Annotated in this window: 56 protein-coding genes, 2 tRNA genes and 2 pseudogenes (2 of these 60 cut by a window edge); 29 read left to right on the forward strand and 31 right to left on the reverse strand. The window is 64.2% G+C overall.

Going from position 1 to position 55,010, the window contains the following annotated elements; genetic code table 11:
- On the reverse strand, positions 1-792 hold the 5' portion of the coding sequence (gene uvrB, locus HW932_RS03570; protein WP_176975117.1) for an excinuclease ABC subunit UvrB. Its footprint begins 1,227 nt before the window's first position; the window shows 792 of its 2,019 coding nt (coding positions 1-792); its start codon is at positions 790-792; the stop codon falls past the left edge of the window.
- 143 nt (positions 793-935) lie between these two features.
- Between uvrB and HW932_RS03575 the strand changes: the two genes are divergently transcribed.
- Both HW932_RS03575 and HW932_RS03580 read left to right on the forward strand, forming a co-directional pair.
- The gene (locus tag HW932_RS03575; protein ID WP_176975118.1) at positions 936-2,126 is read left to right on the forward strand and encodes a pyridoxal phosphate-dependent aminotransferase; all 1,191 of its coding nucleotides are present in this window, start codon (positions 936-938) and stop codon (positions 2,124-2,126) included.
- 41 nt (positions 2,127-2,167) lie between these two features.
- Positions 2,168-2,243 (forward strand) — tRNA-Asn (locus tag HW932_RS03580).
- Between the two features lie 76 nt (positions 2,244-2,319).
- Here the strand turns inward: HW932_RS03580 and HW932_RS22160 are convergent.
- From HW932_RS22160 to HW932_RS21755, 5 genes and pseudogenes are all read right to left on the reverse strand, one after another.
- Positions 2,320-2,400: pseudogene (locus HW932_RS22160) on the reverse strand (PD-(D/E)XK nuclease family transposase); the annotation flags it as partial.
- A 9-nt stretch (positions 2,401-2,409) separates the two neighbouring features.
- Positions 2,410-2,916, reverse strand: a complete 507-nt coding sequence (locus HW932_RS03590; RefSeq protein WP_176975120.1) for a GNAT family N-acetyltransferase — start codon at positions 2,914-2,916, stop codon at positions 2,410-2,412.
- The gene (locus HW932_RS03595) at positions 2,913-3,191 is read right to left on the reverse strand and encodes a type II toxin-antitoxin system TacA family antitoxin (RefSeq protein ID WP_176975121.1); all 279 of its coding nucleotides are present in this window, start codon (positions 3,189-3,191) and stop codon (positions 2,913-2,915) included. Before HW932_RS03595 ends, HW932_RS03590 begins: the two co-directional genes overlap by 4 nt.
- Positions 3,192-3,440: 249 nt before the next feature.
- Positions 3,441-4,379 (reverse strand): Rpn family recombination-promoting nuclease/putative transposase, encoded by a 939-nt coding sequence (locus HW932_RS03600; RefSeq protein WP_176975122.1) that lies wholly within the window; start codon positions 4,377-4,379, stop codon positions 3,441-3,443.
- A 61-nt stretch (positions 4,380-4,440) separates the two neighbouring features.
- Positions 4,441-4,993, reverse strand: a pseudogene (locus HW932_RS21755) (PD-(D/E)XK nuclease family transposase); the annotation flags it as partial.
- Positions 4,994-5,056: 63 nt separating this feature from the next.
- Between HW932_RS21755 and HW932_RS03610 the strand changes: the two are divergent.
- Together HW932_RS03610 and HW932_RS03615 are read left to right on the forward strand one after the other, a co-directional pair.
- A protein-coding gene (locus HW932_RS03610; protein ID WP_425485087.1) for an IS3 family transposase occupies positions 5,057-6,225 on the forward strand; the annotation gives its coding sequence in 2 pieces (ribosomal slippage) (positions 5,057-5,327 and positions 5,327-6,225; 1,170 coding nt in all).
- Between the two features lie 21 nt (positions 6,226-6,246).
- Positions 6,247-6,687 carry a hypothetical protein gene (locus tag HW932_RS03615; protein ID WP_176975124.1) on the forward strand — a complete coding sequence of 147 codons (441 nt, stop codon included), beginning with the start codon at positions 6,247-6,249 and terminating at the stop codon, positions 6,685-6,687.
- Between the two features lie 9 nt (positions 6,688-6,696).
- On the opposite strand, the gene HW932_RS03620 is transcribed toward HW932_RS03615, so the two are convergent.
- Positions 6,697-7,866 (reverse strand): glycosyltransferase 87 family protein, encoded by a 1,170-nt coding sequence (locus tag HW932_RS03620; RefSeq protein ID WP_176975125.1) that lies wholly within the window; start codon positions 7,864-7,866, stop codon positions 6,697-6,699.
- Positions 7,867-8,166: 300 nt separating this feature from the next.
- On the opposite strand from HW932_RS03620, the gene HW932_RS03625 reads away from it, so the two are divergent.
- From HW932_RS03625 to HW932_RS22090, 5 genes are all read left to right on the forward strand, one after another.
- The gene (locus HW932_RS03625) at positions 8,167-9,114 is read left to right on the forward strand and encodes a lytic transglycosylase domain-containing protein (protein WP_425485089.1); all 948 of its coding nucleotides are present in this window, start codon (positions 8,167-8,169) and stop codon (positions 9,112-9,114) included.
- A gap of 143 nt (positions 9,115-9,257) precedes the next feature.
- Positions 9,258-9,581 (forward strand): nucleotidyltransferase domain-containing protein, encoded by a 324-nt coding sequence (locus HW932_RS03630; RefSeq protein WP_176975127.1) that lies wholly within the window; start codon positions 9,258-9,260, stop codon positions 9,579-9,581.
- Positions 9,565-9,786, forward strand: a complete 222-nt coding sequence (locus tag HW932_RS03635; protein ID WP_176975128.1) for a hypothetical protein — start codon at positions 9,565-9,567, stop codon at positions 9,784-9,786. The genes HW932_RS03630 and HW932_RS03635 overlap by 17 nt, the downstream gene beginning before the upstream one ends.
- 367 nt (positions 9,787-10,153) lie before the next feature.
- Positions 10,154-10,360: a hypothetical protein gene (locus HW932_RS03640; RefSeq protein WP_176975129.1), complete on the forward strand. Its 207-nt coding sequence runs from the start codon at positions 10,154-10,156 to the stop codon at positions 10,358-10,360.
- Between the two features lie 108 nt (positions 10,361-10,468).
- Entirely contained in the window at positions 10,469-10,558 is a 90-nt protein-coding gene (locus HW932_RS22090; protein WP_343046953.1) for an FAD-dependent monooxygenase, read from the forward strand.
- Between the two features lie 182 nt (positions 10,559-10,740).
- On the opposite strand, the gene HW932_RS03645 is transcribed toward HW932_RS22090, so the two are convergent.
- The 5 genes from HW932_RS03645 to rpsU all read right to left on the reverse strand — a co-directional run bounded on the left by HW932_RS03645 (position 10,741) and on the right by rpsU (position 15,579).
- A tRNA-Ile gene (locus tag HW932_RS03645) sits at positions 10,741-10,816 on the reverse strand.
- Positions 10,817-10,862: 46 nt separating this feature from the next.
- Positions 10,863-12,731, reverse strand: coding sequence for an RNA polymerase sigma factor RpoD (gene rpoD, locus HW932_RS03650; protein WP_176975130.1), 1,869 nt, complete (start codon positions 12,729-12,731; stop codon positions 10,863-10,865).
- Positions 12,732-13,046: 315 nt separating this feature from the next.
- Complete coding sequence (gene dnaG, locus HW932_RS03655; protein ID WP_176975131.1) at positions 13,047-14,795, reverse strand: DNA primase; 1,749 nt, start codon at positions 14,793-14,795, stop codon at positions 13,047-13,049.
- 20 nt (positions 14,796-14,815) lie between these two features.
- Positions 14,816-15,259, reverse strand: a complete 444-nt coding sequence (locus tag HW932_RS03660) for a GatB/YqeY domain-containing protein (RefSeq protein ID WP_176975132.1) — start codon at positions 15,257-15,259, stop codon at positions 14,816-14,818.
- A gap of 104 nt (positions 15,260-15,363) precedes the next feature.
- Positions 15,364-15,579 (reverse strand): 30S ribosomal protein S21, encoded by a 216-nt coding sequence (gene rpsU / locus HW932_RS03665; RefSeq protein ID WP_005220880.1) that lies wholly within the window; start codon positions 15,577-15,579, stop codon positions 15,364-15,366.
- Between the two features lie 153 nt (positions 15,580-15,732).
- Between rpsU and tsaD the strand changes: the two genes are divergently transcribed.
- Complete coding sequence (gene tsaD, locus HW932_RS03670) at positions 15,733-16,767, forward strand: tRNA (adenosine(37)-N6)-threonylcarbamoyltransferase complex transferase subunit TsaD (protein WP_176975133.1); 1,035 nt, start codon at positions 15,733-15,735, stop codon at positions 16,765-16,767.
- Positions 16,768-16,790: 23 nt separating this feature from the next.
- Here the strand turns inward: tsaD and HW932_RS03675 are convergent, their stop codons facing one another.
- The 3 genes from HW932_RS03675 to plsY form a co-directional block, all read right to left on the reverse strand.
- Positions 16,791-18,005, reverse strand: coding sequence for a sensor histidine kinase (locus tag HW932_RS03675; protein ID WP_176975134.1), 1,215 nt, complete (start codon positions 18,003-18,005; stop codon positions 16,791-16,793).
- Positions 18,002-18,940 (reverse strand): alpha/beta fold hydrolase, encoded by a 939-nt coding sequence (locus HW932_RS03680; protein WP_176975135.1) that lies wholly within the window; start codon positions 18,938-18,940, stop codon positions 18,002-18,004. The genes HW932_RS03675 and HW932_RS03680 overlap by 4 nt, the downstream gene beginning before the upstream one ends.
- Before the next feature lie 116 nt (positions 18,941-19,056).
- The gene (gene plsY / locus HW932_RS03685; RefSeq protein ID WP_176975136.1) at positions 19,057-19,659 is read right to left on the reverse strand and encodes a glycerol-3-phosphate 1-O-acyltransferase PlsY; all 603 of its coding nucleotides are present in this window, start codon (positions 19,657-19,659) and stop codon (positions 19,057-19,059) included.
- 47 nt (positions 19,660-19,706) lie between these two features.
- Here plsY and folB point away from each other — a divergent pair, with 47 nt between their 5' ends.
- The 5 genes from folB to HW932_RS03710 all read left to right on the forward strand — a co-directional run bounded on the left by folB (position 19,707) and on the right by HW932_RS03710 (position 22,339).
- Positions 19,707-20,066, forward strand: a complete 360-nt coding sequence (gene folB, locus HW932_RS03690; RefSeq protein WP_176975137.1) for a dihydroneopterin aldolase — start codon at positions 19,707-19,709, stop codon at positions 20,064-20,066.
- Positions 20,067-20,136: 70 nt separating this feature from the next.
- Positions 20,137-20,421: a toxin-antitoxin system TumE family protein gene (locus tag HW932_RS03695; RefSeq protein WP_176975138.1), complete on the forward strand. Its 285-nt coding sequence runs from the start codon at positions 20,137-20,139 to the stop codon at positions 20,419-20,421.
- Positions 20,402-20,779 (forward strand): HVO_A0114 family putative DNA-binding protein, encoded by a 378-nt coding sequence (locus tag HW932_RS03700; RefSeq protein WP_246296641.1) that lies wholly within the window; start codon positions 20,402-20,404, stop codon positions 20,777-20,779. Before HW932_RS03695 ends, HW932_RS03700 begins: the two co-directional genes overlap by 20 nt.
- A gap of 18 nt (positions 20,780-20,797) precedes the next feature.
- Positions 20,798-21,943, forward strand: a complete 1,146-nt coding sequence (locus HW932_RS03705; RefSeq protein WP_176975139.1) for a class I SAM-dependent methyltransferase — start codon at positions 20,798-20,800, stop codon at positions 21,941-21,943.
- Between the two features lie 246 nt (positions 21,944-22,189).
- Positions 22,190-22,339, forward strand: a complete 150-nt coding sequence (locus HW932_RS03710) for a hypothetical protein (protein WP_343046954.1) — start codon at positions 22,190-22,192, stop codon at positions 22,337-22,339.
- Positions 22,340-22,358: 19 nt separating this feature from the next.
- Here HW932_RS03710 and HW932_RS03715 read toward each other — a convergent pair whose 3' ends face one another.
- The 6 genes from HW932_RS03715 to HW932_RS03740 form a co-directional block, all read right to left on the reverse strand.
- Positions 22,359-23,834, reverse strand: coding sequence for a 2Fe-2S iron-sulfur cluster-binding protein (locus HW932_RS03715; protein ID WP_176975141.1), 1,476 nt, complete (start codon positions 23,832-23,834; stop codon positions 22,359-22,361).
- Positions 23,835-23,918: 84 nt separating this feature from the next.
- A complete protein-coding gene (locus HW932_RS03720) occupies positions 23,919-24,326 on the reverse strand; it encodes a type IV pilus modification PilV family protein (protein ID WP_176975142.1) in 408 nt (135 codons plus the stop codon).
- Positions 24,327-24,362: 36 nt separating this feature from the next.
- The gene (locus HW932_RS03725; protein ID WP_246296642.1) at positions 24,363-25,496 is read right to left on the reverse strand and encodes a pilus assembly PilX family protein; all 1,134 of its coding nucleotides are present in this window, start codon (positions 25,494-25,496) and stop codon (positions 24,363-24,365) included.
- Positions 25,497-25,563: 67 nt separating this feature from the next.
- On the reverse strand, positions 25,564-26,502 hold the full coding sequence (locus HW932_RS03730; protein WP_176975144.1) for a PilW family protein: 939 nt from the start codon (positions 26,500-26,502) through the stop codon (positions 25,564-25,566).
- Positions 26,486-27,019, reverse strand: a complete 534-nt coding sequence (locus HW932_RS03735) for a GspH/FimT family pseudopilin (protein ID WP_176975145.1) — start codon at positions 27,017-27,019, stop codon at positions 26,486-26,488. The genes HW932_RS03730 and HW932_RS03735 overlap by 17 nt, the downstream gene beginning before the upstream one ends.
- Positions 27,010-27,474, reverse strand: coding sequence for a type IV pilin protein (locus HW932_RS03740; RefSeq protein WP_176975146.1), 465 nt, complete (start codon positions 27,472-27,474; stop codon positions 27,010-27,012). Before HW932_RS03740 ends, HW932_RS03735 begins: the two co-directional genes overlap by 10 nt.
- 294 nt (positions 27,475-27,768) lie before the next feature.
- On the opposite strand from HW932_RS03740, the gene HW932_RS03745 reads away from it, so the two are divergent.
- The 4 genes from HW932_RS03745 (at position 27,769) to mgtE (ending at position 32,234) form a co-directional block, all read left to right on the forward strand.
- On the forward strand, positions 27,769-28,398 hold the full coding sequence (locus tag HW932_RS03745) for a MotA/TolQ/ExbB proton channel family protein (protein ID WP_176975147.1): 630 nt from the start codon (positions 27,769-27,771) through the stop codon (positions 28,396-28,398).
- A complete protein-coding gene (locus HW932_RS03750; protein WP_176975148.1) occupies positions 28,395-28,823 on the forward strand; it encodes an ExbD/TolR family protein in 429 nt (142 codons plus the stop codon). The genes HW932_RS03745 and HW932_RS03750 overlap by 4 nt, the downstream gene beginning before the upstream one ends.
- Positions 28,820-30,595, forward strand: a complete 1,776-nt coding sequence (msbA, locus tag HW932_RS03755; RefSeq protein ID WP_176975149.1) for a lipid A export permease/ATP-binding protein MsbA — start codon at positions 28,820-28,822, stop codon at positions 30,593-30,595. Before HW932_RS03750 ends, msbA begins: the two co-directional genes overlap by 4 nt.
- 196 nt (positions 30,596-30,791) lie before the next feature.
- Entirely contained in the window at positions 30,792-32,234 is a 1,443-nt protein-coding gene (gene mgtE, locus HW932_RS03760; protein ID WP_176975150.1) for a magnesium transporter, read from the forward strand.
- A gap of 206 nt (positions 32,235-32,440) precedes the next feature.
- Here the strand turns inward: mgtE and HW932_RS03765 are convergent, their stop codons facing one another.
- Positions 32,441-32,926 carry a peptidylprolyl isomerase gene (locus tag HW932_RS03765; RefSeq protein ID WP_176975151.1) on the reverse strand — a complete coding sequence of 162 codons (486 nt, stop codon included), beginning with the start codon at positions 32,924-32,926 and terminating at the stop codon, positions 32,441-32,443.
- Between the two features lie 111 nt (positions 32,927-33,037).
- Positions 33,038-33,961 carry a LysR family transcriptional regulator gene (locus tag HW932_RS03770; protein WP_176975152.1) on the reverse strand — a complete coding sequence of 308 codons (924 nt, stop codon included), beginning with the start codon at positions 33,959-33,961 and terminating at the stop codon, positions 33,038-33,040.
- 227 nt (positions 33,962-34,188) lie between these two features.
- Between HW932_RS03770 and HW932_RS03775 the strand changes: the two genes are divergently transcribed.
- From HW932_RS03775 to HW932_RS03785, 3 genes are all read left to right on the forward strand, one after another.
- Positions 34,189-35,607: a form I ribulose bisphosphate carboxylase large subunit gene (locus HW932_RS03775; protein WP_176975153.1), complete on the forward strand. Its 1,419-nt coding sequence runs from the start codon at positions 34,189-34,191 to the stop codon at positions 35,605-35,607.
- A gap of 181 nt (positions 35,608-35,788) precedes the next feature.
- The gene (locus tag HW932_RS03780; RefSeq protein WP_012970575.1) at positions 35,789-36,145 is read left to right on the forward strand and encodes a ribulose bisphosphate carboxylase small subunit; all 357 of its coding nucleotides are present in this window, start codon (positions 35,789-35,791) and stop codon (positions 36,143-36,145) included.
- A 139-nt stretch (positions 36,146-36,284) separates the two neighbouring features.
- The gene (locus HW932_RS03785; protein WP_176975154.1) at positions 36,285-37,091 is read left to right on the forward strand and encodes a CbbQ/NirQ/NorQ/GpvN family protein; all 807 of its coding nucleotides are present in this window, start codon (positions 36,285-36,287) and stop codon (positions 37,089-37,091) included.
- Between the two features lie 35 nt (positions 37,092-37,126).
- On the opposite strand, the gene HW932_RS03790 is transcribed toward HW932_RS03785, so the two are convergent.
- Positions 37,127-38,521 (reverse strand): Fic family protein, encoded by a 1,395-nt coding sequence (locus HW932_RS03790; RefSeq protein WP_176975155.1) that lies wholly within the window; start codon positions 38,519-38,521, stop codon positions 37,127-37,129.
- A gap of 130 nt (positions 38,522-38,651) precedes the next feature.
- Between HW932_RS03790 and HW932_RS03795 the strand changes: the two genes are divergently transcribed.
- The gene (locus HW932_RS03795) at positions 38,652-41,027 is read left to right on the forward strand and encodes a nitric oxide reductase activation protein NorD (RefSeq protein WP_176975156.1); all 2,376 of its coding nucleotides are present in this window, start codon (positions 38,652-38,654) and stop codon (positions 41,025-41,027) included.
- Positions 41,028-41,136: 109 nt separating this feature from the next.
- A complete protein-coding gene (locus HW932_RS03800) occupies positions 41,137-42,798 on the forward strand; it encodes a methyl-accepting chemotaxis protein (RefSeq protein ID WP_176975157.1) in 1,662 nt (553 codons plus the stop codon).
- Between the two features lie 424 nt (positions 42,799-43,222).
- Here HW932_RS03800 and HW932_RS03805 read toward each other — a convergent pair whose 3' ends face one another.
- The 4 genes from HW932_RS03805 to HW932_RS03820 form a co-directional block, all read right to left on the reverse strand.
- On the reverse strand, positions 43,223-45,241 hold the full coding sequence (locus tag HW932_RS03805) for a sensor histidine kinase (protein ID WP_176975158.1): 2,019 nt from the start codon (positions 45,239-45,241) through the stop codon (positions 43,223-43,225).
- Position 45,242: 1 nt separating this feature from the next.
- Positions 45,243-45,947, reverse strand: a complete 705-nt coding sequence (locus HW932_RS03810; RefSeq protein WP_176975159.1) for a response regulator transcription factor — start codon at positions 45,945-45,947, stop codon at positions 45,243-45,245.
- A gap of 21 nt (positions 45,948-45,968) precedes the next feature.
- Entirely contained in the window at positions 45,969-47,177 is a 1,209-nt protein-coding gene (locus HW932_RS03815; RefSeq protein ID WP_176975160.1) for a response regulator, read from the reverse strand.
- 193 nt (positions 47,178-47,370) lie between these two features.
- On the reverse strand, positions 47,371-48,582 hold the full coding sequence (locus HW932_RS03820) for an RNA-guided endonuclease InsQ/TnpB family protein (RefSeq protein ID WP_176975161.1): 1,212 nt from the start codon (positions 48,580-48,582) through the stop codon (positions 47,371-47,373).
- 21 nt (positions 48,583-48,603) lie between these two features.
- Here HW932_RS03820 and tnpA point away from each other — a divergent pair, with 21 nt between their 5' ends.
- The 4 genes from tnpA to HW932_RS03840 all read left to right on the forward strand — a co-directional run bounded on the left by tnpA (position 48,604) and on the right by HW932_RS03840 (position 51,579).
- Positions 48,604-49,017 (forward strand): IS200/IS605 family transposase, encoded by a 414-nt coding sequence (gene tnpA / locus HW932_RS03825; RefSeq protein ID WP_176975162.1) that lies wholly within the window; start codon positions 48,604-48,606, stop codon positions 49,015-49,017.
- Positions 49,018-49,202: 185 nt separating this feature from the next.
- Complete coding sequence (locus tag HW932_RS03830) at positions 49,203-49,748, forward strand: PspA/IM30 family protein (RefSeq protein WP_176975163.1); 546 nt, start codon at positions 49,203-49,205, stop codon at positions 49,746-49,748.
- A complete protein-coding gene (locus HW932_RS03835) occupies positions 49,745-50,296 on the forward strand; it encodes a hypothetical protein (protein ID WP_176975164.1) in 552 nt (183 codons plus the stop codon). Before HW932_RS03830 ends, HW932_RS03835 begins: the two co-directional genes overlap by 4 nt.
- Positions 50,297-50,343: 47 nt before the next feature.
- Positions 50,344-51,579 carry a vWA domain-containing protein gene (locus HW932_RS03840; RefSeq protein WP_176975165.1) on the forward strand — a complete coding sequence of 412 codons (1,236 nt, stop codon included), beginning with the start codon at positions 50,344-50,346 and terminating at the stop codon, positions 51,577-51,579.
- Positions 51,580-51,617: 38 nt separating this feature from the next.
- Here HW932_RS03840 and HW932_RS03845 read toward each other — a convergent pair whose 3' ends face one another.
- From HW932_RS03845 to HW932_RS03855, 3 genes are all read right to left on the reverse strand, one after another.
- Positions 51,618-53,192: an AAA family ATPase gene (locus HW932_RS03845; RefSeq protein WP_176975166.1), complete on the reverse strand. Its 1,575-nt coding sequence runs from the start codon at positions 53,190-53,192 to the stop codon at positions 51,618-51,620.
- A gap of 145 nt (positions 53,193-53,337) precedes the next feature.
- Positions 53,338-53,727, reverse strand: coding sequence for a hypothetical protein (locus HW932_RS03850; protein WP_176975167.1), 390 nt, complete (start codon positions 53,725-53,727; stop codon positions 53,338-53,340).
- Between the two features lie 133 nt (positions 53,728-53,860).
- Positions 53,861-54,325, reverse strand: a complete 465-nt coding sequence (locus HW932_RS03855; RefSeq protein WP_176975168.1) for an Lrp/AsnC family transcriptional regulator — start codon at positions 54,323-54,325, stop codon at positions 53,861-53,863.
- Positions 54,326-54,637: 312 nt separating this feature from the next.
- On the opposite strand from HW932_RS03855, the gene leuA reads away from it, so the two are divergent.
- Positions 54,638-55,010 carry the start of a 2-isopropylmalate synthase gene (gene leuA / locus HW932_RS03860; RefSeq protein WP_176975169.1) on the forward strand. Its footprint extends 1,271 nt past the window's final position, so the window shows 373 of its 1,644 coding nt (coding positions 1-373); its start codon is at positions 54,638-54,640; the stop codon falls past the right edge of the window.

Below are 55,010 nucleotides of genomic sequence, written 5' to 3' on the forward strand. Positions count from 1 at the left end.
GATGGCCTGGAGGATGGTCTCACGCGGGGTGGCATAGTGGGTCTTGGGGAACACCGTGTAGCGCGAGACCTGCCGCCGCACCTCCCCGGTGAGCGGATCGAACAGCGACAGCGTCTCGATCTCGTCGTCGAACAGGGCGATGCGCAGCGCCTCGTCGTCGGACTCGGCCGGGTGGATGTCGATCACGTCGCCGCGCACGCGATAGGTGCCGCGTGACAGCTCGATCTCGTTGCGGGTGTATTGCAGCTCGGCGAGCCGGCGCAGGATGGCGCGCTGGTCGATGCGCTCGCCGCGCTTGAGGATCAGCACCATCTTCAGATAGGCCTCGGGATCGCCCAGACCATAGATGGAGGAGACGGTGGCGACGATGATGACGTCGCGCCGCTCCAGCAGTGCCTTGGTCGCCGACAGACGCATCTGCTCGATGTGCTCGTTGATCGCGGCGTCCTTCTCGATATAGGTGTCGGTCGCCGGGACATAGGCTTCGGGCTGGTAGTAGTCGTAATAGGAGACGAAATACTCCACAGCGTTGCGCGGGAAGAACTCGCGCATCTCGCCATAGAGCTGGGCGGCGAGCGTCTTGTTGGGCGCGAGGATGAGCGCCGGACGCTGCACCTGGGCGATGACGTTGGCTATTGAAAATGTCTTGCCTGATCCCGTGACACCGAGCAGGGTCAGACCGGCCTCGCCGTCGTTCAGGCCCGCGACCAGACGGCGGATGGCTTCGGGCTGGTCGCCGGCCGGGGCGAAGGGACTGACGAGTTCGAAGGCGGGACTGGAGGGGTTGGACATGCCGGGAAACCTCGGGGACGCGCACGACGGACGCGGGTAGGGGAGAGACGTTCGATTCGAGTGTCGGACAGCGGACGATTCGCTATTATTGTGGGCCTCCAACCACGAATCCAGCCATCAGGGCCATCCAGGTACTTTCGTCCATGACCACCAAGCTCGCTGCCCGCGTCCAGGCCGTCAAGCCGTCCGCGACCCTTGCCATCACCGCCCGCGCCGCCGCGCTCCGTGCCGAGGGCCGGGATGTGATCGGTCTCGGCGTCGGGGAGCCGGACTTCGATACCCCCGAGCACATCAAGGCCGCTGCCGTCCGCGCCATCGAGTCCGGCTTCACCAAGTACACCGCCGTCGACGGCACGCCGGATCTCAAGCGCGCCATCATCGCCAAGTTCCAGCGCGAGAACGGGCTGGACTATGCGCCGAATCAGATCCTGGTCTCGTGCGGCGGCAAGCAGAGTTTCTTCAATCTGGCGCAGGCGCTGCTCGATCCGGGTGACGAGGTGGTGATTCCGGCGCCCTATTGGGTGTCCTATCCGGACATGGTGCTGTTGGCCGGCGGCGCGCCTGTGTTCGTGCAGGCAGGGGCGGCGCAGTCGTTCAAGATCACCCCGGCCCAGCTCAAGGGGGCGATGAACGAGAAGACGCGGCTGGTGGTCATCAATAGTCCGTCCAATCCGACCGGGATGGCGTACAGCCGTGAGGAGCTGGAGGCGCTCGGCGAGGTGTTGCGCGATTTCCCGAAGGTGATCATCGCGACCGACGATATGTATGAGCATATCCGTTGGAGTTCGGCGCCCTTTGTGAACATTCTGAATGCCTGTCCGGATCTGGCGCCGCGCACGCTGGTGCTGAACGGGGTGTCGAAGGCGTATTCGATGACGGGCTGGCGGATCGGCTATGCGGCTGGACCGGCGCACATCATCAAGGCGATGAATACGATCCAGTCGCAGAGTACGTCCAATCCGACGTCGATCTCGCAGGTGGCGGCGCAGGCGGCGCTGGACGGGCCGCAGGAGTGCATCGGGGTGATGCTCAAGGCGTTCATGGAGCGGCACGATTTCGTGGTCGAGCGGCTCAACCAGATTCCGGGCATCGAGTGTCTGCCGACCGATGGGACGTTCTATGTGTTTCCGAAGGTGCAGAAGCTGATCGAGGGTCTGGATGGGGTGAACAACGATCTGGAGCTGGGCGAGTATCTGATCGAGAAGGCGGGCGTGGCAGTGGTGCCGGGGTCGGCGTTCGGGTTGGGCGGCTATCTGCGGCTGTCGATCGCGACCAGTCGCGAGACGCTGGAGCGGGCGCTGGATCGGATCGAGCAGGCGGTAAAAAACGCTTGACGCAGGTCGGGTAGGGCCGTATCATGCGCGGCTCATGACATTCCCTGGTAGCTCAGTCGGTAGAGCGGGTGACTGTTAATCACTAGGTCGGCGGTTCGAGCCCGTCCCAGGGAGCCAATAAAAGAAAGGGGTTACCAATATCACTTGGTAGCCCCTTTTTCTTTTCCGGCGTTTCGTCGCCGTCTGGTTGCCGTTCGCCTTCGGTGAAGAATTTCAGCCAGCGATCCTGCTCGGTTTGGACGGCGTCGGCGTGGAATTTGTTCAACTCCAGCAGCCCCCAACTTCACCCCTCCAGTAACGCCTTGAGATCCTTGAGCATCAAGAACAGGTGGTAGGGATCGGTCGGGCTAGGCTCGAATTCCCAAGACTCGTACCACTGCCGCGCTGCCTCATCCTTGGCATGAACCAGCAGGCAACGAATGCCCGCAATGTCAGCAGCCTGTGCGGTGCGCAGCAGCGCGTCCTTGAGCAGCGCCTTGCCCAGGCCTTGTCCCTGGTGATCACGATCCACAGCCAGCCGTGCCAGAATCATGACCGGCGCCGGATGCCGGGCCAAGCCCTTCATGACGCGTACTGGAGCGTCCTCCGGATCAACACTTCCGACCGCCAGACTGTAGAAGCCCACGACCTCGCCGCTCAGGCAGCACACGTATGTCTGGGCGCTATTGGCCTTCTGGTTGACGAGCGCGTAGCGTTGCAGGAACTGGTTAAGCGGCGGTTGCCCGCAGTCGAAGCCTTCCGTCGAATCCGCAGGCGCGAGCTTGCGGACCAGTTCATACGCTGCACTCAACCCAGAACTCCGGGTTCACTGAGCAGTTTCTTCAGGCGCGGCTTGGCTTGCACGGGGCGATCCAGTGCTTGCTGAAAGGCCTGCCACTGGTCATCGCTCAGCTCAAAGCGACGACGATCTGACAGTGCCTGGTTGGCGGCGATCACCCCAGCATCCAGCAGGAATTCGCTGACGTTTTTGTGGCAAGAGCGCGCGGCTTCCTGCAGCAGCTGCTTGACAGCGCTGCTGGCGCGGACATCGATCCGTTCGGATTTGGAGAGGTTCAAGGTGCCCATGGAAACTCCTATGTTCTGAAATGACTCCCATCATAGGCGTCCGGATGATGTCCGGACAAGTCAAATTTGTCCCGCGACACGCAACAGTTACTGCATTCGTAATCAAGAATGGAAGACCAGGCAAGGCGATATTTGCCATCGTTCCTGTGGCTTGCGGATCAGGGCATGATTTTTTCAACCGCAGGTGTGCTGGCCTATGGCCAAGCATAGGCGAGTGTCGTTACAAAGGCGACTGAAGCAGCACAGCGATCAGTGGGTGCGGGTCTGGTCTTGCAGTTGTGCTTTGAGGCGCGCGATTTCGGCCAGAGCCGCTTCTTTCTCGGCCCGTTCCTGTTCCTTCGCGGCTCGTTCCTGTTCCGCCCGAGTCTGCGCCTGTTCCTTCGCGGCCCGTTCCTGTTCCTTCTCGGCCTGCACCTGTTCCTTTTCGGCCCGTGCCTGTTCCAAGGCGGCCCGTTGCTGTTCGGTTTCGGTCTTCAGCTCATCCAGGTGGCGCTGGATGCCGCGTTGCTCGCGCAGGTAGTTCTGACGGGCTTGGTAGGCGTGATAAGCGCGGTCTTTGTCGGAGAAGGCTTTCAGGGTGCTCATGGCTTGCCTCATCTCGTCGGTGTGCATCCAGGTCGGCAGGGCGCCGGGGTCGAGTCGTTCGCCTTCGGTGAAGAATTTCAGCCAGCGATCCTGCTCGGTTTGGACGGCGTCGGCGTGGAATTTGTTCAGCTCCAGCAGCCAGATGCCGCCGTGGTCGAGCAGCAGGCGTCCGGCGCCGTCGCGCAGGCGGAAGTCGTGGACGAACTCGGGGCGCTCCTTGGGCAGCAGGTCTTCGCCCAGCAGCCAGATGGCGTAGGTGGGTTTGAGGGTGCTGTAGTCTTCGCCGCTGTGGAGTTGGCTGCTGTAGAGGTCGGCCCAGGTGTAGAGGATGCGCGCGAGCAGGTCGCGGTTGGCGAGCAGTTGGATTTCGATCTGGTGCAGGCTTCCGCGCTGGTCGCGCGCCTTGACGTCGACGATGCTGAGTTTGTCGTCGAGGAATTCTTTGTCGTTGTAGGGGTTGAGGATCTCAACCTCGGTGATGGGGGCGGGGAGGGCCGGGCCGAGGATGGCGTTGAGGAAGTGGATCAGCAGGGCGCGGTTGGACTCCGAGCCGAGCAAGGCCTTGAAGACGCAGTCGATCTTGGGGTCGATGGGATGGCTCATGGTGGGAGTCTAGTCAGGATCAGGGCGGCCTGACAATCCGTTATATGGTCCGTCCCTGTTTTCACGGCGCATTCTGCCGGGCGTTAACCGTTGGGCGATCAGTGGGTGCGGGTCTGATCTTGCAGTTGTGCTTTGAGGCGTGCGATTTCGGCCAAGGCCGCTTCTTTTGCAGCCCGTTCCTGTTCCGCCCGAGTCTGCGCCTGCTCCTTCGCGGCCCGTTCCTGTTCCTTCGCGGCCCGTTCCTGTTCCTTCGCGGCCCGTTCCTGTTCCTTCTCGGCCTGCGCCTGTTCCTTTTCGGCCCGCGCCTGTTCCAGGGCGGCCCGTTGCTGTTCGGTTTCGGTCTTCAGCTCATCCAGATGGCGCTGGATGCCGCGTTGCTCGCGCAGGTAGTTCTGGCGAGCCTGGTAGGCGTGATAGGCGCGGTCTTTGTCGGAGAAGGCTTTCAGGGTGCTCATGGCTTGCTTCATCTCGTCGGTGTGCATCCAGGTCGGCAGGGCGCCGGGGTCGAGTCGTTCGCCTTCGGTGAAGAATTTCAGCCAGCGATCCTGCTCGGTTTGGACGGCGTCGGCGTGGAATTTGTTCAGCTCCAGCAACCAGATGCCGCCGTGGTCGAGCTGAGGTAGCCTGGAAACAACGGACACTTCCACTTGGGATAGAGTACCGAGCGGAGGTACCGAATGAGCAAGAATCAGAGCTACTCGGCGGAATTTCGGGCCGAGGCCGTGAAATTGGTGTTGGAACAAGGGCTGTCCCAGCCAGCGGCGGCCAGGCGGCTATCGATCCCGAAAGGCACTTTGGGAAACTGGATAGCGGCGGCCAAGACAGCTCCAGCGGGAGCCGGGGGCGCTGCCCCAGGGAGTCGGTCAGTTGGGGAATTGGAACATGAAATCGCTCGTCTACGCCGAGAGTTGGCCGAGGCCCGGATGGAACGCGACGTGTTAAAAAAAGCGACGGCGTACTTTGCCAAGGAGTCGCTGCAAAGTACGCGTTCATGAAGGCTTGGCGAGGCCTGTATCCCATGCCCCTGATGTGTCGGCTGTTGGAGGTGTCACGGAGCGGGTTTTATGCGTGGCTCAGGCGAGGACCATCGCGGCGTCAACGCGAGGATGAGCGCCTGAGGGTGGCCGTGCGAGCCGCCCATCAACGCACCCGTGAGACCTACGGGGCGCGGCGGTTGCAGCCTGAACTGGCCGCAGAGGGGGTTGTCGCCGGGCGCGATCGTATTGCCCGACTGCGTCGCGAGATGGGGCTGAAGTGTAAGCAGGCACGCCGTTTCAAGGCGACCACGAACTCCAATCATACGTTGCCAGTCGCCGAGAATCGACTCGACCAGGAGTTCAGGCCGGACGCGCCCAATCAGGTGTGGGTCACGGATATCACCTACATCCCGACCGGCGAAGGATGGCTGTATCTGGCGGGCGTGAAGGATGTGTATACCTGCGAAATCGTCGGCTATGCCATGGGCCCGCGCATGACCCAGGATCTCACCGCCACAGCGCTACGCCGAGCGATACAGCGCAAACGACCGTCACCCGGGCTGATTCATCACTCCGATCGTGGCAGCCAGTACTGCGCCCACGACTACCGGAGCCTGGTCGCACAGTTCGGATTGCGGGCATCCATGTCGCGGCGCGGTAACTGCTACGACAATGCGCCGATGGAAAGCTTCTGGGGCAGCCTGAAAAATGAGTTGGTTCACCACCACCGCTTTGCCACACGCCGCGAAGCCCAGGGCGTGGTTCAGGAGTACATCGAGATCTTCTATAACCGCCAACGGCGCCACTCGCGCCTTGGCTATTTGGCTCCGGCCGTGTTCGAGCAGCGTTATTACGAACAGGTCGGATAACTGGAGTGGACGTGTCCGTTATTGACAGTACACCTCACTTTTGGCGATATCAATTTTGAAATCAACGGCTTCAATATGATCTCGTTAGCCGGTTTGAGTCGCTGGATTTCAAACCATGTGTTGGGAGACGGAACGGTTGGAGTCGTTTGGGGCTACTGGCTGTCTGCGATAGGCTTGCTTCTGACTTCTTTTTATCTGAAAAAAGATGATCGGCGATTTTTTCTGACCCCTTACTTTATACTTCTTTTTTCTCCGCAGACACTATTTTATGACTTCGGATTGGCTGTGTTTTTTTTCATGGCGAAACTGAAGCCGAGTTGTGGGAAAGACTTTCTGATCCTCGCCGCTCTTTGGATTGGTTGCAGCCTGGCTATTTCCTGGAGGAGCGAACTTGATTTTCCGATTTTTATACTCCCATTTTTGGCGCTTGTCTGGATGACGCTTCACAGTAAAACAATTTGAAAGAAACCATTAGCCTGTACTTCGACGCATCCCTGTCCATACCAGCAGCAGGACAGTCATCCATCCGAACGGGATATCTGTCATCTCCGTCAATGGGCGCCAAGCAAATGGTGTCAGCCAAGCAAACGCCAAAATACTGATTTCCCAGCTCAGGAAGCCGCGCTGCAATCCATCGGCGACGAGCGCCGCCAAGGCAAGCCCAAGCACGGTTGCATCATAATCGAGCGCCAGGGGAGCGACCAACAGGGTGCCCGTCGCCAAAACCGCTATCTTCACCAAATACGGAGCACCGCCACGCCAGATCCACCAGACCGCCAAAGCGACAATCGAACCAACCGCGATCTGAAACATCCAGGCGGTATAAACGGATGCCCCCAACAGGCGTGCCGCTGCAAAGGTACTGATCATCTTATGCCAGGGGACGAGTCCCTCCTGGAGCATTTGCAGCGAATAGCCGGATTTAGCCAAAAACGCTGACCAAACCTCGGTCCCCCAAAGCATCCAAGTCAGCATGGCTGATGTCATTACAGTCAAAGTGGCGCTGAGGATCGCTCGCCAGTAGCCGGCGGCGGCCAAGGCGAGCGGCAAGAGCAGCCCAAGCTGCGGTTTATAGACCAAAAGCCCCAGAAGCACCCCGCCCAGCCAAGGGCGTTTGGGTACCAGCATGAGTCCCCAGCCCAGCAACGCAGCGGATAAAAACCCATTTTGGCCATGTCCTAAGTTGATGAACGCCGCCGGGAAAGCCAGCATCGCCAGGAGTGCCCGCCGGTCCGGCAAGAGACGCCACAGGGCAGTCAGATAACCAAGCCAGGTCAGGGTCGACCAAGCGAGTAACGACGGCAGATAGGACAGCATCGCAAGCGGTGCGACGACCAGGAAAGCCATCGGGGGATAGAGCCAGGTGTAAAGAGGAGCATCCGGACCCGCAACGGATTGTTCGATGGCCATCAGGGCGCTGTGGTCGTAAGCGGCTTCGGGCCGACCCTGCCAGAGTAGATTGGACGCGGACCAGAAGCTCAGAAAATCCGTCCCCAAGGGTTTCCTTGCCGCGTCCAGCGTGCCAGTGCGAAAAACGACGACTATTAGCGCGATCGCCACGAATACGGCTAGAAATAGCCTTGGATAGACCCGAAGGCGACTGGTTGTGACCCATTCGCCTGTTTTCAAACCCTTGATCACGACTTCAGCTCCAGATAGATTCGGCTTCGAAGGCTAGGGATGCAACGGTGCCGTAAGGGTGCTGCCGGCTCGATATGGCAGAGTCGGGCCAGATCGGAAGCCATACGCTCTGGCTGTTGGGTTACTGGAAAGCGTGTATCATACCCCCACAAGATATCCGATGGAGCTGGAGGACAGCTTGTGGCAATTTTCCCTCCCACACGAACGTTCCGGCGATGCCACCAAAATAAGACGCGAGTGTTCGAGCGGGCTATAAGCTTGATTTGCATTGGGATCGCCCTATTCGGCTTGCCTATGGCCGTGCTCGCCACATCCTCAAGTGCAAGCACTTCAGACGATCCTCTGAACTCCAACAACCCCGCCGTCCTGCTCGACTGGGGTCAGCGCCACTTCCACGGCGTGCGCGCCACCCAGAACATCGACCGTGCCGTCCAGTTCTATTGCGCCGCCGCCCGACTCGGCAACGCCGAGGCACAGTATCGTTTGGGTGACATCTATGCACGCACCCTGCTCGGAAAACGTGACGAAGTCCTGGCCGCCGCCTGGCTGCTGAAAGCCGCCGCCGGCCAATACAGCGCCGCCAAGACCCGGCTCAAGGACTGGGATCTCAGCACGACCAGCTTCCCCGCCGACCCCGACTGCGTCACCCGCGAACACATGGTCGCCCGCACCCTGCCATCCGCCCGCCCGACCAAGCCCGCCAAAGCGCCCAAACCCAAACCAACCGCCGCCCCCATCCCCAGACTCGCACTCGACACCCCCGACCGCCGCGAGATCGAACGCCTGGTCCGAACCCTCGCCCCACGCCATCGACTCAACCCCGACGTCGTCCTCGCCGTCATCCAGGTCGAATCCAACTTCAACCCCAAGGCCCAATCCCACAAACAGGCCCAGGGCCTGATGCAACTCATCCCCGACACCGCACGCCGCTTCGGCGTCGCCGACCCCTGGGACGCACGTCAGAACATCGACGGCGGCATGGCCTATCTGCGCTGGCTGCTCGACCACTTCAACGGCGACCTGCGTCTGGCCCTGGCCGGCTACAACGCCGGCGAACAGGCCGTGCGCCGGCATGGCGGCGTGCCGCCCTACAAAGAGACCCAAGGCTATGTGCGCAAGATCGCGCGCGTGCTCGGCGTCAGCGAAGAGGGCCTGGCCGCTGTCCAGACCACCCACGCCCCCATCGACGCCGCCAGCGCCAGCCAGAGCGAGACCGATTGGGCACGGCGGTTCTTCACGCCGGGCTGATTCACTCCCGAGGTAGCCATTCATCATGCAAGCGATCGAATTTGAAGCCATCGCACAGCAGCACATTATGCAAATTCCGGATCAAGTACCGGATGGGGTTCGGCTGCGAGTCTTGATACTCCTGGAATGTCTGGAGCAGAGCCATGGTTAGTCAGCAAACCATCGAATCAGCGGTGCACAGACTTGTGCAAGCCGCACATTCACCGCTCAAAGTCATTTTGTTCGGCTCCTATGCCAGGGGTAATCCAAGAGACGATTCAGATCTCGATGTCTTGCTCATCGAGACAGAGATCCCATCACCGGCCGAAGAATATAGTCGCTTGCGTGGCGCTATCGGCCAGATCGGTATCGGCGTCGATTTGTTGTTATATGATCAGCAGGAATTCGAGCGCCGCCGCGACTGGCAGACATCCCCCGCTTACGATGCCGCACGCATGGGAAAGGTGATGTATGAGCGCGTTGCTTGAAGAGGCTAAACAGTTGATCACGGCCGGCGAGCGCGATCGGATCTCTTTTCAATTATTGCAGCAAACAGGCCAGGCTCCGCACGAAACCCTGGGTTTTCTCGCTCAACAAGCCTGTGATAAATTCATCAAAGCCATGATGGTGCTCAGTTCGATCACCGTTGTCCGAACGCGTCAACTACCCCGCCCTGAAGGGCGGAGCTTGTGAGAGCAAGCTGGGTTGACCAGCCTCAGCCCGCCTGACCAGGAGGGTCGAAAGGGGCTACGTGTGCCACAGGTCGCCAAGACTCACCGGCGGATGCTTCCTCAGTCCGCCGCTCTGAAAGGTCAGGATCATGCAGGCGAAAGGTAAAGCGTCGAAGGTCTTGATCGCCGCGCAAGCGGGAGCCGGTGGCACACATTGGCGAGGGGAGCGTGTGGCGTCGTGAGACGCTGCACCGTCACCAGGCCCTTACGGGCAGAGCCTCACGGCCCGGCAGGTGGAAAGCCTGCACCTGTTTCCGGCGGCTGCACGGTCGTAGCCGCTATCCCTCCCCGCCCTGAAGGACGGGGTTTCTCGCGGAGGAACTGATGACTTGGAATATCTCGTGGAATTGGCCGAGGCCGGAGGTCTGAGCGTTCCGGTTCCGACACCTCGTCTCAGACAGCTCAATCCCTACGCGGTCGTCTTCCGTTATGAAAGCTCACAACGAGAATGGGTGAACGAGACGGAAGCCGCCAATATGGTCGAGGTTTTGTATCGCTGGGCACAAGAGACGATATCCGCACATGACGCCATCTGAGCAAAATCAACCCGTTTGCCCTTTCTCGCATCAATCGAAAACACAGGCAGTTGCAGGCGCTGTCATACAGCCTTTTGCTACCGGGATACGGCATCGGGCGGGCCTGGAGTGAAACAGACGAAGACCTCGGCCATCATCATCGGCGGCGGTCCCGCCGGTCTGACCGCCGCCGATGAACTGGCGCGAGAAACGCCCTGAACTCTTCAAAAAGCGCGTCTACAATCTCCGGGGACTTGACAGTAGTGCTGTTGGCGCTCGTCGATGGCGCGCAGATCGAGGATCAGGTGTTTGCCGCTGAGACGCTCGGGGGTCATCAAGCACGGGTTGAGCAGATTGAATGCTAGACGAAGCCCATAATCGCTTCGCTTTCAAGAGCTGAGTGGTGGGCCGTGTAGGATTCGAACCTACGACCAAGGGATTATGAGTCCCCTGCACTAACCGCTGTGCTAACGGCCCGAAGAGCAGTGATGGACTGTTGCGCCCTCCCTGGCGCCAAGTCCGATCATTCGTTGTCGAGGAAGCTGCGTAGTTTATCCGATCGCGTCGGGTGACGCAGCTTGCGCAGCGCCTTGGCCTCGATCTGGCGGATGCGCTCGCGGGTGACGTCGAACTGCTTGCCGACCTCTTCGAGCGTGTGGTCGGTGTTCATATCGATGCCGAAACGCATCCGCAACACCTTGGCCTCACGCGAGGTGAGACTGGCGAGCATATTCTGCGTCGCCTCGCGCAACCCCTCAGCCGTCGCCGAATCGAGCGGCGAGATCACGCCCGAATCCTCGATGAAGTCGCCCAGATGCGAGTCCTCGTCATCACCGATCGGCGTCTCCATCGAGATCGGCTCTTTCGCGATCTTCAGCACCTTGCGCACCTTGTCCTCGGGCATGTCCATGCGCGCGGCCAGCTCTTCCGGCGTGGCCTCGCGACCCATCTCCTGGATCATCTGGCGCGAGATGCGGTTGAGCTTGTTGATCGTCTCGATCATGTGCACCGGAATGCGGATGGTGCGCGCCTGATCGGCGATCGAGCGCGTGATCGCCTGCCGGATCCACCAGGTCGCATAGGTCGAGAACTTGTAGCCGCGCCGGTATTCGAACTTGTCGACCGCCTTCATCAGACCGATGTTGCCCTCCTGGATCAGATCCAGGAATTGCAGCCCGCGATTGGTATATTTCTTCGCAATCGAAATCACCAGACGCAGATTGGCCTCGACCATCTCCTTCTTGGCGCGCCGGGCCTTGGCCTCGCCGATCGACATCTTGCGATTGACTTCCTTGATCTCGCTGATGGTCAGAATATTCTCGCGCTCGATGTCCTGGAGCTTGCGCTGGGCGCGCTGGATGTCGGGCGCCAGCGCCTGGAGACGCGCGCTGAACGGACGCCCGCCGGCGATCAGGCCGTCGAGCCACTCGGGGTTGGTCTCGTTGCTGGGGAAGGTTTCGATGAACTCCTTGCGCGCCATGCCGGCCTGCTCGACGCACAGGCTCATGATCGCGCGTTCCTGAGCGCGGATACGCTCGATGGTCGCACGCAGGAGCTCGGCCAGTTCCTGGAACACGGGCGCGACCAGCTTGAACTGGAGGAAGACCTCGGAGACCGACTGCATGGCCTCGCGCGAGCGCTCGTCGTCGCGGCCATGCTCTTCGAGCGCGGCCTTCAGGGTCTGATAGCGTTCGCGCAGCAGGTTGGCGCGGCGCGCCGCGTCCTCCGGATCCGGGCCGGTATCGACCTCGACGGCGGTGTCGTCGTCATCGTCGCTGTCGATGTCGGCGGCCTCGACGTCCAGATCGGCCTTGTCGGCGTCCGCGTCGCTCTCGCTCGCGGCCTGGACATCGGTCGCCAGGGTCTCGTCAGCCTCGGCGGACTCGTCGTTGAAGCCCGAGATGACGTCGGTCAGACGGGTCTCTTCGCGATCGACACGGTCGAAGATCTCGATCAGCTTCTCGATCGAGCGCGGATAGACCGACAGGGCGTTGAGCACCTGATTGAGTCCGTCCTCGATGCGCTTGGCGATCTGAAGCTCGCCCTCGCGGGTCAGAAGCTCCACCGTGCCCATCTCGCGCATGTACATGCGCACCGGGTCGGTGGTGCGTCCGAACTCGCTGTCGACGCTGGCGAGCGCGGCGGCGGCGGCCTCGGCGGCCTCGTCGTCGGAGACGGCGCTGTCGCTCAGGGTGTGATCGACGACATCCGGGGCGGTCTCCTGGACCATGATGCCCATGTCGTTGATCATCCTGACGATGTCTTCGATTTGGTCAGTCTCGACGATGCCGGGGGGGAGATGGTCGTTGACCTCGGTGTAGGTCAGATAACCTTGTTCTTTGCCCTTGGCGATCAGTTGCTTCAGTTGAGACTGCTGCTGTTCTTGATCCATGGGGTACCTTAGATCTGGGTGCGGCCAAAGTCGGCTCGAAAGCGAACCACGCAGTTTAACACGAGAATTTTCGTTATGTCGATGTAGCGGCTCGGCAGGCTGTTTGTGTCTATCCTGGCCATCGGCCCGATAACCAAGTGCTTCATGGCCGCGACGCGCTCAGGCGAGACCTTGAGCGCACGTAAGAGTCGGGTGAGACGGGTTCACTCGCACTGGCGTTGACGGCGTGAACAGACTTATTCGGTTTCATGTCGGTGCGAGTAAGTTTTTATGAGCGGCTGACCAGACAATAGATAGACGATCTCGCTGAAAAATCTAGTCCGGCTCCGATTCTCGAATGCTCCAGTCGAGCCGGATGAGTCGGGCGCGTTCCTCGGGCGTCCATTCGCTCGGGCTGCGCTTGTTGAGCAACTGGCGCCATTCGTGCTCGCGCACCTCGTCGCTCAGACGCTCGATGGCGCCGGTCAGCTCGGCAGCGGCCCCCTCGGCGCTCATGTCGTGCAGAAAGGGATCGACGCTCAGGCGTTGCAGATAGCCGAAATGGGGATGCTCGCGCCAGCGTTCCAGGAGTCGCGCCTTGGTGAGTTCGGGCGACCGGCTGAGCATGTCGAGCAGCTGGGCCAGAACGTCGATGCCGCGATGGGTCGAGCGGCGCCAATCGTCGCTGATCGTCAACGCCTGGGGCGCCAGGTCGGGGCGGTCGAGCAGCAGTGCAATGGCCTGGGCGACCAGACTCGGGCGCGTGGGCTGGGTGAGGCGCGCCTTGGGCTGATGTCGGCGCGCATTGGCCGGCTTGAGCGTCTGCACCGGCGCGCCGGTGAAGTCAGCCAGCCGCTTGGCCAGCAGGTCGCGATAGAGTCCCTTGGGCAAGCGATCGATGTAGGGCTGGAGCTTGCCGGCGAAGCGCGCGCGTCCGTCCATGGTGGTGGTGTCCATGGATTCGCTCAGATGCTCGAAGAGGAAATCCGACAGCGGCTGAGCGCGTTCCAGGCGCGATCGAAAGCCTTCGGCGCCTTCGCGGCGCACCAGGGTATCCGGGTCATCGCCCTCGGACAGAAACAGAAAGCGGATCGCCTGATGCCCGGTCGCCAGGGGCAGGGCGGTTTCCAGCGCCTTCCAGGCCGCCGCGCGTCCGGCCCGGTCGCCGTCGAAGCAGAAGACGATGTCCGGCGCGAGCTTGAACAATTGGTTGAGATGCTCGGGCGTGGTCGCCGTGCCGAGCGTGGCCACGGCATTGGTGATCCCGAACTGCGCCAGGGCGATGACGTCGAGATAGCCCTCGACCACGATCAGGGCCTCGAACGTGCGATTGGCCTGCTGGGCCTCGTGGAGTCCGTAGAGTTCGCGGCCCTTGTGGAAGATCGGCGTCTCGGGCGAGTTGAGATACTTGGGCTTGCCGTCGCCGAGCAGCCGACCGCCGAAGCCGATGACGCGCCCGCGCCGGTCACGGATCGGAAACAGGACACGGTCGCGGAATTTGTCATACTGCCGACCGTCCTGCTCGGAGACCAGTCCGACCGTCTGGAGTCGGGCGCACGCGGCGGCGTCGCGACCGAACTGGGTGAGCACGGGATTACCGCGCGCCGGCGCATAGCCGAGACCAAAGCGTGCGGCGATCTCGCCGGTCAGTCCGCGTCCCTTGAGGTACTCGACAGCGCGTTGAGCTTCGGGATGCTCACGCAACTGTCGACGATAGTAGACGGCGGCATCCTCCATCAACCGATAGAGCGGACCATGATCCGGCGCGGCCTGTATCGGCGCGCCGTCGCTCGGAATCTCCAGTCCGGCGCGTTCGGCCAGCTCCTCCACCGCTTCGCGGAAGGGGAGATGGTCGTACTCCATCAAGAAACCGATGGCAGTCCCATGCGCGCCGCAGCCGAAGCAGTGATAGAACTGCTTCTCGGGACTGACGCTGAAGGACGGAGTCTTTTCGTCGTGGAAGGGGCAGCGGGCCTGGAATTCGCGTCCGGCCTTGCGCAACTGGAGGCGCGAGCCGATGAGTTCGACGATATCGGTTCGCGCGAGCAGTTGGTCGATGAATTCGGGCGGAATATGTCCGGCCATGCGGGTACGCGCGGCGCGGTCTAGCCTCCGAGGCGCTGCTTGACCAGGGCGCTGACGGCGCCCATGTCGGCGCGGCCCTGGATCTGGGGACGCAGCACGTTCATCACCTTGCCCATGTCGCTCATGGCGGCGGCGCCGGACGCCGCGACGGCCTCTTCGACCAGGGCGGCGATCTCGGTCTCGCTCAACGCGGCGGGCAGGTAGTCCTGGATGATGCCGACCTCGAAGCGCTCGACCTCGGCCAGATCCTCGCGCCCGGCGCCCTCGTACTGGCTGATCGAGTCACGCCGCTGCTTGACCATCTTGTCGAGCACGGCCAGCGTCTGCGCGTCGTCGAGTTCGATGCGCTCGTCGACCTCGCGCTGCTTGATGGCGGCCAGCATCAGCCGGATCACGCCGAGCCTGGGTTTGTCTCCCGCCTTCATGGCGGTCTTCATGTCATCCTGGAGGCGCGACTTGAGCATACCCATGGGTCAATACTTCACGGAGTTCGATCTTGAAGGATTCGGAGGGGAGCGGCTGGGCCGATCAGACGAGGCGTATCGGCCACTCCCTGGACGCGCCGGACTCAGTACGGGCGTTCCCAGCGACGGGCTTCGCGCTGGAGCTTCTTCTGATGACGCTTGACGGCGGCCGCCTTCTTGCGCTTGCGCTCGGAGGTCGGCTTCTCGTAGAACTCACGACGGCGGACCTCGGCGAGCACTCCCGCTTTCTCGCAGGAACGCTTGAAACGCCGCATGGCGACTTCGAATGGCTCGTTTTCTTTGACGCGAACGCTGGGCATAGGACGGAATCCCTGGCTGTCTCCGGTTGATGGATGGGGTCGAGGTAAAAAAGATTGCGAAGTATAGCGCATGGTCGAGCGACGGCGCAAAGGCTATGATGCACCCATCTTTCGACGATTGGGCTTCAGGCCGCTTTATCGGGGCATGTGACGATGCGAGTGCTGGGAATCGAAACCTCGTGCGACGAGACGGGGATCGCAGTGTACGAAGACGGGCGCGGACTGCTGGCGCAGGCCGTCTACAGTCAGGTCGAGATCCATGCCGAATACGGCGGCGTGGTGCCGGAACTGGCCTCGCGCGACCATATCCGCAAGACCCTGCCGCTGATCCATCAGGTGCTCGACGAGTCCGGGCTGAATCGCGCGCGCATCGACGGCGTGGCCTATACCGCCGGGCCGGGGTTGATCGGCGCCCTGCTGGTCGGTTCGGCGCTCGGGCGCGCCCTGGCCTGGGCCTGGAAGGTGCCGGCGATCGGAGTGCATCACATGGAGGGCCACCTGCTGGCGCCGCTCCTGGAAGAACCGGCGCCCGAGTTCCCCTTCGTGGCGCTGCTGGTCTCGGGCGGACACACCCAGTTGGTCGACGTGCTCGGCATCGGGCGCTATCGCATCCTGGGCGAGTCGCTCGACGACGCGGCAGGCGAGGCGTTCGACAAGACGGCCAAGATCCTGGGGCTGCCCTATCCGGGTGGTCCCGAGCTGGCGCGGCTGGCCGAGCGCGGCGATCCGAAGCGCTTCCGTTTCCCCCGGCCCATGACCGACCGTCCAGGGCTGGAGTTCAGCTTCAGCGGACTCAAGACCTTCACCCTCAACACCTTGCACCGTGAACTGCCCCAGGCCGCCGACCCCGAGCAGACCCGCGCCGACATCGCGCGCGCCTTCGAGGAGGCCGTGGTCGACACCCTCGTCATCAAGTGCCGGCGCGCTCTGCGCGAGACCGGACGCCAACGTCTCATCCTCGCCGGCGGGGTGAGCGCCAACCGCCGTCTGCGCGAGCGGATGAATCAGGCGATCGCCGCCGAGGGCGGACAGACCTATTATCCGCGTCCGGCGCTCTGCACCGACAACGGCGCCATGATCGCCTTCGCCGGCTGTCAACGCCTGCTGGCCGGTCAGACCGAACCGCTCGCCTTCAAGCCCCGCGCGCGCTGGCCGATGGAGGAGCTGGAACCCGTGCGCGGTGCGTGAGGTCGGACGGGGATCGCGGCGCGCTAGAGCGGCGGGCTGGGATCGCCGAGTTCGTCGTCCCAGGCGGTGGGCAGTGTGAGATGGAAGACCGCGCCCTCGGGCGGCTCCGGCTCGGCCCAGAGTCGTCCGCCGTGGTCCTCGGCGATCGCGCGACTGATCGCCAATCCCAACCCCAGCCCCGAATCATTGCTCGATTCGAAGATATCGAAGACGGCCGCATGGCGTCCGGGCGGCAGGCCCGGCCCGGTGTCGCGCACGACGAATTCGATCTCGCCCTGACAGGGCACGACCTCGATCTGCACCTCACGCCGGACGCATCCGGCCGTGTCGATCGCCTGCACCGCGTTGCAGATCAGATTGACCAATACCTGTTCGATCTGGACTGGATCGCTCTCGATCTCGGGCATTTGCTCGGGCGCGACCAGATCCAGCTTCACCTGACGGTCGGCGGCGAACCAGCGCACCAGATCCAGGGCGCGTTTGAGCACCTGATCGACCGGCGTCTGCACCCGGTGCATCTTGCGCCCGCGCAGAAAGGCGCGCAGACGCTCCATGATGTCGCCCGCACGATGGACCTGATCGTCGATGCGTCGGATGACCTCGACCAGACGTTCAGGGTTGGCGGCCGGTCCCTCGGCGAGCTGACCGGCGGCGCTACAGTAGAAACTGGCCGAACTCAGCGGCTGGAGCAGTTCATGGATCAGCGAAGAGGCCAGCACGCCGACGGCATTGAGCCGCGCCACCTGGGCCAGGGCGTCGCGCGCACGCCGTGCCTCCTCCTCGGCCAGCCGGCGCTCGGTGATGTCCAGATAGGTGACGACGGCGCCTTCCTGTTCGCCCTCCAGGGGGAAGGCGCGCATCAGCAGCCAGTATTGACGTCGTTCCGTGTGACAGGGGTACTCGACACTGAAGCACAGGCGGCGGCGCTGGATGACGTCCTCGATGCCACGGGCCGTCGTGAGCGCGGTCGCGTCCGGGTGCTCGCCCGACCAGCGGCAGGCGGCGAGCGTCCGGGGATCGAGGTCTTTCCAGGCGCGATCGTCGCGGCCCTGTGCCGCCGAGAAGGCGCGCCAGGCGCGGTTGACCGCGATGAGCCGGGCCTCCTGATCGAGCACGGCGATCTGCGCCGGCAGGGCGTCGAGCACCGAGCGATGGAGGTGGCTGCTGACCACCAGCCGATCGAGTCCATCGGTTGGATGGATCGCGTCTGGAGCCGACTTCGCATCCGAGGCGTTCATCGACTCTGGCCCCGATGGATGTCGCGTCCGGTCGGCTCCGGGCCATCCAGGAAACGCCGATAGGCCGCCGCCGTCTCGGCGGGACGCTCCAGCATCGGCAGATGTCCGGTCTCGGGCAGGATCTCCAGTCGGCTGCGCGGACGGCGCGCCTGGAACGGTTGTGCGCCCGAGACCTCGAAGATGCCGTCGCGTTCACCCCAGAGAATGAGCGTCGGCGGTGGTGGCGGTGGCCGGTGGTGGCGCCGTGCGTCGCTCTGCATCCGGAGCAGATCGGCGTCGAGATTGACGATGTCCCAGACCTGGCGGTAGTGGAGCTGGCGCTCGCGATACTCGGCGACGGACGCCTCCACGATGGAGTCGGGGATCTCGGGCGGCTCGGCGAAGAGCAGGCGCATCTCGAGCGCGAACTGATCCCGGTCGAGTGGGATGAAGGGGTTGATCCCATCGCGAATGGCCGACCGGACGCCCTCGGACCAGTCGACGGCCCCCAGCGGTGCGCCGATGAAGGCCAGGGTCCGGACCCGGTCGGGGTAGCGCGCGGCGTACTCGGCGGCGATGGTTCCGCCCATCGAGTTGCCGGCCAGATCCAGGCGGTCCAGACCCAGTTCGAGGATCAGCGTATGCAGCCGCTCGGCCTGGAATTCGAGCGGATAGACGGCGAGCGGAAAGTCGCGACTCTCGCCATAGCCCGGCAGATCCGGCGCCAGGGCGCGTCGTCCGCTCGCCGCCAGTTCGCACAGTAGGGCATCCCATTGTTCCTTCTGGGCGAAGAGTCCGTGCAGCAGCACCACGGTCGGCCCGGCGCCCGCCTCGCGATAGTGGAGCGTGCCGTCCTCGAAATAGACCGCGCCGGTGCGGATGGTGCAGTCGGCGGCGGCTGAGGGTGCGAGCCAAACCAGTGACCAAAGCAGGATGGTGCGACGCAGGAAGGACATGAGCGGCTCCGGGTGCGTGTTTCGGCGCATTTGTCGGCGCCTTGGCGGTTCAAATGATCTACCTGAGTGTGTCGGTGCGGCTTGAGCCGCCTCTACGATCAAAGGTCGCCGCTACCTCAGTCGGAGGATGCCTTGGCGCTGATTCGGTCCTCGGTGCCGTCGAGCAGGTTGCGGATGTTGCTGCGATGACGCCAGATCAGCAGGCCGGTGATGATGAGCTGCATCCCGATCAGCGCCTTCTCGTCCCAGAACAGCCAGACGAAGACCGGCGCCAGCGCCATGGAGATCAGGCCGGAGAGCGAGGAGATCTTGAGCACCTTGGCCACGAACAGCCATACAGCCGCGACACAGAGCCCGATCGGCCAATAGAGTCCGAACTGGACGCCGAGCGCCGTGGCCACGCCCTTGCCGCCCTTGAAGCCGAAGAACACCGGGTAGAGATGGCCGATGAAGGCGGCCAGTCCGATCCCGGCGAGTACGGCGGGGCCGGCGCCCAGGGCATGGCCGACGAGCATGGGGATCAGCCCCTTGAAGCTGTCGCCGACGAGCGTGATGGCGGCGGCCTTCTTGCCGCCGATGCGCAGGACGTTGGTGGCGCCCGGATTGTTCGAACCCTGGGTGCGCGGGTCCGGCAGCCCCATCAGGCGGCAGACGATGATGGCGCTGGAGACCGAGCCGAGCAGATAGGCGGCGATGATGAGCAGTGTGGCTGTGATCATGGGTAGAATCTGAGTTTGGAATCGGACACGAGGCTCGAAACTGTACCATGACTGACATCGTCTTCATTCGCGGCCTGCGCCTCGACACCCGGATCGGCATCCACGACTGGGAGAAACAGACCACGCGCCCGGTGATCCTGGATCTGGAGATGGCCAGCGACGTGGCACGCGCGGCGGCGAGCGATCGTATCGCCGATGCGCTCGACTATGACGCCGTCACCCGTCGTTTGACCGATGTGGTCACGCACAACCGGCATGAGCTGGTCGAGACGCTGGCCGAGCAGTGCGCGGCGCTCCTGATGCGCGAGTTCGGCATTCCCTGGCTGCGGCTCAGTCTCAACAAGCCGGGCGCGGTGGGGGAGGGGGTCGATGTCGGGGTCGTCATCGAGCGCGGTGTGCGCGTTTGAGATATGGCAGGTTGCTCGCCTCTCCGTTTCTTGATTGACAACACGTTCGGCCTGTTTCTAAAGTCACAACATGCCAGCCGTTGCCCTTCATGACATCCGCCGCTCCCTGACTGACGACGCCTTCGTTGAGTTGAAGGTTTGGGAAGTCCCTGAACCCGTGCGAGGCAGCGATCATCGTTATAAATACCGCCTCGTGCTCGTTGTGAATGGTCGCTGTGTGCTGCGTTATGACAACGAAGCCGGTAAAGGCGATCACAAGCACTTGGGCGTGGACGAACGCGAAATGCCGTATGTCTTCGTTTCTCTGCGTCAGTTGCTGGACGATTTCTTCGCCGATGTCTCTACTCTGCTATGAGGATCAGACCATGCGCACCCTGATGATCGATGTTTGCGATTTGGAAACGACCAAGGCGCGGATGCTGGCCGCGTTGGAAAGCTCGGAGCCATCGGCGCCTGTCTTATCGTTTCCGTCCGAGGAGCAGCTCTTCACAGTGCTGACGGCTCGGCGCTGGACGCTGCTGCGAGCCTTGACCGGAGCAGGGCCGGTTGGTGTGCGTGAGTTGGCGCGGCGCGTCGGGCGGGATGTCAAGGGTGTGCATACCGATGCTCAGGCGCTCGTCAAAGCTGGCGTGATCGACAAGCTGCCCGACGGCAAGCTCCATTTCCCCTATGACGCGGTGCACCTGGAACTGGAACTCAAGGCCGTTGCGTAGAGGTGATGAGACTGCGCCATGACTGACCACGCGACCGATATCAGCCGCCGACTCGAAGACCGTATCCGCGCCGAGATCCGGGCGCGGGGCGGCGTGCTCGCCTTCGACCGCTTCATGGAACTGGCGCTCTATGCGCCCGGACTCGGCTACTACGTCGCGGGAGCGCCCAAGTTAGGGCCGGGCGGCGACTTTGTCACCGCGCCCGAGCTCTCGCCGCTGTTCGGGCGTTGTCTCGCCGTCCAGTGCGCCGAAGCGCTGGAACGACTCGACGACGGCGAGATTCTGGAGTTCGGCGCCGGCAGCGGGGCGCTGGCCGTGCAGATCCTGCTGGAACTGGAGTCGCTGGAGCAGCTGCCCGAACGCTATCGGATCCTCGAACCCAGCCCGGATCTCCAGGAACGCCAGCGTACTGCCATCGAGGCCGCCGCGCCCCACCTGCTCGCCCGCTGCGACTGGCTGACGACCCTGCCCGAGCGTTTCGCTGGAGTCGTGATCGCCAACGAAGTGCTGGACGCCATGCCGGTGCATCGCTTTCGCATCGGTGCTGACGGTGAGATCCTGGAGATCGGCGTCACTGAGGCGGATGCTCGACTCGTCGAGGTCGCCGTTCCGCCGATCTCGTCGGGACTGGTCGAGGCTGTGTCAGCGTTGCACCTGGTTGGGCTAGCCGATACGCCTGGCTACGAGTCCGAGATCAATCTGCGTCTGGCCCCTTGGCTTTCAGCCCTGTCGAGCGCACTGGAACGCGGTCTGGTCCTCCTGATCGACTACGGCTATCCATGCGCCGAGTACTATCAGCCTGAGCGTCATATGGGCACACTACGCTGTCACTATCGCCACCAGGCCCACTCAGACCCCTATGTTCATCTCGGGCTCCAGGACATCACGGCGCATGTCGACTTCACCGCCGTTGCCGAGGCTGGCGTCACCGCCGGGTTCGAGCTGGCCGGTTTCACGACCCAAGCACACTTCCTGATCGGCTGCGGCATCGACCGTTTGATGCAGACCGCGTCGCCGGAGGCCGCACTCGACCAAGCGCTAGGCGCCAAACAATTACTGTTGCCGACAGCCATGGGCGAGCGCTTCAAAGTACTCGGGCTCGCCAAGGGTGTCGACGGCCCCTGGATCGGTTTCGCCATGCGCGACCTGAGCGAGCGTTTGTAGGGATGCGGCCCAAGGCGGGCCGACTGTATACCGACGGGAACTGAACTATTGAACACCCGCTACCGAGAACATATGCTTGAGGCGCAATAACACTGAGCGCTCGCGCCTTACAAGCCCGAACGACTCAGGAAGTCGGAGCCGTGCGGATACGCCCCCGTGGTCGTCTCCTAGGCTCCAGTGAGGAGAGACAGACGTTCGTTCGGAGTCAGTGCAATGGAAAAAAGACAAAGAGAATTGGACACTTGGGTGGCTTCCAAGGTACAGGGCAATCTGGGCTGCACCTATATCCGGCTCTATGCCGATGCCCCGGGCTGGGTGCGCGATGTCGCAGTCAACCGTTTCGGCAAGGGCACGGTGTTCCTGCCCCCGGAGCAGTCCAGGCCAAGGGCGGCCTGAACGCTACGAGCGAGCGCGATCAGGTAGCCGTCTCTTCGGTTGCGATCCGCTCGGCCTCGACACCCAGGACGAGCAGTGCCGCGCGCGTCGCCCTCACGGATTCAGCCGGCCCGGCGACATAGAAGCGCGCCCCGGTCGGCTCCGTCAGATCGGCGCGAATCAACGCCATCAGATCCTCGACACGCCCACTCACCAGCGGCGTGAAGCCGAAGTTGTCCAACGCATCCCGCAGCGCGCGTCCCCACTGGGCCTGATGATGGGCCTCCGGATACGGCGTATCCCAATAGAGCTGGAATGACTCGATGTGATCGATCGAGACCGCGTGCTCGATCAGGCTCTTGATCGGCGCGATGCCGTCGCCATGGGCGATGAAGATCGCCGGTTCCGACGCCTCGTCGCGCAGCACGAAGTCTCCGAGCGGTCCGCTGGCGGTGACGAGCTGTCCCGGACGCAGCCCGCCGAACACCGCCTCCGAGAAGGCATCCGCCTGACGCCGGACATAGAACCACAGGTGGCGTCCGTTGCAGGGACAGCTGGCGATCGGCAGCTCGCGCGATTCGCCGCTCTCCAGGGTCAGGAGCGCCCGCTGTCCGGCCATGAAGCGCAGCGTCTGGGTACGCGGGGTCTGGATGCTGAGCGCGACCAGATCCGGGCCGAGCCGTTCGAGCTTGCGCAGACTGGCACGGATCTCCTGATAGGGCAGATCCTCGGCCCGATTGGCCTCGGCGGCCTCCAGCACCAGATCCGTCACGGCTGTGTGCGAGCAGGTCAGGATATAGCCCATCGCCTTCTCGCGTTCGCTGATCACATAGTCGTGCTCGCGCAGACGCCAGGTCTCGCCGCTGACCACGCGCGCCTTGCAGCCGCCGCAGTTGCCGCTGGAACAGCCGTAGTTGAGTGTCAGGCCCGCGCGCACCGAGGCTTCGAGAATGGATTCGTTGCCCTCGACGAAGAAGTCGTGCCCGCTGGGGATGAGTTTGACGTTGGCGGCCATGAGTCGCAAAAAGGCATCTTTGACGATGAGTTGGGCGCGCTGGTCCGGATTGGCTTCGGCGGCCAGTCGCGCGCGTTCGCCGCGTAGCCAGTCGCGTAGCGCGAGCAGGGATTCCTCGAGCTGACCGCGCGGCAGCCGGCAGAGTTCGTCGACCTGCTCGCCGATCTGGTCCAGCAGTTCCGTGGCCGATTCCAGCCGCGCGGCACGGTCGGCGAGGCCGGCGCTCAACCCCTGGAGCCTTGAGAGCAGCACCTCGGGATCGGGCAGGGTGGTCTCGCCGCCGCCAGCGTGGAACCTGGGATGGGCGAGCGCCTTGATGCGCGTGGTCCGCTCCAGGGCGTCGTCGTTGGCGAGGCTGACGCTCGGATAGGCGCGCAATAGATCGTTGACCGCCACCGCGCCCTCGAAGGTCGGGATCTCGCCGCGCCGGATGCGGGCCTGGAGTTCGGCGCGGGTGACGCCCGCGAGTCGCGCGGCGCGTGAAAGGCTCAGATAGTCCATGCTCGAATCGCCTGACTGGTTGCTGAAGAGTCCTTCCCCGATGTGGTCGCTCGTCGGCGATTTTCAAACCGCGACCGCTCGAACTCAGGGGGCGATGAGGGTGCGCAGGCCGGTCGTCCGGAGCTCGCCCCCGGCGCCTTCCCAGCGGGCGACGACCCGGACCTCATCGACGCCGGACTGTGCGCCGGGCCGGATGGTCCAGGAGCGCGCGAAACGGGTGCTGTCTCCCGGTCGCTCGGCGGCGATGTCCTCCCCGTCCTGGAGCGTCTCGCCGCCGGCGGCCAGATCACGCAGTTCCTCGACCTTGTCGAGCACCAGATTGATGGCCGTGGTCTGGGCCTTGGTCTGGCGCCGGTTCTCGTGCAGATCGCCCTGGAACTGGGCGAGCGTGAGCAGGCCCGAGGTCAGCACGGTGAGCGAGATCAGGGCTTCGTTCAGGCTGAAGCCGCGTTGGTCGCGCCGCCGACCCTGATCGAATGTGGTTCGTCGCATGTTTCGTGTTCTCCCGCTGATACGGATATCCACCGATCACCAGTCGCGCCAGGTGCCCGGAACCCGGATGGCGCCGTCGATGACCTGAAAGGCCGTGTTCAGGGCGCTGGCCGCGCCCCAGTCGGTCTCGATGAAGACCGAGTCCAGCGCCGGTGCCTGGACATCGCCCTCCCACAGAACCGCGCCCTGAAGGCGTGCGCCGCCCCAGCCCTGACCGGCACAGGCCGTGCCCGATTCGTAATAGACGATCCCATGTACCCGGATGTCCGGGGCGAAGCGCGGACAGCCGGCCTCGCTCGGAACGATGAGCAGGATCGGCCGATCCGGTGTGCCGATGGTCCGGCTGTCGACACCGATGTCTTCGGCACAGAAGCCGCTCAGGCGCAAGGCATCGATGGTCCCCGAGACATGGATCAGATAGAGTCCGGGCGGTTCGGTGGCGCCACAGGGAATCCGGTCGGCGAAGACATGCCCGGCCGCCTCGGCGCGGCGCTTGGCCTCGGCCAGCGGCAGGGCGAAGACCTGATTCCAGACGCAGTGCGCGCCTGGACAACCGTCGATCCGCGCGCGCTCCAGATCGGCACTCTGCCCCTTTTCGTCCGGCGTCAGGACGCGATCGGCGTTGCGGTCGTTCCAGACCCCGACCGCCAGTTGTCCCTGCGGCAGACAGTCCGCATCCGCTGCGCGGCCGCTCAGGATGGCCGGCGCGTCCTCGTCCAGCCGCCAGAGTTCGCTCGGCTCCAGCGGTTCTTCCAGACAGCCGGCGAGCACCAGGGGCGGCGGCGCTCGGGTCTCGGGAGCGACGTCGAACAGCCCGGTCTGGGTGAAGCATTCGCGCGCGATCGACTCCAGACCGGGATCCTGATCCGAGCTCGCCCGTGAGCGCACGCAGACGGCATTGGTGCGGCGACTGAACTGAAGTTCCACCCGGAAGCGCTGACCGTCCTCCGCCGACAGCTCGGGCACGCTCGGCACGGCATCGCCCGGTCGCCAGACCTGGGCGCCGAGCCAGGCCAAGGCATAGTCCAGCCCGGCCTGAGCGGCCTGCTGCGCCAGGATCGACTGCTGCTCGTTGGTGGCGATGCGTTGCTCCACCACGCCGGTGCGCGCGCTGCTGAAAGCCAGGATGCCGGCGCCGATCAGGAGCATCAGACCGAACAGCAGGGTCATGGAACCGTCCTGGCGCCGATGGATTTGTGTGGGATTCCTGGGCATGGCGCTGTCTGTCGACCGGGGTTCAGGGTGTCCGGACGAGCCGGTCGTTGCGCACCGCCACGCGCGTGACGAGTTGGCGCCGACTGGCGGCCTCGCCAGCGAGCTGGCCGCTGATCTCGATGCCGACCGAGCGCACCCAGCGGCAGCGGTCTCCGGGTTCGCACGGGGCATCCGGCGACTGGCCCGCCTGGTCGTTGACGACCCGGGTCGTGACGCTGAAGGTCAACGCCGTGATCTCGATGTCCGGGCTGGTGATGCGCTCCCAGCTCCCGGTGTTGCAGCCGAAGCTCAGATCCTCGGCATTCCGGCGTCCGACGCGCATGTCGATCCCACCCCGGCGCCAGCGGAATCCCTGCATCTCCATCTCGATGGCTTGGCTGGGAGTGGCCGCGTCAGGTGGATACCAGGCACGCCAGGCATAGGGTTCCTGATTGGCGGCCTCGAAGGGCGCGCCGCTCGGACGCGGACACTCGGATTCGCCGACGCCCGCCGCGCAGGCGCGGAGGCCGATGCGTCCATCACCGTCGGAGTCGTAACCGTAGGTGAGACAGGAGCCGGTCTGGACCCAGGCGCGGCACTCGCCCGAGTCATAGCTGGTTGTGCACACAGGCGCGGTGCAATCGCCGTCGTCGTTGTCGACGCAGAGATCGTTGTCGATCGTCCCGTATCGGCGCTGAAAGGGGTTGTCGAGCGGATCGGGATCGCCCTGTCCATCGAGATCGGGCGGATCCCAGTGGCCCGCGCGACGGATGTCGATCCGCATCACGTCGAGCGCGGCGCGCAGTTCCTGATCGAGCCGCGCCTGTCTGAGCGTGTCGCGCGCCCCCTCCGAGATCAGCATGTATGCCTGGAGCGTGGCCGAGAGGACCAGCAGGCCGACCACCAGCCCGACCATCAGGCTGATAAGGGTCACACCGCGCTGACGTCGCGGCCCGATCGCTGATTCAGCCGCAGGCGTCATAGCCCGGCAATCCAGCGTTGGGCGTGCAGAAACGCACCCGTCCGAGCCGCGAGAGCACGACGCGGATCTCGGCGCCGCTCGGCGAACTTAGGGTCAGACTGCCGTTTATGGCCGTGGCCCGGCGCGGCTCGAAGCGGGTGAGGCTCAATGTCGATGTGATCCGTGTGCCGGGGAAGGTCTCTCCCAGGACGCGCTTGATCCGGCAGGCCTCCTCGCTGTCGGGCGTCAGCCGACAATCGCAGCCCGTCGGCCGATCCGTGACGCCGTAGCACCAGTGTTCGGTATCGACGCTGAATCCAAGCACCCGATTGCGCTTGATGGCTTCCGAGCGGGTCCATTGCAGATCCTCGGCGAGGGCATGGGCGGCGGCCTTGAGTCTATTGCGCTCGATCAGATCCTGCGCGGAGGGCAGGGCGATCCCGAGCAGCAGGGCCAGGATCGTGACCACGATCAGGAGTTCGAGCAGGGTGACGCCCCGCAGGCGTGCGGCGCGTCCAATGGGCGCCTTCACCAACATGCACCCGGCTCCCGTCGACCATCCTGGTCGATCGTCAGCGGATTGCAGGCGACGCCGCGCGCACGATCGCCGACCTGATGGCCGATGGGCTCGGCGCGTGCCAGGAATCCGCCCGCGTCGGCGCTGGGCAGGTCGATCCGATAGTGTCCATCCGGACTGTGCGTGCTCAATCCGAGTCCAAGACTCTCGGCGCCTGGCGTACAGCCCGGCGTCCCATCGACCCGATCGGCATAACGCAGACAGCTCGCCCTGAACCGCTCCTGCGCGATGGCCACCCGCAGCAGCGCCGTCTGACCGTCGGCGCGTCGCGCCTGCCGGACGTGCTGCTGATAGGACGGTACCGACAGTGCGGCCAGGATCGCAACGATGGATAGGACCGCCAACAGTTCCATGAGCGTGAAACCCTGTCGTTGCCGGCGACATCTTGGCGAATGAATTTGACGCTTCGTTTTCATCTCGATTCATGGATTCCGGATGGCGGCCATGATTCATGGTCACGAAAAGCGGGCGATCCGGGTTTTCAGAGTGATTTTGAACAGGATTTCAGGGGCCTGATTATCACGAAATGCAACCGAAAAACCAAGATTTCAGCTTTCCATGGAGGATTTAGATAGACCATCGACACCGATCTGTCCAGTCGAATATCTAATCATAATGTGTTCATGTCGATCAGGGCGTGCTTCGAGTATCATGCTCGGTCTGAAATAAACGATGCGCCCAGGGCTTGCAGACCGTGGAGGAGACTGTCCTTGCTTGAACTCATGTATGCCGGCGGCTGGCTGATGGCGCCGATCCTGGCCTGTTCGGTGCTGGCGACCGCGATCGTGATCGAGCGCGCCTGGACCCTGCGTCGCTCACGCATCATGCCGGAGCGGCTGGTGGAGCGGATCTGGCGCCTGCATCAGGAGCAGCGGCTCAACGAGGTCGCCATCGCCCAGATCCGTGACGGCTCGCCGCTCGGGCGTCTGCTGGCGGCCGGTCTGGTCAACCGTCATCACTCGCACGAGGTGATGAAGGACGCCATCAACGACGCCGGCCGCCATGTGGTGGCCCAGCTCGAACGCTTCCTGAACACGCTCGGCACCATCGCCGCGATTGCGCCCCTGCTGGGCCTGCTCGGCACCGTGCTGGGTATGATCGACGTCTTCGGGGTCATCATGGAGGCGGGCGTGGGCAATGCTGGTGTGCTGGCCGGCGGCATCTCCAAGGCGCTCATCACCACGGCGGCCGGACTCTCGGTGGCCATTCCGGCGCTCATGTTCCACCGCTTCTTCGACAGCAAGGTCGGGCGGATCGCGCTCGACATGGAGGAGCAGGCGCTGCGGCTGGTCGAGGTGCTCAAGGGCGAGCGCGAGGCGAGCGGAGAGGCGCCGCGATGAATCTGCGTCCGCATCGCCGCCAGCCGGTCGACATCAATCTGGCGCCCCTGATCGATGTCGTCTTCCTGCTGCTGATCTTCTTCATGGTCTCGACCACCTTCAAGGACGAGGCGCGTCTGCGCGTGCAGTTGCCGCAGGCCCAGGGCGAGGACATTCCGGCCCAGGAGCCGGCCATGATCCGGATCGTCATCGATCGGGCCGGGCGCTTCTTCGTCGACGATCGCGAGGTCAGCGACACCCGGACGGCGACCCTGGCGCGTCTGCTCACCGAACGCCGTGGCGAGGACAGCACGATCCCGGTGCTGATCCAGGCCGACGCCGCCACGCCCCATCAAGCGGTGATGACCGCCATGGATGCGGCCAGCCAGGCTGGCTTGACCCGTCTCGCCTTCGCCGCGACCCGCTCGGAAGGCGCCGCGCCATGAGTCGGGACGCGGTGATCTCCCCGGAAGACGCGCGTGTCGTCTATCGGCGGTTGCTCGGCTATGTCCGGCCCTATTGGCGCATCTTCGGGCTGTCGATCGCCGGGATGCTGGTGTTCGCCGTCACCGAGCCGCTGTTCGCGGCCATGATGAAGCCGCTGATCGACGGCAGCTTCGTCGATCGCGACATCGAGATCGTGCGGCTCATGCCCTGGCTGCTGGTGGGGCTGTTCGTGGTGCGCGGCATCGCCGGGTTCGTCAACACCTATTTCCTGAGCTGGGTCGGGCGGCGGGTGGTGGCCGATCTGCGTCAGGAGATGTTCGAACATCTGCTGCGCGCCCCGGCGCGGTTCTACGACACCCATGGCTCGGGTCACATCCTGGCCAAGCTCACTTACAACGTCGAGAACGTGGCCAATGCCGCGACCTCCGCAGTGACGACTCTGGTGCGCGACGGCTTCACCGTGATCGGGCTCATGGCCTATATGCTTTATCTGAACGCCGGGTTGTCGCTGATCTTTCTGGTCATCGGTCCGGTGATGGCTGGTGCGGTCAAGTACGCCACCAAGCGCTTCCGGCGCCACAGCCGGCGTATCCAGGATCGGGTCGGTGATCTGACCCATGTCGCCCAGGAAGTGATCGACGGTCAGCGGCTGGTCAAGGCGTTCGGCGGTCAGGCGCGCGAGTCGCAGCGCTTCCGGCAAATCAATGAGAAGACCCGTTCGCTCCAGATGAAGCTGATCGCCACCGAGGCGGCGAGCGTGCCGCTGGTGCAGTTGATCTCGGCGGCGGCGATCGCGGTGGTGGTCTATCTCTCGACCATGCAGGGACTGAAGGAGAACATCTCGGTCGGCACCTTCATGTCGTTCGTGGTCGCCATGGGGCTGCTGCTGCCGCCGGTCAAGCGGCTGACGGCGGTCAATGGTCAGTTGCAGCGCGGCATCATCGCTGCCGAGAGTCTGTTCGAGCTGATCGACGCCGAGAAGGAATCCGACACCGGCACTCGGGTTCTGGAACGGACCGAGGGGCGGGTCGAATATCGCGGCGTCGGTCATCGGTATTCGGAGGACAAAGCCCCGGCGGTGCAGGGGCTGGATCTGGTCATCGAGCCGGGCGAGAAGGTGGCCCTGGTCGGACGCTCCGGCAGCGGCAAGAGCACCATCGCCAATCTGCTGCCGCGTTTCTATGATCCCACGGTCGGTGAGATCCGCATTGATGGTGTCCCGATCCGGGAGCTGACGCTCGCGAGTCTGCGCGCCCAGATCTCGCTGGTGAGCCAGGACGTGGTGCTCTTCAACGACTCGGTCGCCAACAACATCGCCTATGGGCGTGCCGAGCCGCCGAGCCGTGAGGCGCTGGAGCGGGTCGCGGCCAGTGCCCATGCGCTCGATTTCATCCAGGCGCTGCCCCAGGGCTTCGACACCCTGATCGGCGACAAGGGCGTGCTGCTCTCGGGCGGTCAGCGCCAGCGTCTGGCCATCGCGCGCGCCATGCTCAAGGACGCGCCGATCCTGATTCTGGACGAGGCGACCTCGGCGCTGGACACCGAGGCCGAGCGTCATATCCAGGCGGCGCTGGAGACGCTGATGGCCAAGCGCACCACGCTGGTCATCGCGCATCGGCTCTCGACCATCGAGAGCGCCGACCGCATCCTGGTGTTGCAGGACGGGCGGATCGTCGAGCAGGGGCGTCATCCGGAACTGCTGGCGCTCGGTGGCTATTACGCGCGGCTGCACCGGCTGCAGTTCAACGAGCTGCCTTTGGTGAGCGCCTAGAATCCGGAGACGACCTCGCCTGAAGCGGTGACGACCCGAGCACACTCATAGTGACGCTCGCGGTCCCGGCGACGCGGTTAGCGCTGCCGGGCGCCCCGTTGATCGATTCGATGCATCGAATCGATCCATTGAGCCGCCCCGCGCCCGATCGGCGGGGCATTGTGCAAACCGATCAGACCTCAAGCCGAGTGCCTCGATGACCGAGCCGACGCCCCGCGATTCAGACGTCCTGCAACGCCATCTGCGCGACATCCGCGAGCTGCTCTCGCGTCAGCGTCTGGTCGAGGATCTGATGCACCGTCAGCACGGCTCGCATCAGGATCTGGTCGATTCCATCACCCATCGTCAGACCATCGGCTGGCTCAGGCGCAAGCTCGACCGGCTGCATCCGGCCGACATCGCGCACATCCTGGAGGCGCTGCCGCGCGATCAGCGCCGGCTGGTGTGGGATCTGGTGCGCTCGGACAAGGACGGCGAGATCCTGCTGGAGGTCTCGGACGCGGTGCGTCCGTCGTTGATCGAGACCATGGACAGCAACGAGATCCGCGCGGCGGCCGAGTCGCTCGATGCCGACGAGTTGGCGGACCTGGCGCCCGATCTGCCGCCCGAGGTGGTGGAGGACGTGCTCGAGACGCTCGATCAGGAGGAGCGCGAGCATGTGCGCGCGGCCATGTCCTATCCGGAGGACACGGTCGGGGCGCTGATGGACTTCGACATGGTCACGGTGCGCGAGGACGTGACGCTGGAGGTGGTGCTGCGCTATCTGCGCCGGTTCGAGGAGCTGCCGGATCATACCGACAAGCTGTTCGTCGTCGATCGCGAGGAGCGTCTGCGCGGCATCCTGACCCTGGAGTCTCTGTTGATCAACGATCCGGAGCGGCTCGTCTCCGAGGTCATGAAGTCCAGGTCGCTGGTGACGTTCGCGCCCGAGGACGATGCGGATGAAGCGGCGGCGGCCTTCGAGCGCTACGACCTGATCTCGGTGCCCGTGGTCGACGGCGAGCGGCGGGTCATCGCGCGGGTGACGGTGGCCGATATGGTCGACCGGATTCGCGAGGAGTCGGAGGCCGAGATTCTCAGTCAGGCCGGTCTGCGCGAGGAGGAGGACATCTTCGCGCCGATCATGCGTTCGGTGCGCAACCGCTGGGCCTGGCTGGCGATCAATCTGGTGACGGCCTTCGTCGCCTCGCGGGTGATCGGGCTGTTCGAGGATTCGATCGCGCAACTGGTGGCGCTGGCGGCGTTGATGCCGATCGTGGCCGGGATCGGGGGGAATGCGGGCAATCAGACGATTACGATGATCGTGCGTGCCATTGCGATGGGGCAGGTCGAGCCGTCGGCGGTGTGGCGTCTGTTGGGCAAGGAGGTCGGTGTGGCGCTGATCAACGGCGTGGTCTGGGGCGGGGTGATCGGGGCGGTCGTCTGGGGGCTCTATGGCAATCCGGCGTTGGGTGCGGTCATGATCGGGGCCATGACGCTCAATCTGTTGCTGGCGGCCACGGCTGGGGTGCTGATTCCGCTGATGCGTCAGCGGTTCGGGCGCGATCCGGCGCTCGGCGGTTCGGTGATGATCACGGCGCTGACCGATTCCGGGGGGTTCTTCATCTTTCTGGGGTTGGCGACGCTGTTTCTGCTCTGAGTCGGGAGTTTGGCTGTCGACTCGGGGGGCGCGGCGGGTTGTCTGGTGGGGGAGCGGGTCGGGTAACGGCTGTCGGGGGACGCCGTGAATCCCTCCCTGGAGGCTTGACGACCGCATCCATGCGGTCGACACCCCCGTCAGCCGCCACCCGACCCGCTCGGCGGGCGTCGTGGCGGCTGTTGGGGGGAGGAAGCCGTGCGGTTTGGTCAGACGATCTCGGCCTTTTCGATGACCACGTCTTCCATGGGGACGTCCTGGTGTCCGGCGCGGCTGCCGGTGCGCACGCCCTTGATGGCCTCGACCGTCTCCATGCCCTCGACCACGCGACCGAAGACGCAGTAGCCCCAACCGTCCTGGCCGGGATAGTCGAGGAAGTCGTTGTTGGAGACGTTGATGAAGAACTGCGAGGTCGCCGAGTGCGGCTGCATGGTGCGCGCCATGGCGATGGTTCCGGCCTGGTTCTTGAGTCCGTTCTTGGCCTCGTTCTCGATCGGGGCGCGCGTGGGCTTCTGGCTGAAGTCCGGGTTCATGCCGCCGCCCTGGATCATGAAGCCGTCGATGACGCGGTGGAAGAGGGTGCCGTCATAGTGACCGTCACGGACGTACTGCTCGAAGTTGGCGCAGGTCTTGGGGGCCTTCTCGGCGTCGAGTTCGATCAGGATGTCGCCGTGGTTGGTGGTCAGTTTGATCATTCGGGTGTTGCTCCGAGTGGGGGTTGATGACGGCTCGGGTCGAGCGCGCCCTGGTTCATTGAATGTCGGTGCATGGTAAGGAGTTTGGCGCGAGCCGGAAAGGTGCGAAGGCTAAACCGCCTGAATCACCCGAGTCGGCAGTGCGATCCGCGCCGCTTCGCTCAGCACGAATTCGCGAAAGGCGCCGGCGGCCGGCGAGAGCCGCTTGCCGCGCCGATAGACCAGATACCACTGACGCCGGTCCGGAAACCCCTCGACATCCAGCGTCACCAGCCGCCGCGTCTCCAGCTCCAGTTCGATGGTGTGCAGCGAGACCACGCTCAGTCCCAGCCCCGAACGCACCGCCTGCTTGACCGCCTCGTTGCGTGTCATCTGCATCCCGTGGCGGATCGTCTGGCCGCGTTCGCTGAAGAAGCGCTCCATCGCCTGCCGGGTGCCCGAGCCTTCCTCGCGCATCACAAAGGTCTCTTCGGCCAGCCGCGCCAGCGGAATGGCCCGCTCGCCGGCCAGCGGATGATCGGGCGGCGCGATCACCACCAGCGGATTGTCCATGAAGGCTTCGGCCTCGACCTCGACATTGCGCGGCGGCACGCCCATGAGCACCAGGTCGACCGAGTTGCTGTCGAGCATCTGTACCAGGCTCTCGCGATTGGTGACGTCGAGCCGCAGCCCGATCCCCGGATGGCGCTGCTGGAAGATGGCCATCAGACGCGGCGCGAAGTAGTTGACCGTGCTGGCCACGGCGATGCGCAGACTGCCCCGGCTGACGCCCTTGAGCGACTCCAGCACCTCTTCCATCTCGCGCAGTGACTGGCCGATGGCGCGACTGTAGTGGAACACCTCGCGTCCGGCTCCGGTAAGGACGACCTGTTTGCCCAAGCGCTCGAACAGCGACAACCCGATCTCGTCCTCCAGTTGACGCACCTGCATCGACACCGCCGGCTGGCTCAGATGCAGCTCCTCGGCCGCGCGCGTGTAGCTGTTGTGGCGCGCGACGGCTTCGAAGACTCGCAGTTGGCGCAGTGAGACATGCATGGTGGTGGAAGGCTCGTCAGACGATCGGGATAGACAAACGCAATGGAATCGATTGATGCATAGATCATAAGCTATGCGTTATATCTAGCATAAGCAATATTTAGTAGTAATTATGTGGTTTCTTGCTAATAATCGCACTCAGGTTTCGACCAGAGCAGACAGTCGGGCGCCAGGGCGCCGGTCGATCCGGACCTCACCACAGAAACTAATCCAGAGGACGATCCAGAATGGCTAAGACGTACAGCGCGGGCGTGAAAGAGTACCGCGAGACCTATTGGATGCCCAACTACACTCCGAAGGACACGGACATCCTGGCCTGCTTCAAGATCACCCCGCAGGCGGGCGTTCCGCGCGAAGAGGCCGCTGCGGCCGTCGCCGCCGAATCCTCGACCGGCACCTGGACCACGGTCTGGACCGACCTGCTGACCGACCTGGATTACTACAAGGGCCGCGCCTACGCCATCGAGGACGTGCCGGGCGACGACACCTGCTTCTATGCCTTCATCGCCTATCCGATCGATCTGTTCGAGGAAGGCTCGGTCGTCAACGTCTTCACCTCGCTGGTCGGCAACGTGTTCGGCTTCAAGGCCGTGCGCGCCCTGCGTCTGGAAGACGTCCGCTTCCCGATCGCCTATGTCATGACCTGCAACGGCCCGCCGCACGGCATCCAGGTCGAGCGCGACATCATGAACAAGTACGGCCGCCCGCTGCTCGGCTGTACCATCAAGCCCAAGCTGGGTCTGTCGGCCAAGAACTACGGTCGCGCGGTCTACGAGTGTCTGCGCGGCGGTCTGGACTTCACCAAGGACGACGAGAACGTCAACTCGCAGCCCTTCATGCGCTGGCGTCAACGGTTCGACTTCGTCATGGACGCCATCGACAAGGCCGAGCGCGAGACCGGCGAGCGCAAGGGTCACTATCTGAACGTGACCGCGCCGACCCCGGAAGAGATGTACAAGCGTGCCGAGTACGCCAAGGAGATCGGCGCCCCGATCATCATGCACGACTACATCACAGGCGGTTTCTGCGCCAACACGGGTCTGGCCCAGTGGTGCCGCGACAACGGCATGCTGCTGCACATCCACCGTGCCATGCACGCGGTGCTCGATCGCAACCCGCACCACGGCATCCACTTCCGCGTCCTGACCAAGATCCTGCGTCTGTCAGGCGGCGACCATCTGCACACCGGCACCGTGGTCGGCAAGCTGGAAGGCGACCGCGCCTCGACCCTGGGCTGGATCGACCTGCTGCGTGAGTCCTACATCAAGGAAGACCGTTCGCGCGGTCTCTTCTTCGATCAGGATTGGGGCTCGATGCCCGGCGCCTTCGCCGTCGCCTCCGGCGGTATCCACGTCTGGCACATGCCGGCGCTCGTGACCATCTTCGGTGACGACTCGGTGCTCCAGTTCGGCGGCGGCACCCTGGGTCATCCCTGGGGCAACGCGGCCGGCGCTTGCGCCAACCGTGTCGCGCTGGAAGCCTGCGTCGAAGCGCGCAACCAGGGCGTGGCTATCGAGAAGGAAGGCAAGGACGTGCTCACCAAGGCCGCCGCGTCCAGCCCGGAACTCAAGATCGCCATGGAGACCTGGAAAGAGATCAAGTTCGAGTTTGACACCGTGGACAAGTTGGATGTCGCCCATAAGTAATTGATTTATTTATAGGCGTGGATTGAAGCGATACCGTCGATAAGCTGGACATGGCGCACAAGTAGGGTAGTGATGACGCTGGAGTCGCATCGACCACCATCGATGCGGTTCCCCATCACGCCGATCCGACACCATCCAGCCGGCGAACCACGAGCAAACTAGATTTCGGAGCATCAACCCCATGAGCGAAATGCAGGATTACAGTTCCAGCCTCGAAGACGTCAACAGCCGCAAGTTCGAGACCTTCTCGTATCTGCCGGCGATGGATGCCGACCGCATCCGCAAGCAGGTCGAGTACATCGTCTCCAAGGGCTGGAACCCGGCCATCGAGCACACCGAGCCTGAGAACGCCTTCGACCACTACTGGTACATGTGGAAGCTGCCGATGTTCGGCGAGACCGACATCGACACCATCCTCAAGGAAGCCGAAGCCTGCCACAAGGCGCATCCAAACAACCATGTGCGTCTGATCGGCTTCGACAACTATGCCCAGTCCAAGGGCGCCGAGATGGTGGTCTATCGCGGCAAGCCGGTCTGAGCACTGTAGGGTACGCATGGCGTACCCTACGTTCGCCGGCGGCTTTACACACGAGCCCCTGCTTCCTCATCGAAGGGGCAGGGGCTTCGTTTTGTCCGGGCTTCGAGCCTCGCCATCGACCCTCAAGGGGATCGCTTCCATGTCAGACATCGACCGCAACCAATTCCTGATCGACCACGAGCCTTACTACCGCCCCGTGAGCAACGAGGTGGCGCTCTACGAAGCGGCCTATGCCGCGCGCATGCCGGTCATGCTCAAGGGGCCGACCGGCTGCGGCAAGACGCGCTTCGTCGAGTACATGGCCTGGAAACTCGGCCGTCCGCTGATCACCGTGGCCTGTAACGAAGACATGACCGCCTCGGATCTGGTCGGACGCTTCCTGCTCGACATCAACGGCACCAAGTGGCAAGACGGTCCGCTGACGGTGGCCGCGCGCATCGGCGCCATCTGCTATCTCGACGAAGTGGTCGAGGCGCGCCAGGACACCACGGTCGTCATCCACCCGCTCACTGACCATCGGCGCAATCTGCCGCTCGAAAAGAAAGGCGAGCTGGTGACAGCCCATCCCGACTTCCAGATCGTCATCTCCTACAACCCGAACTATCAGAGCCTGATGAAGGATCTGAAGCAGTCGACCAAGCAGCGTTTCGGCGCGCTCGACTTCGACTATCCGAGCGCCGAGATCGAGACCGAGATCGTCAGCCACGAGGGCCATGTCGACAAGGCGACGGCTGAGAAGCTGGTCCAGATCGCCCACCGCAGCCGCAACCTCAAGGGGCACGGTCTCGACGAGGGCATGTCGACCCGTCTGCTGGTCTATGCCGCGCAACTGATCGGCAAGGGCGTCGAGCCGCAGGCAGCCGCTCAGATGGCGCTGGTGCGTCCGCTCACCGACGATCCCGACATGCGCGACACCCTGGACGCGGCGGTCAACACCTATTTCTGAGTCTTCGGCTTTCGAGACGGGCGTTAGCCGGTCGATCAGCCCAATTCCGAGTAAATAGCGGACCGTCTCAACCCGGATTCTGCCTCTTTCAGACGCGCCCTGAGATCAGGTACAGCCTCGAAGAGAAACGCCTGTCCAGCCTTGCGCTTGGACACCAGGCCAAGTTCGACCAGTTGCAGTAGATCCGAGCGGGCGGTTTGGTAGACGACGGCGTGACTTTGGCGATGGCCCTCGATGGTATAGACCGCGCCTGGGTGACGCAGCGCATGACGGATCAGGGCCAACTGGCGGTGATTGAGACGTTCGCGCAGTGTCGCGGAGGTCTTCAGCATGGCTTCACCGGCGGCCGTTTCCTCGGCCTTACGCTGCAGATAGGTCTGGAGTCCATCCATGGCGGCGACGATGGTCTCCAGTTGATGGATGAGGAAATAGGTGACGTCGGACTCGTCGGTTTCGGTGAAGAGATAGGCGCGGGCGTACTTGGCCGGAGCCTGCTTCAGGATGCTGGAGATGGAGACGAACTCCAGCATCCAGTAACCCTGCGAGAGCGCAGACCAGTAGAAGAGCGCGCGCGCGACCCGGCCATTGCCGTCGACGAACGGATGATCATAGGCCAACGCGAAATGCAGCAGGATCGCCCGGACGAGGGGCGGCACGAAGGGTTCGGCATCGACGGCGTTGGCGAAGCGGCACAGACGCTCCAGACGTTCGAGCAGCTCGTCGGCCGGCGGCGGCACATGCAGGATGCGCTGATGGCGATGATCGACGACATCGACGCGCTCATCAGTATGCCGCAAGCGTCCGGCGGCGCTCGGATCGTCCAGGGTGTCGCGGGTCAGGAGGCGATGCAGATCGAGGATGGTGTCCGGTGTGAGTGGTTGGCTCGCCCGTTCGGAGATCGTCCGCATCGCCTGGAAGTTGTTGAAGATCATCCGCTCGCTCTTGTCTTGCGGACGGCGGCCCTGGCGCAGCATCTCCTTGGCGACCTGGCGGGTGGTCGAAGCGCCTTCGAGCTGGCTGGAGTTGATGGCCTCCTCGATCAGCGAGCGCACCAGATAGCCATCGCGGGTCGCTGAGTTGGCGATCGGAGCCGCAAGCCGGATCTGGCCGGAGGCGTCGCGATCAAGGCGATGCAGGAGCGCGAGGATCGGATCGACGAGCGCGAAGACGAATGGGCGTCCCGTCTTGTCCGTGATCGGAATGGGCTTGTAGAGAAGACGCCGGGCCGTTTTGACCGAGAACCACCAGTCTTCGACGCGGAGGCCGGGAGGCGGCTGACGGTGCCTCAGTTCGTCCCAGTGCAGATAGCGTCCGTTCGGGGCGGGACCGACTGGATCGCTCAACAGCTTGGTCAGACGTTCGATGCCGCCAGCCGCGACGACGGATCTCAACAGGGTTTCGAGATTGGGCGGAGACAGTGGGATTTTCATGGGGTCAACCCCCTCTCAGAACTACTAATTTAGTACTTATTAGTACCAATTTAATAGCTATTGGCAATATTTATTGCCAGCAGTGATAGTCCATCACTGGGTGTGTCAACCTTCGATCCGGGATAGAGCCATGAGCATCGATTTCAGCGAATACCTCGCCTGCCTCAAGGCCGATCCAGCGCACGAGCACGCCCAGGCGCTGGAATCGAGCTATCAGGAGGCCGCGCGGGTGATGTCCCCACGGGGACTCGAACACTATCTGACCGGCATCCGCGCCATGTGCGGCCTCAACAAGGGGCCGGATCTGGTGATGACCTATGTCCAGGAGATGCCGGGCGTGGCCAAGGAGGTCGGCGAGGACATCATCCCGGATGTCGTCAGCTCGCTGATGAAGCTCGCCTCGCACACCTCGGGCACCGTCATCACGCTGATGATGGTGACCATGCCGCTGGCGGCCAGCCGGCTCGGCGACCTGGAGGTGATGCGCGGCTATCTCAATCTGCTCCATCAGCTCGCCGGCAAGGCTCCACGGGGCTTGAGACCCATGATGGAGAACATGGACGAGCTGCTCTCCAAGCTCACGCTCGGCGGCTTGCGGCGCTGGGCGCTGTGGGGGGCGCAGGCCCATGCACGCGACCTGGACGGTCAACTGGCCTATTTCGGACTCCAGACCGAATCCTCGCGCGCCGTGCTCCAGAAAGAGCGGCGCGGCACGCTCTTCGTCGACAACCAGCGCAAGCTCAATTTCTATCTGCGCGCGCTCTGGGCGCGGGCCTTCTTCATGCGTCCGACCTCGGGCGACTATGAATCGCGCGTGGGACTCAAGCCTTTCATCGAGGACTTCCAGATCCATCTGCCCGACGCCTTCGACGTCTGGCGCGGGATCTCGGGCGTGGAACTCTATCGCGCCGCCGCCGCGCATTGCGCCGCGCACATGGTCTACACCACCGCGCCCATCAGCGCCGAGCAGCTCAATCCGGCGCAGCGCGTGCTCATCGGGCTGTTCGAGGACGCGCGTATCGAGTCGCTGGCGATCCGCGATTTCCCCGGATTGAAGAAACTCTGGCTCCAGTTCTTCACCGCGCCCGCCGGGACCGATGAGCCGGGCGCGCGCCATCCGTTGCTGGACCTGATGATGCGGCTGGCGCGAGCGCTGCTGGACGCCGACTATCGCGATCCCGAAGCGCTCGTCAACGAGTCCGCCGACGCTTTCCGTGCCGCCTTCGCCGAATCGCCTGAAGACAACCGCATCAGTTGGATCGCCGGAGTCGAGTTCTACAACCGCGCGGTCCAGATCTGCGCCGTCCCCAGTCTGCGCATCCTGGAAGACTGGCCGATTCCCTATCGCGACGACAACGACTACGTCTGGGACTTCGACGAAAACCTGTTCATGACGCGCGGCGTGGACTATCTGCCCGCCAGCCGGCAGCAGGTGCGGCGCAACGTCACGGTCATGGAGATGGTCAACGAGCTCGACTGCGAGCTGGCCGGAGACGATGCGCAGGAGATCTGGACGCTCTCGACGCCCTTCTGGCTCGATCAGGAGGGCTGCACCATCAACGAACTGGAGGGCAAGGAGCCGGTCTCCGAACCCTATCACTACCAGGAATGGGACTATCAGGTACAGCTCCACCGCCCGGACTGGGCGACCGTGATCGAGCGCCGACAGGGACGTGGCGATCCCGAGACCATGGATGAGATCCTGATCAAGCACAAGCCGGTCGCCAGCCGCATCCGCCATCTGATCGACGCGCTCCAGCCGCAGGGCATCGTGCGCCGGCGCGGTTACGAGGAGGGCGAGGAGCTGGATCTCAATGCCGCCGTGCGCGCCATGATCGACATCCGGCGCGGGGTCATGCCCGATCCGCGCATCAATATCCGCATCACCCGCCATGTGCGCGATCTGGCCATCCTGGTGCTGATGGATCTGTCGCAGTCGACCAATGAGAAGGTCGGGGTCAAGGAGGGCGAGCCGGGCTATGACGAGGCGCCGAGCATCCTGGACCTGACACGCGAGTCGACGGGACTCCTGTCCTGGGCGATCGATTCCATTGGGGACAGCTTTGCCGTACATGGCTTTGCGTCCGACGGACGGCACGACGTGCAGTACTACCGTTTCAAGGACTTCGATCAGCCCTATGGCGACGAGGCCAAGTCACGGCTCGCGGGCATGAAGGGCGGTCTGTCGACCCGCATGGGCGCGGCCCTGCGTCATGCCGGCTGGCATCTGAACCAGCAGCCGGCACAGAAGCGGCTGGTGCTGCTGATCACCGACGGCGAGCCGGCCGACATCGACGAGCGCGACCCGCAGTATCTGCGTCACGATGCCAAGAAAGCGGTCGAGGATCTGCGCATGAAGGGCATCCACACCTACTGTCTGACCCTCGACCCCGAGGCCGACCGCTATGTGGCGCGCATCTTCGGCGAGAACGCCTATTCGGTCGTCGATCAGGTCGAGCGGCTGCCCGAGCGGCTGCCGGCGGTGTTCGCGGCCCTGACGGGCTGACGGCGCGACTGCTGCTCCTTGTCCTTGCATCCCGTCGGCCTTTGCGGTTCCAATTGAGAATCCTCAATTGATAGGCAGCAGGCTGGTGGAGCGCATGGGATTCGGATGGATGAGTATCGCTATTGGTGCCGTTTCAGCGTTGAGCGGACTGGTGTTCGTGGCGGTTGTCGACGATTTGTCGATCCACGCCCTGGTTGGCGGCGGCGTCCTGTGGCTCGGTGTCGGCGGGGGAAGCTGGCTCATCCTGCGCGCCATGGTCGGTCGACCCATGGGTATCCTGGATGAAACCCTGCAGGCCATGTACAGGGACGGCGATCTGTCGCGGCGTGTGCCTGTGCGCACCGGACCGACCCGGAGCTGTATCGAGCACTTCAATGCCCTGATCGAGAGCTTTCAGGGCATCATCGGCAAGGTCATCTTCGACTCCGAACGTTTGGCCAATACCGCCGACGTCCTCGCCGGACACGCCCGAGACGTGGCCGACGGCTCCAGCGCCCAGCGTCAGGCCTCGCTCAGTCTGGTCCAGATCATCGAGCAGATGACCGCCGGTGTGGGGGCGGTCGCGGATCATGCCAATCTGACCGCCGGGAACGCCCAGGATGCCCGCCAGCTCTCCCAACAGGGAACGCGCGCCGTCGCGGACGCCTCCAGCGAGATCGAGCGCATCGCGCTGTCGGTGGAGGAGTCGTCGCGAGTGATCGCGGCGCTCGGTGATCGCTCGCAGGCGATCGGCGGCATCGTGCAGGTCATCCGCGAGATCGCCGATCAGACCAATCTGCTGGCGCTCAACGCGGCCATCGAGGCCGCGCGTGCCGGCGAGCAGGGGCGGGGCTTCGCGGTGGTGGCCGACGAAGTGCGCAACCTCGCCGTGCGCACCGCGCGCGCGACCAGCGAGATCGGCGCCATGATCGCGGCCATCCAGGAGGAGACGCGCGCGGCCATCGGCTCCATCGGGCGGGGCGCCGATCAGGCCCATGCCGGCGCCGAACTCGCGCGTCAGGCGGCCGACTCACTCGACCGCATCAATCAGGGAGCCCAGCAGACCATGGAGCGCATCGACGAGATCGCCTCGGCGATCGCCGATCAGAGCCGGGAGGCCGATCGCGTGGTGGATCACGTCCGCGACATCATGTCCATGGTCGATCGCAACACCGCCGGCGCCGCCCAGACGCTCCAGGAGGCCCAGGAGCTGGAGAGTCTGGCCGTCAATCTGCATGAGATCAGCACAGTCTTCCAGCTCGGCGAGACCGGCCGGCGCGCCATCGAGTGCCACCAGCGCATGCCGGCGGTCGTCCAGCGCGCCGCCGCCGAGATCGGGCGTCAGCTGGAGCAGGCGCTGGCGGCCGGCGAGATCGGCGAGGAGGCGCTCTTCACGTCGAGCTACAGGCCCATCCCCAACACTAACCCCAAGAAATACAACACGGGCTTCGATGATCTGACCGACCGGCTCTTCCCGCGCATCCAGGAGCCCATCCTGGCCGATCACCCGGAGATCGTCTACGCCATCGGCTGTGACCGCAACGGCTATGTGCCCACGCACAACCAGCGCTTCTCGCAACCCCTGACCGGCGACGAGGCCGTGGATCTGGCCCACAATCGGACCAAACGCCTGTTCGATGATCCGGTCGGCAAGCAATGCGGGGCGCATGAGCTGCCGTTCCTGATCCAAACCTACAGACGCGATACCGGCGAGATCATGCACGACATCTCGGCGCCCGTGCGGGTGCGTGGGCGTCATTGGGGCGGTTTCCGGATCGGTTATCGGGCGTGATCGACATCACAGGGTTGGCGGCGAGGCGTTTGGATTCGCTCGGATCTGTGATGTACGTCGCGTTGAAGAGTGCCCCACTGAACTAAGCTGAAGGCGTAAGGATCACGAACGACGGGGACGGATTCCCGATCCCCTTGGAGATCGCGAGCCGGCCCGAAATGGCCGCCCGCCCGAGAACCCCGACCGGGTCGAGACCACATCCGCTCCCCAAGCCGCGCCAGTCCAGGTCGACGATGGACCATCCCGGCCAGCGCATCCGCCAACAAGGGAGCAGGGACATGACATACGTCTATCAGTGGTTCGGAGCGGTCAATGGGTGCGCTTTCCTGTATGGGTGCATGTTGGGAATGGCCGCGCAGGCCGCCAGTCATCCAGGGTATCAGTGGCACGAGACCAAATCATCGGTGTCGGAGTCGGCGCCTCATCAGCGGCTGGAGCCGGCGCCTGTACCCAATAAATCCTGAGCACGCTCGGCCGACCGGGCCAAGGGGAACTCCAGCCGAAACTCGGCCCCCGGCTCGGCGGATATGACCTCCACCCGCCCGCCCATGGCGCGCATGAGCCGCTCGACCAGCGCCAGCCCGATGCCCGTTCCGGGGATCGCCTGGCGCTTGGCCATGTCGCCACGCTGGAAGAGCTGGAAGACCCGTCGGCGCTGATCGCGCGGAATCCCCGGTCCGAAGTCACGCACACTCACTCGCAAACGTCCGTTGCCCAGCGTCTCGACGCTGAGACGGATCACGCGCGTCTCGGCCCCGGCGGCGAACTTGAGCGCGTTGTCGACCAGATTGATGAGGATCTGCACGAAGGCGTCCGGGTCGACCAGCAGCTCGGCCGCGCTGTCTTCGCCGCTCAGTTCCAATCGGAAACCGGCGCGCTCGACCTGACTGGCAACCCGCTCGACCACCTGCGCCATCAGTTCGCCGATCGGCATGACGCGCGGCTCCAGCACCAGGGCATCGCGCCCGATGCGCGCCAGTTGCAGCACATTGGCGATCAGTCGCGACAGCCGCTCGCTCTCCTCGTGGATGAAGCGATAGTAGGTCGACTTGCGTTCCTCGCTGGCGAAACCGGCGCGCAGCATCTCGGCGTACATGCGGATCGAGGTCAGCGGCGTCTTGAGTTCATGGCTCACCGCCGAGACGAAGTCCTGTTGCTGGCGGATCAGGTCGAGTTGACGTACCCCCAGCCGGTACAGCAGCCAGCCGCCGACGAGTAGCACCAGGGCGAGCGTGGCCGCCAGCCAGCCGATCACCGCCGCGCCCGCCGGAGCGGGCAGACGGCTGACGCTGAAGATCAGTTCCAGTCCGCCGAAGGGTTCGGCCATACGGGCGCGGTAGAGCAGGGCGCCGGTCAATGGGGACGGACCCGTGCTGACCAGACGCGTGGCGCGGCCGGCATAGTCGTCCTCGGGTGACTCGGCGCGGAAGCCGGCCAGCACCGCACCGCGATAGGCGACGATCAGGTGTGTGGTGCGCGCCAGGGCGGTCGAGGTCAGAGGGACGCCGATCAATTGCTCCAGGAAGGGCGTCTGTTCGATCAGAGCACCCTGGATCAGACGCTCGCCACCGCGCCAGACGGTGCGAAACAGCAGCAGATGTCCGCTGTCGAGCCGACCGACCTCGCAGGGTTCGATGGTGCTCGCGAACAGATTCACGGCGGCGGGCTGGGGAGCACCGGCCTCGGCCGCGACCTCCTGGCGCCGACCACGCTCGGCCAGTTCCAGATCCAGCTTCAGGTCGTCGACGCGCCCGAGTGTCTGTCCCTTGTCTGCCGCCGACTTGGAGGCGAGCCGCTCGTTGGCGGCCAAGCCCTCGAAGGCGGACTGTGAGAGACGGTTCGGCGCTTCGTCCAGCATCGACACTGAGCGCTCCGGTTCAGGTGCGGCAGCCGCCGGTGCCGGAACCGGCTCGGGCGAGTCAGATTCGGACGCGCGCGCCTGGGCGTCGCGTTCGACGAGCCGATTGCCGACCAGGATGCCCTGGATCTGCTGGACGCGCGCCTGACGCTGGGCCAGATCGGCGGGATCGATGCCATGCGCGGCGGGCGACGATCCCGCCTCCGGCACCAGGGGTGAACTGAGGGTGCCGTCGGCGGCGACCTGGAACCAGCCGAGCAGTCCGGGGATCGTCGGACCGGGCGGCCATTCGGACAGCGGCGAGCGACGGCGATAGGTGCCGGCCGGATCGGCGGGCGGAGCGAGGAAGTCGTAATCCTCGATCGGACGTCGATCCTCGGCTCGCGCCAGTGCGGCGAGCGTCTGGTCGATCCGTTCCGTGAGTCCCTCGGCGGCCAGTTGCTGCTGGCGGAAGGACTCCCACTTCATCTGATCATAGGCGGTGTGGACCAGCCACAGGCTCGGTGCGGCCAGCGCCAGCACGAAGAGTCCGATCCCGAGCCGCAGCCGGTTGCGCGCGCGATCGTGGTCGCTGCCGCGTCGCATGTCAGGCCGGATCGACGCGCAACCGATAGCCCGCGCCGCGCACCGTCAGCAGATGGCGCGGTTCGGCCGGATCGGGTTCGATCTTGCGCCGAAGTTTGGCGATGTGGATATCGACCGTGCGCGTCTCCAGACCGCAGTCGCGCGCATAGCCCCAGACCTTGTTCAGCAGTTCCTCGCGCGAGACCGGACGCTCAGCGTGGGCGGCCAGATAGCGCAGGATCTCGATCTCGCGGCGGGTGAAGGGGATCTCCTCGGCGCCGCGCCGTCCGCGCAGATTGAGGGCGTCGATCTCCAGTTCGCCGATCCGGAGCCGCTCGGCCGCGTCGCCCGTCGCGCCACTGCGGCGCAGCACCGCCTGCACCCGCAGTACGAGTTCTGTGACTGAGAATGGCTTGGAGACATAGTCGTCGGCGCCGAGCCGCAAGCCCTGGATGATGTCGGCATCGGCCGTGCGGGCGGTCAGCATGATGATGGGCTGGACGCGATCGACGGCGCGGATACGGTCGCAGATCTCGAAGCCGTCGAGTCCGGGCAGCATGATGTCGAGCAGGATCAGATCGAAGCGCCCAGTGAGCGCCTTGGCCAGTCCGCCGGGACCATCGGCCGCCGAGTCGACCGCGAAGCCGTGATAGACGAACAGATCCTCCAGGCCGACCCGGATCGGTTCCTCATCTTCGATGATCAGGATCTGTGGTTTATGGGGCATGAGGGGCGAGTCGCTCGATGCCTACCAGAGCTCGATGTCATTGGACGCTCCAGCCGCCGGCGGGGGGCTGGGATTCGGCTGGCTCGGGGCGACATAGACCTGTTCGTCGGTCGACAGACCGCGCCGCAGTTCCGCCAGCTTGTCGCCGAAATCCAGTCCGCGCGCGAAGAGTTCCAGCGTTTCGTCGATCGACGAGTCGAGCAGTTGCATCAGGCGATCCTCCTGCGGCTCGGTCAGACCCAGGAACATCAGGTCGTGCGCGAATTTGTCGTGCATCTGGTGGAGGATGATCCGGGTGTCGGCCTGTTGCGCCTGATACTGCGCGTGGAGCGAGCTGATCGCCGCCTGGACGGCGGCGCTCGTCTGCTGGAGCTGACGGGTGCGCGCCTCGATCTCGGCGGTGCGGATCAGAGCCAGCATACTGGATTCGCAGCCCTCGGCGATGATGGCCAGCAGGTCGCGCAGTCGTCCGCAGCGATCCGTGTCGGCGATGGGCAGATTCTTGATGAGTACCGAGACGTGCGGGTAATTGACGATCAGCCGCTGTCGGAACTGAAAGATCCGGTCCAGATCCCGCACCATGGCGAACACCGATTCTTCGAGCGGCGAGGCGCGCCCCGATTCGATGAAAGTCAGGCTCTCGCCCGGCGGGCGCAGTTGGACATTGGCCTCCAGTCCGTATTCGCGCAGGGTCGCGAGGGTCAGTTGTGCCAGCTCGGCCGGATCGCGACAGGCCTGACTGTTGCGCAGGAATTGCAGCGCCGTCCCGGTCTCGCCCAGATTGGTCAGGAACCCCATCGCCATCTGCCGGGCCGAATCCGCGCTGGCCTTGAGCTGCTTGCGCTCAGCGACCAGATTCACCATGACCCGGACCTTGCGCACCACCTCCGGCGGCACGATCGGTTTGACCATGAAATCGTCGCCGCCGGACTCGTAGGCCTGCAAACGGTCTTCCAGCGAATCCTTGGCCGAGACGAAGATCACCGCCGGCTGTTCGTCCGCGATCAGACGCTCGCGCAAGGCGCGGCAGGTCGCGTAGCCATCGAGACCGGGCATGGAGATGTCCAGCAGCACCACATCCGGCTTGAAGTCTTCCAGCGCCGCCAGGGCCGAGTCGCCCGAGTTGAGTGTGCGGATGTCGAAGCTGGACTCCAGGGCGAGGGTGAGCACGTCGGCCGAGATCTCGTCGTCGTCGACGATCATCACTTTGTGGTTGGTCGCGTCATTCATCGGGTGACTCCTTGACTGTCGTCGAACCGGATTGGATTGGGGCGCGCGACGACCTCGTCCGGCTGCAAGAAAGCGGAACCCGAAAATCGGATATCGACCAACCCTTGTCAAGCGCATCCGCGCTTTCTGGAACCACGGCGTAAATCGATTTTGACATCCTCCCCGCCCTAAAGGACAGGGATTCCGACGGCGTTCAATCCGACATCGAGCCGGATTGAGTCGCTTCGGTGGGTTCCTGCTGCTGGCCCCCTGCGGGGCTCACTTCACAGGCGAGCCGGGCATGTCCTGCCCTTAGAACATTGATCGCGCCGACCAGATCGGCGTTTTCCTCGAAACCGCACGCCACGCACGCGAAACGGGCCTGAGTCTGCCGGTTCGCCTTGGCGAACTGCCCGCAGCACGGGCAAGTCCGGCTGGTGTTGTGCGGCGGCACGGCAATCAGGTGCCCGCCGCTCCACGCCAGCTTGTAGTCCAGTTGCCGGCGAAACTCGCCCCATCCCTGGTCGAGAATCGCTTTGTTCAGGCCGGACTTCGCCCGAACGTGGGTGCCCGGCGCTTCGATCGTCCCGGACGCCGACACCGACAGGTTGCGAACCTGCAAGTCCTCGATGCACACCATCGCGTGGTTTTGGCTGATCGTGGTCGTGGTCTTGTGCAGGTAGTCGCGCCGGGTGTTAGCGATGCGGGTGTGGATACGCTGGACGCGGGCTTTTGCCTTTTTCCAGTTGCGGCTGAACTTGACCTTGCGGCTCATCGCGCGCTGCGCCTTCGCCAACGCCTGTTCGTGGCGTTTGAAGCTATTGAGCGGGGCGTAGACCGTCCCGTCGCTCAAGGTGGCGAAGCGGACGATGCCCAGGTCGATCCCGACGGCCGTGCCCTGATGAACCGGGATCTCGGCTTCGCGCTCGGTCTGGATCGATGCGAACCACTTGCCGCCGGACTGGCTGACGGTGACGTTCTTCAACGTGCCGAGCACCTCGCGGCTGTTGCGGTAGCACAGCCAGCCGAGCTTGGGCAGGAACAGGCGGCTGTTGGCTTGGTCGAGCTGATAGCCCTGGGGATAGCGCAGGCTGTCGCGGGACTGGCCTTTCTTCTTGAAACGCGGCGCGTCCGCGCGTTTGGCGAAGAAGTTGGCGTAGGCCCGGTCCAGATCCTTGAGAGACTGCTGCAAGGCTTGAGCGGGAGCCTCGCCAAGCCAGGCGGTCGAGGGATCGGCCTTCCACGCGGTCAGCGCCTTGCACAGATCGGCATACCCGAGTTTCTTCTCGCCAGTCGTGTATCGCTCCTGTTGCAACGCCAGCGCCCGGTTGTAGACGAAGCGGCACGACCCCGCGAAACGGCGCAGATCGCGCGCCTGGTCGCCGTTGGGCTTCAACTCAAATTTGAAGGCTTGGAGACGTTGCATGCCCGGAGTATACTTTGGTCTATGAGCGATAACAACGATATTCGGCGAGGTCGGCACTGCGTTTTTGCAATGCACGTCCATTTGGTCTTTGTGACGAAGTATCGCCGCCAAGTCTTCGACGGCGAGGCCGTCGCCAGCCTGCGCGCGATCTTCGCCAAGGTCTGCGCCGACTTCGAGGCCCGTTTGGTCGAGATGGACGGCGAGGACGATCATGTGCATCTGCTGGTCGAGTATCCGCCCAAGGTGGCGGTGTCGGCCTTGGTGAACAGCCTCAAGGGCGTGTCCAGCCGCTTGCTGCGCCAAGAGCGGCCCGATCTCCAACGGCGCTACTGGAAGGGCGTGCTGTGGTCGCCCTCTTACTTCGCTTCAAGCTGTGGCGGCGCGCCGATCGCCATCGTGCGCCAATACATCGAACAGCAGCAGACGCCAACCTAAGCGGAAAACGCGACGACAGCGGGCGCTATCCATCCCCGCCCTGAACGGCGGGGCTTTTCGCGCAAGACGAGTAAATCGATTGTAAAACTTGGGCTCCGAGTTTTACCAAGACCTGCCTGGGCGCCCGACGAGCGGCTCTCTAGACTCGAATCACGGAACGACAAGAGCCTCTGGAGGCGATCGACATGGCACTCATCACACGACTCTCGCGCCTGCTACGCGCCGATCTCCATGCCGTGCTCGATCGGCTGGAGGCGCCGGAGCTGGTGCTCGCCCAGGCGATCCGCGAAATGGAACAGGCACTGGACCTGGAACGACGCCGGCTGCGCCGCCTGGACCGCGAACTCCAGCGTCTGCGCGAACGCGAATCCGAACAGGAGCGCCTGCTCGAACAGAACGGGCTGGCGCTCGACGACTGTCTGGCCGCCGAGCGCGAGGATCTGGCCCGCCCCGTCATCCGCCGCCGGCTGGAGACCGAACGCCGGCTCGAAGCACTCCGCACCCGTCGACGCGAGACCGAAACCGAGCGGGCACGATGCGCGCCGCTCCTGGCCGAGCGCGAATCCCGGCTCGCCGATCTGCGGGCGCGTGCCGCCATTCAGGATGCCGAATCCGAGTCCGATCCGACCGACTGCGATCCGATCTGGTCCGGCGCCGATCCGCTGATCCGGGACGCCGAAGTCGAGGTCGCTCTGTTGCAGGCCAAGCGCCGGCGGGAGGCGCAGTTATGAGCCGCCTCGGATTCGGCGAAGGCGTCCTGGTCGCCCTGACGGCGGCACTCCTGGCCTCGGTCGTCCGGACCGCGCTCGGCGGCTGGCTGTCGCCCGGCGCCCTGGCGCACGGACTCTGCATCGGTCTGGGACTCGGCTATGGGCTCTATCTGATCGCGCGCAGTCGGGAGCGGGTCGGGCGGGTCGCCGTCCCGATCCTCTGGGCGGGCATCAGCCTGCTGATCGTGCTCCTGAACGCCGGACTCTGGGTCCAGATCCTCGCTCAGCTCGGGCTGGTCTGGCTGGTGCGCGCCCTCTATCACCACGGACGCCCCCTGGCCGCGCTCCTGGATCTCGGTCTGCTGCTGCTCGGCTGTCTGGCAGGACTCTGGGCGCTGGAGCACACCGGCAGCCTGTTCCTCGCCATCTGGACGCTGTTCCTGATCCAGGCGCTGTTCGTCCTCATCCCCGGCGGCCCGGACGCCGACCGGCGCGAGCCGGCGACCGCCGATCCCTTCGAGACCGCCGAACGCGCCGCCGAGCGCGCGCTCGCCAGACTGCTGCATTGAACCTATCCGATCCGGCACAGGGACAGGCCAATCACGAGGCCAGAATCATGAAAACCCCACTGCAAACAAAGCTCATCGCCCTGTCGCTCTTCGGTCTCACGGGCACCGCCGTGCTCTACTACCCGGCCTTGCGCCCGGCCGAATCGGCGCCGCCCGTCACCCCGGTCATCCCCCTGGCCGAACCGGATTCGGTCGCCTTGCCCGACACCCGACAGCATCCGGTCATCGAAGCCGTGTTCGTGCTCGACACCACCGGCAGCATGGGCGGACTCATCCAGGCGGCGAAGGACAAGATCTGGTCGATCGCCGCGACCATGGCCGCCGCCCAGCCCGCGCCCGAGATCCGCCTCGGCCTGGTCGCCTATCGCGATCGCGGTGACGACTATGTGACCCGCGTCGTCGATCTGACCAAGGATCTCGACGGCCTGCACGCCGAGCTGATGCAGCTCCAGGCCCAGGGCGGCGGCGATGGTCCCGAGAGCGTCAATCAGGCGCTCCACGAGGCCCTGCACCGCATCGGCTGGAGCCGGGATCCAGGCGTCTATCGCGTCATCTTCCTGGTCGGCGATGCCCCGGCCCACATGGACTATCCCAACGACGTACCCTATCCGCAGACCCTGGCCGAGGCGCAGCGGCGCGGGATTCGGGTCAACGCCATCCAGTGCGGCACGCTCGCCGAGACGACCCAGGAATGGAAGCGGATCGCGCAGCTCGGCAACGGCGGCTATTTCCAGGTCGAGCAGAGCGGCGGCGCGGTAGCCATCGCCACGCCCTATGACGAGTCGCTGGCCAAACTCTCGTCCAAACTCGACGAGACGCGGATCTATTACGGTCGCGCCGAGGAGCGGGCGAAGAAGGAAGAGAAGCTCGCCGCCGCCAAGGCGACTCAGGCCGCCGCCGCACCGGCCGTGCTGGCACGACGCGCCGGCTTCGTGGCCTCCGAGAGCGGCGAGGCGAGTCTGAAGGGCGAGAACGAACTGATCGAGGACGTGGCGAACGGTCGGGTCGATCTGGACGCGCTACCTGAGGCGCAACTGCCCGCGCCCCTGGCCGGGCTGACGCCCGAGGCGCGACGCGCGTTGATCGACGAGCAGGCCGCCAAGCGCGAGGAGCTGAAACGGCAGATCAAGGATCTCTCCGCCCAGCGTGCCGACTATCTCAAGTCCCAGGTCGAGGCCGAGGGCGGGGCGGAATCTTCGCTCGATCACAAGATCTTCAGCGCCGTGCGCGAACAGGCCGCCGAGAAGGGACTGAGCTACGACAAGGCCGCGCCCGTGTATTGAAGCGGCGGACGTCGTTCGATGTTCGAGGAGTTCGAGGATCAGGCGCGAATCACCCGAATCGATCGCCCCTGCGGACTGGTCTGGAGGACGCTGCCGGTCCGCTCGGCGATCGGCGGTTGATCGGCGCGCCGGTCGAAGATCACCAGCCAGCCGCTGTCCAGCCCCAGCCCGCTCAGATAGCCGTCGAACTGCTCCAGCCCCTCGCTGAGCGGGTCCGGGGCAGCGTCGCGCCAGACCTTCAGTTCCATGCCCAGCGTCAGCGCGCCATAGCGCAGACACAGATCCATGCGCCCCATCCCGATGGCGTATTCGCGCTCCAGCGTCCCGCCGCCGTTGATGACCCGATGCAGAAAGGCCATGAGCACCAGATGCGGTGCGATCTCGTGATAGGGCGCGCTCTTGAGCAACGGCTCACCGTGTTGACGCCAGAAGGCGAGGAAGGCATCGAGCAGCGCCTCCGGATTCAGCGAGCCATCCGGGTTCAGCCAGGTCGGCTCGATCCGGGGCAGCGAGTCCTGCGGCCCGCCGGCCAGAGCACGCGGCAGCACCTCGCGATAGATCGGATTGGCGATCACCAGTCCGCCACTGCCATCACGCTTGAGCAGCCCCAGATCCACCAGATACTCGCGGTCATCCTCGGCCACCTCGCCGGGCAGGGTGCCGGCCAGCATGGGTTCGATCACCCGTCGCACGCGCGGCTCCTGCAATTTGTGCGCAAGCTGGTCGAGATGGGTCACGCGCTCGACGATCATCTGTTCCTTGGCCTGATTGATCAGATCCAGCGTGATCGGCTGGGTGCGATCACGTCCGGCGCGTAGCTCGAAACAGGCACGGTAGGCCAGTGCATTGACCAGCCAGGGCTGGCCCTGCGTCAGCTCCCAGACCCGATCGAGCGCCTCCGGGGTGAAGACCTGCCCGGTCTCGCGCGTGTGCTCCAGCAACAGGGTCCGGGTCTCCTCGGCGCTGAAGTCGCCCAACCGCAGCGACTTGGCCTTGATGTTGAAGGCGCTGCCGCCGGTGATGACCTCGCGCTCGGAGCCGGCGTGGATGCGATAGTCGCGCAGATCGCGCACCCCGCACAGAACGATGGTCTGCGGAAAGGCGCCCGGGCGTTTGGGATAACCGGAACGCAACTGGCGCAGGAGCGACAGCAGGGTATCGCCGATCAGGGCATCGACCTCGTCGAGCAGCAGCACCACCGGCTTGGGCGAGCCGGCACACCAGCGTTCGAGAAAGGTCTCCAGAACCAGCAAGGGCGCACCGCTCTGGAACAGCTCGCGCGCCAGCGGCTCCACGGTGTGATCATCCAGACTCCAGATCGCGGCGTTGGCGATGGCCTGCACCACAGCGCCCAGACCCAAGGCGACCTGTTCGCGCGCGGCCTGGGCCGCCTCGATATTGACATAGACGGCGCGATAACGGCCTTCCCGATTCAGATGTTCCATCAACGCCAGCAGGCAGGAGGTCTTGCCGGTCTGGCGCGGGGCGTGGAGCAGGAAGTATTTTTCCTGGGCGATCAGATCAAGGATCTCTTCCAGGTTCCAACGTGAAAGTGGGGGCAGAGTGTAGTGGCGGTCGGGTCGCACTGGACCCTCGGTGTTGAAGAAACGCATGGTGCACCTCGCGCGCGGATCTGCTTGAATCGCGGCGAGCATAGCATGGGGTCACTCGGACGGGGCGGATGGGCCTGACGATGCCCAGATGCGGGTGAGACCGCTGATGTTCGGCGGCGGTCCGTGATGCGGGGACGAGCGCTCGTCAGTGATTGACCGCCCGGACGGCCTCTTCACGGGTGTAGAAGCGATCCTCGCGCACGAAGCCGGAGACGACCTCGGCGACGACCGCCACCACATGGCCGGCCTCATCGCGCGCCCGTATCCAGGACTCGGGCAGTCCGTCGAGGATATGGATGGGCGCCGGCGTTCCGTCACTGAAGCGCGACAGCACACATTCGCCGCTGCACCGATTCAGATAACCGGGACGGAAGCCGAGACCGGCATTGTTCCGGCTGACACCGGGCGTATCGGCATAGAGCCGGTTTTCGTGACGCAGCGTCATGTCGTTCAGGACACCGCGCATCAGCCGTTCGCGCTCCTGGCGCTCTTGGCTGGCGACCTGTCGTTGGAGGCGTTCGTCGTGGTCGTTCATGGCTCACCTCGTTTCACGAGGACTTTACTCTGTGCAAATCAGAAGGCATCGCGCGTGCCAGTCTGGCGGTTTCGGTCGGCGTCGACTCCAGGCCCAGGGCTGATAGCGACCTCTCCGACGCGCGATCTCGTGTTCAGGTTATCGGCAGATCCTGACGTTCCAACACCCGTCGCAGGACGAAACTGGAATGCACGCCCGCCACGCCTTCCAGACGTGTGATCTTGTTCAACAAAAAATCCTGATAGGCGTCCATGTCGCGCACTACGACCTTGAGCTGATAGTCGGCTTCCCGTCCCGTGATGAGCAGGCATTCGAGCACTTCCGGCATATCCTTGACGGCGGCGTCGAAGCGCTCGAAGCGCTCCGGCGTGTGGCGGTCCATGGAGATGCTCAGGATCACCATGAGACTCAGGTCGAGTTTCTTCGCATCGAGTTCGGCGTGATAGCCGTTGATGAATCCGGCTTCTTCCAGCGCGCGCACGCGCCTCAGACAGGGCGAGGGCGAGAGCCCGATGCGTTCGGCCAGATCCTGGTTGCTGAGGCGTCCGTCGCGTTGCAGTTCGACGAGGATCTGACGGTCGTAGCGGTCGAGTTTCATGTGCATGTCTCGATGACGGCGTGCGGGCTGTCAGGGTTTGACAGAAGGGTGTCAGGATTTATCGGGGTGAGGCATTTTGGCAGAATATTGCTCAACAAGCCTATTCTGTTGCCATCTTCGCAATCGGATGCCGGTTGGTTTGAGATAGTCTAAGCACCGTCGACTTACCGGTCGACAGCTCGGCAAAGGCTCACAAGGCCCGCGCCAACCGGCTCGGTCCGACCCGGACCATCAGCCAAGCGCCCGATCCGCGATCCGGAGACCGGCCAAGACCCGATTCGATACGACACCGACCGCACAGGAGACGATCCCATGAGCCGCTTCGACCACCGACGTTACCGCCCTGGCCCGGTGGTGAACCTGCCCAACCGCCAGTGGCCCAATCGAACCATCCGCGAAGCCCCGATCTGGGCCAGCGTCGATCTGCGCGACGGCAATCAGGCGCTGCACGAACCGATGAACGTCGAGCAGAAGCGGCGTCTCTGGGATCTCCTGGTCCAGCTCGGCTTCAAGGAGATCGAGGTCGGCTTTCCCGCCGCCAGCCAGCCCGATTACGACTTCGTGCGCTGGTTGATCGAAGAGGACCGCATCCCCGAGGACGTGACCATCCAGGTCTTGGTCCAGGCGCGCGAGGATCTGATCCGCCGCACCTACGAGGCGCTCGCCGGCGTGCGTCAGGCGATCG

Source organism: Allochromatium humboldtianum (genome assembly GCF_013385175.1).
Taxonomy (GTDB): Bacteria; Pseudomonadota; Gammaproteobacteria; order Chromatiales; family Chromatiaceae; genus Thermochromatium; species Thermochromatium humboldtianum.

What these genes read in the sequence shown, in the direction of transcription:
- HW932_RS03575 (WP_176975118.1), top strand. Translation starts at nt 936, where the DNA reads ATGACCACCAAGCTCGCTGCCCGCGTCCAGGCCGTCAAGCCGTCCGCG.
- HW932_RS03595 (WP_176975121.1), bottom strand. Translation starts at nt 3,191, where the DNA reads ATGGGCACCTTGAACCTCTCCAAATCCGAACGGATCGATGTCCGCGCC.
- HW932_RS03600 (WP_176975122.1), bottom strand. Translation starts at nt 4,379, where the DNA reads ATGAGCCATCCCATCGACCCCAAGATCGACTGCGTCTTCAAGGCCTTG.
- HW932_RS03630 (WP_176975127.1), top strand. Translation starts at nt 9,258, where the DNA reads ATGGTTAGTCAGCAAACCATCGAATCAGCGGTGCACAGACTTGTGCAA.
- HW932_RS03635 (WP_176975128.1), top strand. Translation starts at nt 9,565, where the DNA reads ATGAGCGCGTTGCTTGAAGAGGCTAAACAGTTGATCACGGCCGGCGAG.
- rpoD (WP_176975130.1), bottom strand. Translation starts at nt 12,731, where the DNA reads ATGGATCAAGAACAGCAGCAGTCTCAACTGAAGCAACTGATCGCCAAG.
- dnaG (WP_176975131.1), bottom strand. Translation starts at nt 14,795, where the DNA reads ATGGCCGGACATATTCCGCCCGAATTCATCGACCAACTGCTCGCGCGA.
- HW932_RS03660 (WP_176975132.1), bottom strand. Translation starts at nt 15,259, where the DNA reads ATGCTCAAGTCGCGCCTCCAGGATGACATGAAGACCGCCATGAAGGCG.
- rpsU (WP_005220880.1), bottom strand. Translation starts at nt 15,579, where the DNA reads ATGCCCAGCGTTCGCGTCAAAGAAAACGAGCCATTCGAAGTCGCCATG.
- tsaD (WP_176975133.1), top strand. Translation starts at nt 15,733, where the DNA reads ATGCGAGTGCTGGGAATCGAAACCTCGTGCGACGAGACGGGGATCGCA.
- HW932_RS03675 (WP_176975134.1), bottom strand. Translation starts at nt 18,005, where the DNA reads ATGAACGCCTCGGATGCGAAGTCGGCTCCAGACGCGATCCATCCAACC.
- HW932_RS03680 (WP_176975135.1), bottom strand. Translation starts at nt 18,940, where the DNA reads ATGTCCTTCCTGCGTCGCACCATCCTGCTTTGGTCACTGGTTTGGCTC.
- plsY (WP_176975136.1), bottom strand. Translation starts at nt 19,659, where the DNA reads ATGATCACAGCCACACTGCTCATCATCGCCGCCTATCTGCTCGGCTCG.
- folB (WP_176975137.1), top strand. Translation starts at nt 19,707, where the DNA reads ATGACTGACATCGTCTTCATTCGCGGCCTGCGCCTCGACACCCGGATC.
- HW932_RS03695 (WP_176975138.1), top strand. Translation starts at nt 20,137, where the DNA reads ATGCCAGCCGTTGCCCTTCATGACATCCGCCGCTCCCTGACTGACGAC.
- HW932_RS03700 (WP_246296641.1), top strand. Translation starts at nt 20,402, where the DNA reads ATGTCTCTACTCTGCTATGAGGATCAGACCATGCGCACCCTGATGATC.
- HW932_RS03705 (WP_176975139.1), top strand. Translation starts at nt 20,798, where the DNA reads ATGACTGACCACGCGACCGATATCAGCCGCCGACTCGAAGACCGTATC.
- HW932_RS03715 (WP_176975141.1), bottom strand. Translation starts at nt 23,834, where the DNA reads ATGGACTATCTGAGCCTTTCACGCGCCGCGCGACTCGCGGGCGTCACC.
- HW932_RS03720 (WP_176975142.1), bottom strand. Translation starts at nt 24,326, where the DNA reads ATGCGACGAACCACATTCGATCAGGGTCGGCGGCGCGACCAACGCGGC.
- HW932_RS03725 (WP_246296642.1), bottom strand. Translation starts at nt 25,496, where the DNA reads ATGACCCTGCTGTTCGGTCTGATGCTCCTGATCGGCGCCGGCATCCTG.
- HW932_RS03730 (WP_176975144.1), bottom strand. Translation starts at nt 26,502, where the DNA reads ATGACGCCTGCGGCTGAATCAGCGATCGGGCCGCGACGTCAGCGCGGT.
- HW932_RS03735 (WP_176975145.1), bottom strand. Translation starts at nt 27,019, where the DNA reads ATGTTGGTGAAGGCGCCCATTGGACGCGCCGCACGCCTGCGGGGCGTC.
- HW932_RS03740 (WP_176975146.1), bottom strand. Translation starts at nt 27,474, where the DNA reads ATGAAAACGAAGCGTCAAATTCATTCGCCAAGATGTCGCCGGCAACGA.
- HW932_RS03750 (WP_176975148.1), top strand. Translation starts at nt 28,395, where the DNA reads ATGAATCTGCGTCCGCATCGCCGCCAGCCGGTCGACATCAATCTGGCG.
- msbA (WP_176975149.1), top strand. Translation starts at nt 28,820, where the DNA reads ATGAGTCGGGACGCGGTGATCTCCCCGGAAGACGCGCGTGTCGTCTAT.
- mgtE (WP_176975150.1), top strand. Translation starts at nt 30,792, where the DNA reads ATGACCGAGCCGACGCCCCGCGATTCAGACGTCCTGCAACGCCATCTG.
- HW932_RS03765 (WP_176975151.1), bottom strand. Translation starts at nt 32,926, where the DNA reads ATGATCAAACTGACCACCAACCACGGCGACATCCTGATCGAACTCGAC.
- HW932_RS03770 (WP_176975152.1), bottom strand. Translation starts at nt 33,961, where the DNA reads ATGCATGTCTCACTGCGCCAACTGCGAGTCTTCGAAGCCGTCGCGCGC.
- HW932_RS03775 (WP_176975153.1), top strand. Translation starts at nt 34,189, where the DNA reads ATGGCTAAGACGTACAGCGCGGGCGTGAAAGAGTACCGCGAGACCTAT.
- HW932_RS03780 (WP_012970575.1), top strand. Translation starts at nt 35,789, where the DNA reads ATGAGCGAAATGCAGGATTACAGTTCCAGCCTCGAAGACGTCAACAGC.
- HW932_RS03785 (WP_176975154.1), top strand. Translation starts at nt 36,285, where the DNA reads ATGTCAGACATCGACCGCAACCAATTCCTGATCGACCACGAGCCTTAC.
- HW932_RS03790 (WP_176975155.1), bottom strand. Translation starts at nt 38,521, where the DNA reads ATGAAAATCCCACTGTCTCCGCCCAATCTCGAAACCCTGTTGAGATCC.
- HW932_RS03795 (WP_176975156.1), top strand. Translation starts at nt 38,652, where the DNA reads ATGAGCATCGATTTCAGCGAATACCTCGCCTGCCTCAAGGCCGATCCA.
- HW932_RS03800 (WP_176975157.1), top strand. Translation starts at nt 41,137, where the DNA reads ATGAGTATCGCTATTGGTGCCGTTTCAGCGTTGAGCGGACTGGTGTTC.
- HW932_RS03805 (WP_176975158.1), bottom strand. Translation starts at nt 45,241, where the DNA reads ATGCGACGCGGCAGCGACCACGATCGCGCGCGCAACCGGCTGCGGCTC.
- HW932_RS03810 (WP_176975159.1), bottom strand. Translation starts at nt 45,947, where the DNA reads ATGCCCCATAAACCACAGATCCTGATCATCGAAGATGAGGAACCGATC.
- HW932_RS03815 (WP_176975160.1), bottom strand. Translation starts at nt 47,177, where the DNA reads ATGAATGACGCGACCAACCACAAAGTGATGATCGTCGACGACGACGAG.
- HW932_RS03820 (WP_176975161.1), bottom strand. Translation starts at nt 48,582, where the DNA reads ATGCAACGTCTCCAAGCCTTCAAATTTGAGTTGAAGCCCAACGGCGAC.
- tnpA (WP_176975162.1), top strand. Translation starts at nt 48,604, where the DNA reads ATGAGCGATAACAACGATATTCGGCGAGGTCGGCACTGCGTTTTTGCA.
- HW932_RS03830 (WP_176975163.1), top strand. Translation starts at nt 49,203, where the DNA reads ATGGCACTCATCACACGACTCTCGCGCCTGCTACGCGCCGATCTCCAT.
- HW932_RS03835 (WP_176975164.1), top strand. Translation starts at nt 49,745, where the DNA reads ATGAGCCGCCTCGGATTCGGCGAAGGCGTCCTGGTCGCCCTGACGGCG.
- HW932_RS03840 (WP_176975165.1), top strand. Translation starts at nt 50,344, where the DNA reads ATGAAAACCCCACTGCAAACAAAGCTCATCGCCCTGTCGCTCTTCGGT.
- HW932_RS03845 (WP_176975166.1), bottom strand. Translation starts at nt 53,192, where the DNA reads ATGCGTTTCTTCAACACCGAGGGTCCAGTGCGACCCGACCGCCACTAC.
- HW932_RS03850 (WP_176975167.1), bottom strand. Translation starts at nt 53,727, where the DNA reads ATGAACGACCACGACGAACGCCTCCAACGACAGGTCGCCAGCCAAGAG.
- HW932_RS03855 (WP_176975168.1), bottom strand. Translation starts at nt 54,325, where the DNA reads ATGAAACTCGACCGCTACGACCGTCAGATCCTCGTCGAACTGCAACGC.